Genomic DNA, 56,636 nt, shown 5'->3' with positions numbered 1-56,636 from the left:
CATAAAGGCCACTAAATCCGCGACCTCTTCCGAGGTGGCCGGGCGCTGGCCCGGATAGAGCGCGAACAACTCTTCCCAGCGCGACTCGTCGCCCAGCATATCGATTGCTTTACGCTTCATAATTTTCAGCATGCGGTCGGTGGCGACCGGGCCGGGGTTGATGCCGATCACCCGGATGCCGTCATCCAGGCTGCGGCCGCCCAGCGCTTTAGTAAACGACATCAGCGCGGCGTTGCCGGTGCTGCCGGCTATATAGCTGGCATCCCAGTTTTCACCGGAGTTGCCGATCACGTTGACGATCACGCCGCTTTTGGCCGCTTTCATTTGTGGGTAGTAAAGACGGCAGAGGGAGATATAGCCGAAAACTTTCAGATCGAACCCGGCGCGCCACTCGCGGTCGCCAACCACCTCCAGCGATCCGGCCGGAATGTCGCCCGCATTGTTGATCAGAATATCAATCGCGCCGACTTCGGCCGCCAGCGACTCCATCGCCGCCGTGGAGCTGAGGTCTTTTTCATACACCGAAACGCTGACGCCATATTCGGCAATCAGCGCCTGTTGCAGATCGCGCATTGCCGCGCCGTTACGTGCCGCCAGGTGTAGCGTACAGCCTTCGGCGGCCAGTACGCGCGCCGTCGCTTCGCCGATGCCTTTTGATGCGCCGGTAATCAACGCGCTCTTGCCGTTCAGATTGAGATTCATTTGGTGCCCTCCAGTTTAGGTATACATAGCAAAGCAATTTGCATACCAGAAAGGCAAAAATGTTTATTTGCTGAAGCCCGCGATAAAATCGACCAGGTCATCGCCCAGCAGGGTCAGGTGCTTGCGCATCGCGTCGTGCGCGGCATCGGCGTCGTTACGGGCGATCGCCTCAAGGATCGCACCGTGCTCCTCGAGAGTTTTATTGACCCGCCCCGGATGGAAGGTCACCCGGCGGCGATATACACCCACGCGGTTGCGCAGCGCGCGCGTCTCTTCGGCTAAAAACGCATTACGGGCAAAGGCATAGATCCCTTCATGGAAGCTGAGATTCATTTCATAGAAGGCTTCCGGCGAAATGGACGGGCCGCGATCCGCCATCTGCTGCTGGATCTGGCGCAGCGTGGCCAACTGGTCCGGCGAGATACGCCGCGCCGCCAGCCGCGCGCACAGCCCTTCCAGCTCGGCCATTACCTGAAACATTTCCAGCAGCTTATTCATGCTCAGGGCGCGCACCATCACGCCCTGACGGCCGTTGAGATCCACCAGCCCGTCGGCCGCCAGCAGGCGAAACGCCTCGCGTACCGGGGTGCGCGAAACGCCAAATCGCGCGCCAATTTCCTTTTCGTCCAGTCGCTTACCCGGCTCCAGCGCGCCGCTGGCGATCTCTTTTTCCAGCGTCTGCTTCAGGCCGTCCGCCAGCGAGGTTCCCGTCAGGCGGGAGAGGTTTTTTTGCTCACTCATGGTGCTGTTTGCTCGTCAGGTTGCACTGTTACGATCCATTTGCATACCTTTTCAATAAACAGGTATACATCGCCTTCACCGCTTTATAGTGCGTATTGTCGCTGATTTCTTGCGCGGGTCAATGACCTTTATTGAAACTGGCACACATCCTGCAAGTCATGAATGGCAGCAAAGACATTAAAACAGCGCCGTGATGTATACATAACGCGATTTTTCATTACCACCCGAATGTTGAACCCGAAACCAGAGGATGCTCACATGTCAGGACTTACCTCGCAGTTCGCCCGTCGTTGTCTGACTGGATTGCTCTGTACCGCGCTGCTTGCTGGCGCCGCGCAGGCCGCTCAGGAGAAAGTCTCTGTGCGCCTGAAATGGCTGGCGCAGGCGCAGTTTGCCGGTTTTTACGTCGCCAAAGAAAAAGGCTTTTACGCGCAGCAGGGGCTGGACGTTACCATCAATCCCGGCGGCCCGAATATCAACGTGGAAACCTTAGTGGCGTCGGGTGCCGATACCTTCGGCCTGGCGGGCGGCATGGAGAGCGTGCTGGCGGCGCGGGAAAAAGGTCTGCCGATTGTCGCGCTGGCGATGTCCCAGCAGCGCACGCCGTTCGTCTTTGTTACCTATGCGGATTCCGGCATCAACAGCTTTAAAGATTTTAAAGGCAAAAAAGTCTCGGTGTGGTTTACCGGCGTGCAGTATCCGCTGCTGGCATCGCTGGGTGCGGCAGGCCTGAAGAAAGAGGATATCACCCTGCTGCCACAGTCTGTGTCGCTCAACCCGTTTATCGATAAGCAGGTCGATGTTGCCACCGTCACCCTCTATAACGAATACAACACGCTGAAAGAGAAAGGCGTCACCAACCTCAAGCTGATTTCACCCGATGACGTCGGGGTGACCACCCAGCAGGACGCGCTGATCACCTCAAAATCGATGGTGGAAAAAAAGCCACAGCAGGTGCAGGCCTTCGTTAACGCCACGTTGGAAGGCTGGCAATACGCCCTCACCCACCGCGAAGAAACCATTGATATTCTGATGAAAACCAACCCAAGCCTCGACCGAAAACATCAGGTGGCGATGCTCGACTCCGTCGCCTCGCTGATGTACCCGCCGGGATCGCCGGGGCTGGGCAACGTCGATATGCCTAAAGCCGAGAAGATGATGAAGCTGCTGGTGGAGTACGGCGCGCTGAAACAGCCGGTGGACGTCAACCAGACCTTCGACCTTAGCTTCTGGAATAACGTCCCGACGCAGTACAAAACCCTTAACTGATCACCGCGCGGAGAAGCCTGATGACCATTGCACCAAAAAAACATCTGCCCCTGCTGCAGCTGGATAATTTATGGAAACGCTTTGGCGATGGGCAGCAACAGGTCATCGCCGTCTCCGGCGTCAACCTGATCGTCAATGAGGGTGAGTTTGTCACGCTGGTTGGCCCTTCCGGCTGCGGCAAATCAACCCTGTTCAACATGATCGCCGGGCTGCTCGACCCGGACAGCGACGGGGCGATCCTGTTTAAAGGCCAGTCTCAGCGGGATGGCGAACTGCTTGGCAAAGTATCGTTTATGCCGCAGCGCGACCTGCTGCTGCCGTGGCGCACCATTATGGACAACGCCATTCTGGCGCTGGAGTGCGAAGGCGTACCGCGTAAAGAGGCCCGCAAACGCGCCGAGGGGCTGTTCCCCAGCTTTGGTCTCAGCGGCTTTGAGCAGAGCTATCCGCATCAGCTCTCGGGCGGGATGCGCCAGCGCGTGGCCCTAATGCGCACCTTCCTGTTCGAGCGCGATTTAATGCTGCTGGATGAGCCGTTCGGCGCGCTGGATGCGCTGACCCGCGCGCTGATGCAGCGCTGGCTGCTGAAGCTGTGGGAGAAGCATCGCCGCACCGTGCTGTTTATCACCCACGACATCGATGAGGCGATCTTCCTCGGCAGCAAAGTAGTGGTGATGAGCGCGCGCCCCGGCACCATCAAATGTGTTGAGCAGATCGATCTACCTCGCCCGCGCACCCCGGATATGCTGACCTCCGCCGAATTTATCGCCATCAAGAAACGTCTGCTGGAAGCCATCGAAGAAGAGAGCATGAAGTCGTTTCGCTTCACCGAGCATGAGGAACAGTCATGATCAAACGCCTTCTGACCCATCCCCTGGTGGTCGCGGTGTTGCTGGTGCTGCTGTTCTGGCAGGGAAGCGTCACGCTGTTTGCCATCAGCCCACGCTATCTGCCGTCGGTGCCGATGGTGGTGGCAGATATCCGGGAAAACGCCGATCTGCTGCTGGCCAGCACCGGACGCACCGGGCTGGAAACGCTGCTGGGCTTTGCGCTGGGCACCGCGTTTGGCGTGGCCTGCGGCATCCTGTTTTTCTACGTCAGCTGGATCGATCGCGCCTGGTTTCCGCTGTTTGTTATCTCGCAGACCGTGCCGGTGATTGCCTTTGGCGCGCTGGTGGTGATCTGGTTCGGCAACACGCTGTTTGCCAAGGTGATGATCGCCTTCTACCTGACGTTTTTGCCGGTCACGCTGAACACCAAGCGCGGGATGGAGATGGTGGACCCGCTGCATATCAGCCTGCTGCGCAGCTTCGGTGCCAGCGGCCTGAAGCGTTTTCTGGTACTGCACTTCCCTGCCGCCGCTCCGTCGATTTTTGTGGCGCTGAAGCTGGGCATTTCCCTCAGCCTGGTCGGCGCGATTGTTGGCGAGTGGTTCGGTGACACGATCGGCCTGGGCGTGCTGCTGATCCAGTCGATGTACAACGAAGACGTGGTGAGGATGTGGACGCTGATCGTGATCTGCGGGCTGACCGGCGCGCTGCTGTATGGCGTGGTGGAGCGGCTGGAGAGAAAACTGGCCTGGTGGGGGAAATAACCGTGATACGCAAACTTCTGCCGCCGTTCTTCGGCGTACTCAGCCTGATTGTGCTGTGGGAAGGCAGCATCTGGCTGTTTAACATTCAGCCGTTTGTGCTGCCGTCGCTGCACAGCATCGTGCTGGCAATTATCAGCAGTGGGAGCAGCCTGTGGGTGTCAATGGGCTGGACGCTGGTGGAGGCGCTGAGCGGCTTCGCGATTGGCCTGCTGGCCGGGTTGCTGCTGGCCATGCTGATGACGATTTTTCGGCCGCTGGAGGCGATTCTGATGCCGCTGGCGGTGGCGATTAACTCGGTGCCGACCGTGGCCTGGATCCCGCTGGCGCTGATCTGGTTTGGCATGGGGGCCATGTCCAAAATCGTGCTGGTCGTCCTCGCCGTCAGCTTTGTCATTCTGGTCAACAGCCTGCACGGCCTGAAACAGGCCGACCTACAGATGATTAATCTGATGCGCAGCTTCGGTGCCAGCCGCCTCACTATTATGCGCAAACTGCAACTGCCCGCCGCGCTGCCGAATATCGTCAGCGGCCTGCGCGTGGGGCTGGTACGCAGCATTATCGTGGCGATTGTCGCCGAAATGCTCGGCGCGTATCAGGGCATCGGCTGGACCATTTTCCAGTCCACCCAGCAGGTGGATCTGCTGACCGTCTGGGCTGCCGTCGTCGTTTCTTCTCTGGTCAGTATCGCACTCTACGGCCTGCTGGCCTGGATCGACACAACCTTTATCTGGTGGAAATAATCATGAATCAATCTGAACAGCAGCTCCGCGTACAGCTTGCCGCCTGCTACCGGCTAATCGCGCATTTCAAGATGGACGATCTGATTTATAACCATATTTCCGTGCGCCTGCCGGGGCCGGAACACCATTTTCTGATCAACCCCTACGGGCTGTTTTTCTCGGAGGTGACCGCCTCCAGCCTGATCAAGATCGATCTGGACGGCAACGCGCTGGAACCAAGTGACTATGAGGTAAACCGCGCCGGGTTCGTTATCCACAGCGCGATCCACGCGGCGCGTGAAGATGCCATCTGCGTGCTGCACACCCATTCCGATGCGGCCACCGCCGTCTCGGCGCTCGAAGAGGGTTTACAGCCGGTCAGCCAGTTTGCCATGCACTTCTGGAACCGCCTTGGCTATCACGCCTATGAGGGCGTGGCGCTGGATACCGATGAGCGCGCGCGGCTGGTGCGCGACCTCGGACCGCATCAGGTAATGGTGCTGCGCAATCACGGCATTCTCGCCGCCGGCCGCACCATTCCCGAAGCCTTTATGCTCGCTTACTACTTCGAACGCGCCGCGCGCATTCAGCTGATGGCGCAGGGCAGCGGTAGCCAGTTGCTGCTGCCGCCGGAGGCCGTTTCGGAGAAGGCCGCACGCCAGTTTAATCAATGTGAAGGGGATATCCGCCTGCGTGGTGAACGCGAGTGGCCCGCCTTTATCCGTCTGCTGGACAACCTTGACCCCAGCTATCGTCAGTAACGCTTGAGGAGATTAGTCATGTTAGAACTTCGTCCGCTAACCGAACATATCGGCATGGAAGTGCTGAACGTTGATGCCACCCAGCCGATCGATGCTGCGACCTTTGCCGCCCTGCGCGATGCGCTGAACACCCACTCGGTGCTGCTGCTGCGCCAGCAGCCGGTCAGCGAGTCGCAGCACGTAGCCTTTGCCCGCGAGTTCGGCGAGCTGCAGGTTCACGTGCTGAGCCAGTATCTGACCACGCCGTATCCCGAGCTGTACGTGCTGTCCAACGTTAAGCAGGACGGTAAGGCGATTGGCAACCATAAGGAGGGCTGGAACTGGCACTCTGACTGGTCCTACTACGATGTGCCCTGCTTCGGCTCGGTGCTGCACGCGGTGGAAGTACCGCCGTTTGGCGCGGATACGCTGTTTTCCTCGATGTTTGCTGCCTATGACGCGCTGGATGAAGAAACTCAACGCCTGATCCAGCCGCTGAGCGCGGTGCACTCCTACTCCACCTACTACGCCAAAGCCTTCGCCGATCGTGAACCGCTGACCGAGGTGCAGAAAGCCGCCACCCCGGACGTCACCCATCCGCTGGTGCGTCGTCATCAGGAAACCGGCCGTCCGTCGCTGTTTGTTGGCCAGGATATCGTGAAAGAGATCGTAGGCCTGTCGCCGGAAGAGAGTGAAGCGCTGCTGGCTCGGCTGAATGCGCACGCCGTCAGCGAGCAGTTTGTTTATCGCCACAAGTGGCAGGCGCACGATTTGCTGATCTGGGACAACCGCTGCACCATGCACCAGGCCACGCCGTATGACGATGTGGCCTACCGCCGCGTGATGCATCGCGCGACGGTGAAGGGCAGCGAACGCCCGCAGGCGCTGGTGTAAGCCATGGCCGCTTCCGGCGAACGACTGCATCAGGCGCTGCTACAGGCATTTAAGCAGCGCCACCTGAACAGCCTGAGCTGGCTGGCTGCGGAACCGGCGCTGGCAGCAGCGGCGGCAGGCGTCGACGGGACGAGCGCCCCGCTCGCCGGTTTCCCGCTGGTGGTGAAAGACAATATCGATGTCGCCGGGATGCCGACCAGCATCGGCACCGCGCTGCTGGCGGAGGAACCGGTCAGCCACAGCGCGGAGCTGGTGACGCGTTTGCAGAACGCAGGGGCGATTATTATCGGTAAGGCCAGCATGCACGAACTGGCGTCCGGCACCAGCGGGCTGAACGCCGCCCGGGGGGATGTGCTGCATCCCTTCCTGCCGGGCCGCGTGGTAGGCGGTTCTTCCAGCGGCAGCGCCGCCGCCGTGGCGGCCGGGATTGTTCCGGCCAGCATCGGCACCGACACCGGCGCTTCCGTGCGGCTTCCGGCCTCGTTCTGCGGGCTGATTGGCTTTCGCCCTTCGCTCGCGCGCTATCCGCAACAGGGGATCGCCCCCATTTCCCCCAGCCGGGACACCGCCGGGATTATCGCTCAGCGCATGGACGACGTGCTGGCGCTGGATGCCGTCATCAGCGGTGACGCCACCCTGCCCGCCGTTTCGCTGGCCGATCTGCGGCTGGGCGTACCCCGCGCGCATTTCTGGCACGACTGCGAACCGCCCGTCGCAGCGGCAGCGGAGGTGGTGCTGCACCGGTTAGGCGATCTCGGCATCACGCTGGTTGAGGTGGACATTGAACAGGCCGGGGAGCTGGCGGTGCAGGCGGGATACCCGATGGCCTCGTTTGAGCTGCTGCGCGACCTGCCGCGCTATCTGCAGCAGCGCGGCAGCCGCTACAGTTTTGAGCAGCTGAAAAACGCCATCGCCAGCCCCGACGTGCGCGCGCTGGTGGCGGATGCGGCAACCATCGGTCCCGAACGCTATCAGGAGGCACTCAGCCGCTGGAAACCGCTGCTGATTGACCGCTATAAGGCCGTATTTCAGCAGCATCGCTTAGACGGACTGGTGTTTCCGACGGTGCCACTGTTGCCGCCATTGATTGAGCAGGCCAATGCGCTGTTCCGCCAGCTGATCGCCAACTGCGAACCGGCCACGGTGGTCGGCCTGCCGTGCATCAGCCTGCCGCTTGGGCAGACGCCTGACGGTATTCCGGTGGGGATGGAGTTTCAGTTTGCGGCCGGGGAGGACCGGCGCCTGCTGGCGGCTGCGGCGCTGCTGATGGCGCAGCTATCACCACGGATTGACGAGTTGAAATAGAAGTAAAGGTAACGGGACAGAGGTTAACGCTGAAGCTGCGCCCTGTTAAGCACGGGTGTTACGTCATTGCTTGTGAGTCAGGCGATGTATCTCTCATTCTAAGCAGAAGTGATGCGTCACCCCCTTCTTTCCGCAGGGGGTGACGTTTTTACGTGATTATTTTATGCAGCTGTCGCACTGATTGTGGATCTGCTGGAAGAAGTCGTTGCCTTTGTCATCGACCAGGATAAAGGCCGGGAAGTTTTCCACTTCGATTTTCCAGATAGCCTCCATACCCAGCTCGGGGTACTCGACGCACTCCAGGCTCTTAATGCTCTGCTGCGCCAGCACCGCAGCCGGGCCGCCGATGCTGCCGAGGTAGAAGCCGCCGTGTTTCTGACAGGCATCCGTCACCTGCTGGCTGCGGTTGCCCTTTGCCAGCATGATCATACTGCCGCCGTTGGCCTGCAGCTGATCGACGTAGGAGTCCATGCGGCCGGCGGTGGTCGGCCCCAGCGAACCGGACGCGTAGCCCTCCGGCGTTTTCGCCGGTCCGGCGTAGTACACCGGGTGATTCTTGATGTACTGCGGCAGCCCCTCACCGTTATCAATCCGCTCTTTCAGCTTCGCGTGGGCGATATCGCGGGCGACGATAATGGTGCCGCTGAGTGACAGACGGGTCGATACCGGGTATTCGGAGAGCTGGGCCAGAATCTCTTTCATTGGCCGGTTCAGATCTACCTGCACCACATCGCCTTCGCCCTGCTGGCGCAGTTCCTCCGGAATATACTGGCCCGGATTCTGCTCCATTTTCTCAATCCAGATGCCGTCGCGGTTGATTTTCGCCTTGATATTACGGTCGGCGGAGCAGGATACCGCCATTGCCAGCGGGCAGGATGCACCGTGGCGCGGCAGGCGGATCACGCGGATATCGTGGGCGAAGTATTTACCGCCAAACTGCGCGCCCAGACCCAGCTGCTGCGCCGCCAGCAGCAGTTCCTGCTCCAGCTCTACGTCACGGAACGCCTGACCGTGCTCGTTGCCTTCGGTAGGCAGCTGGTCGTAGTAGTGAGTCGAGGCCAGCTTCACGGTTTTCAGCGTGCTGTCGGCAGACGTCCCACCGATAACAAAGGCAATATGGTACGGCGGGCACGCGGCGGTGCCCAGGCTGCGCATTTTCTCGGTGAGGTACGCTTTCAGCTTGCCGGGTGTCAGCAGGGCCTTGGTTTCCTGGTAAAGATAGGTTTTGTTGGCCGAGCCGCCGCCTTTCGCCATACACAGGAACTTATATTCGTCGCCGTCAACGCTGTAGAGATCGATCTGCGCGGGCAGGTTCGTGCCGGTGTTCACCTCGCGGTACATATCCAGCGCGGCATTCTGCGAATAGCGCAGGTTGTCTTCGGTGTAGGTGTTGTACACCCCTTTCGCCAGCGCGGCCTCATCGCCGCCGCCGGTCCACACGCGCTGCCCTTTTTTGCCCATGATAATCGCCGTGCCGGTGTCCTGGCAGGTCGGCAGAATGCCCTTGGCGGCAATCTCCGAGTTGCGCAAAAACTGCAGCGCCACATAGCGGTCATTCTGGCTGGCTTCCGGATCGGTCAGCATCGCGGCCACCTGGCGCTGGTGCGTCGGGCGCAGCATAAAGGAGGCATCGTGAAACGCGTGCTGTGCCAGCAGCGTCAGCGCTTCAGGTTCGACTTTTAAAATCGACTGCCCGTCGAATTCACTGACGGAAACGTGATCGCGGGTAAGCAGATAGTATTCGGTATCCTCTTTGGCGAGAGGGAACGGGGGCTGATAATGGAACGGTTTTTTCGACATTTTGCTCTCACTTAATCATAAGTAGCCGCGCAACATCGCTGCACCACCGGCAACGTCACTGGCGATATTTCATTATGGTTTTTTTATCTGGCCGGCCCGGGGAAAAACGGGGCCGGCAGGTTTACGCAGGATGTTATAGGGTGTTGCGGAGAATAACCATGATTTCAGTGCCGGATCAGAACATCATTACCATCCACGGATAGCCAATCAGCATCAGCGCGCACAGGAAGAACAGCCCGAAAATGGTGCCCATCCGCCAGTAGTCCCTGGTGGGAAGATAGCCGCTGCCGTAGTAAATCGGGCTGGGGCCGGTGCCGTACGGGGTGATAATGCCCATCACGCCCAGTGAGGTACACATCATCAGACAGAACACCGGCATATTGATCCCCGGAATCGAGGCGGCAATGGTCAGCATGGCGGGCAGCAGCGCGGTGGTGTGCGCGGTGGTGCTGGCAAAAAGATAGTGCAGCAGGTAGAAGGCGATCATCAGCACCACCGCCGACACCTGCGGATCGTAGCCCTGAAGCAGCAAACCGCCCTGTTTGCCCAGCCAGGCAATAAAGCCGACGCGCGCCAGGCCGTCGGCCAGCGCCACCAGCGTGGCGAACCAGGCGAAGGTGTTCCACGCCGGTTTGTTACTGGTGATGTCATTCCAGTTCAGCACCCCGGTCCACAGCATCAGCACCACCACCAGCAGCGCGGCCATCGCCGGTTCAATCCAGGCCGTAGCGAAGATCCACATCAGCAGCGCGGACACCACAAACACCAGCAGCAGAATTTCATTGCGCGACAGCCTGCCGAGTTTTTCCAGCTCGCTGGTGGCCCAGCGCGGCACTTCATCGTTGAACTTCACCTCCGGCGGATAGAGCCAGTAGGCCATCAGCGGCATGGTCAGCAGCAGCAGCAGCCCGAGTGGCAGGAAGGCCAGGAACCACATCCCCCAGGAGATATCAAAGCCGATAACGCTTTTAACCAACGCCAGCGCCAGCAGATTCGGTGCCAGCGCCGAAAGGAACATCGAGCTGGTGATACAGGCGGCGGTGATCGCCACCCACATCAGGTAGGAGCCGATCTTCCGCGCGCTGGGATCGTTGGGTTTGGAGCCGTACAGCGGCGGCAGGTTAGCGATAATCGGATAGATGGTGCCGCCGCTGCGCGCGGTGTTGGACGGCGTAAACGGTGCCAGTAGCAGATCGGCGAAAGTGATGGCGTAGCCCAGCGTCAGGCTGCGGCGGCCCAGGTATTTCACCAGAATCAGCGCCAGCCGACGGCCGAACTGCGTTTTGTCATAGCCTGCGGCAAACATAAACGCGCCAAAGATCAGCCACACGGTGGAGTTGCCGAAGCCGCTGACCGCCCACTTAAACGCCTGAGTGGCGGTTTTGAAATTCGGATCGGCCAGCTCAGCCGGGCTGAACAGCACCCACGGGCTGAATAAGGCGATCGCCACCACGCCGGTCAGTCCGATCACCGCGCCGGGCAACGGTTCAAAAATCAGGCCAACAATCACTCCAACGAAAATGGCGAAGAAGTGCCAGGCATAAGGTTCCAGCCCCTGTGGTACCGGCACCAGCAACAGCAGCACCGCCACGAGCACGGGCAGGAACATCATAATCAGGCGTTTTTTTTGCCCCGCCGCGGCCGTAGGTGCGGCAGCGGTTTCACTAACCGAAGATGTCTGTTTCATAGTTTTTATCTGCAGGTTGATGAGCATGAGTGAAGTATCCACATACTTTATAGCCGATCTCACGTTTGTTTTTTCATTTTTTATTCATATTTTCGAGGCATCTCCAGAAGCCCTGAGACATTAAGATAAAACACGGCTGTTAATATTCCGCTGAAATTCGATATTTCCATTAATTGAAATGGAAAAAATTATTTAAAAGGTAAACTTTATCTTAACGCTAAAAATCCGTTGTCTGTTTTATAATCAACGCCATAACAGCACAAAAAACATCACACAGTGCGTTGTTTTTATTGTAGTTATTTTTGTGTATATTGAAAGTTGATTTTTTGTTCTTGTTGGTTAACAATTAATAAAATATTTTATTTCGGTACAGGAATGTCTGTTCATTGTCGGTGGTTGAATTTAGAATAATAAACAATCCACCCGAGTAATTTTATAATCGCCACAGGATGTCGTCATTTCATTATTTTTTAAATCGTCGCCTGCAACAGAATTATAAGAATTTTTATTTGGAGCCCACCTGATGAATACGCTAAGCCCTGTTCTTAATCCGTTAACGCTGCCGAACGGCGCCGTGCTGAAAAACCGTCTGTTGATGGCCCCGATGACCACCTGTACCGGCTTTTACGACGGCACGGTGACCAGCGAGCTGGTCGAGTATTACCGCGACCGCGCGGGCAGCATCGGTACCGTCATCGTTGAGTCCTGCTTTATCGACCCCAAAGGTCCGGCCTTCCCCGGCGCGATTGGCATCGACAGCGACAACAAAATTCCCGGCCTGGCGAAAATTGCCCACGCCATTAAGACCAAAGGCTCGAAAGCCATTTTGCAGATCTATCACGGCGGACGCATGGTGGAGCCGGAGCTGATCGGCGGCAAAACGCCGGTCGCCCCGAGTGCCATTGCCGCCCCGCGCGAAGGCGCAACCACCCCGCAGGCGCTGACCGCGGAAGAAGTCGACGTGATGATCACCAAATTTGGCGATGCGGTTAACCGGGCAATCAAGGCCGGGTTTGACGGCGTGGAGCTGCACGGCGCGAATACCTATCTGATCCAGCAGTTCTATTCGCCGAACTCCAACCAGCGCGACGATAAATGGGGCGGCAGCCGCGACAATCGCACCCGCTTCCCGCTGGAGGTCCTGGAGATCACCCATAAAATGGTGCGGCGCTTCGCCGACGCCACCTTTATTATCGGCTATCGCTTCTCGCCGGAAGAGCTGGAAGTGCCCGGCATCCGCTTCGACGATACCATGTACCTGCTGGAGAAGCTGGCGGAACGCGGCATTGACTACGTGCATTTCTCCGTCGGCCAGCTGCTGCGCCCGTCCATCGTTGACCGCGACGATCCCACCCCGCTGATTACCAAATATCTCGCCGCCCGCACGACGACGCTGGCGAAGGTGCCGGTGATCGGCGTCGGCGGCGTGCTGAATAAAGCCGACGCCGAGCTGGCGCTGGAAAAAGGTTTCGATCTGGTGGCGGTGGGTAAAGCCTGCATCGCCTACCCGGACTGGACCGACCGCATCATTAAAAACGAGCAGCTTGAGCTGTTTATCAACAGTACCCAGCGGGAAGCGCTGAATATTCCCGAGCCGCTGTGGCGATTCTCGCTGGTCGACGCGATGATCCGCGATGTCAGCTCCGGCGGCCGGAAATATAAAGCCGGCGTGTACCAGGAGAAAGTGGAAGCCGAAGCGCTGAAGCTGAAGATCAACGTCACGCTGGATACCGACCGCATTACCGATATCGCTATGGTGCCGGATGACACACTCGATGTGGACTTCACCACCACGTTTGAAAAGCTGCGGAGCCGGATGCTGGTGGCCAACAGCCCCTACGTGGATGCCATCACCGGGGCCACCACCCAGAGCGAGGCGCTGAAGAAAGCCGTCTCCCGCGCGATGACCACCTCCAGTAAAGAGCACGTGATAGAAGAAGGCGGCAACCCGCAGGCCCCGCAAAGTTACGACGTGGTGGTGATCGGCAGCGGCGGTGCCGGTCTGGCGGCGGCGATCCAGGCCAGCGACGCCGGGGCGCACGTGGTGATTATTGAGAAGATGCCGACCATCGGCGGCAACACCATTAAGGCCTCGGTGGGGATGAACGCGGCGGAAACCCACTATCAGCAGCTTAAAGGCATTGAGGACAGCAAAACGCTGTTCTATGACGAAACGCTGAAAGGCGGCAAATTCAAAAATAACCCGGTGCTACTGAAGGAGTTTGTTGAGCGGGCACCGGGAGCGATTGAATGGCTGAAGGACAATGAGATTGAACTCAGCGACATCACCATCACCGGCGGCATGAGCATTGAGCGCACCCACCGCCCTGCCGATCGCTCTGCCGTGGGGGGCTTTCTGATCAGCGGCCTGGTCAAAGGCATTAACCAGCGCAACATTGAGGTGCTGCTGGAAACCTCGGTGGAAGAGATCCTGCTGGAAAACGGCGAAGTCAGCGGCGTGAAGGTGGTGGATGAGTATAACGACAGCCGCATCCTGAATGCCAGAAGCGTGATTGTTGCCACCGGCGGCTTCAGCGCCAACCGGGAAATGGTGGTGAAGTATCGCCCGGAGCTGGATGGCTTCGTCACCACTAATCACAAAGGCGCCACCGGCAGCGGGATTGCCATTCTGCAACACATCGGCGCAGGCACGGTGGATATGGGCGAAATTCAGATCCACCCGACCGTAGAGCAAACCACCTCTTATCTGATCTCCGAAGCGATCCGCGGCGGCGGCGCGATTCTGGTCAGCCAGGCGGGCCAGCGTTTCTATAACGAGATGGATACCCGCGATAAAGTCTCGGCGGCGATTATCGCCTTGCCGGAAAAAAGCGCCTGGATCATCTTCGACAACCAGGTCCGCGGCAATAACAAAGCCGCCGATGAGTACATCGCCAAAGGCTTTGTGGTCAGCGCCGCGACCCCGCACGAGCTGGCGGTGAAGCTGAATATGGATCAGGAAACCCTGCAAACCACGCTGGGGCGCTACAACCAGTTTGTTGACCAGCAGAAGGACGAGGATTTTGGCCGTAGCACCGCGCTGCGCCATCCGCTGAATCAGGCACCGTACTATGCCATCCGCATTGCCCCCGGCGTGCACCACACCATGGGCGGCGTGACGATCAATACCGAGACGGCGGTGCTGGATGCGCAGCAGCAGCCGATCGGCGGCGTATGGGCGGCGGGTGAAGTGGTCGGCGGCATTCACGGGGCTAACCGCATCGGCGGTAACGCCATTGCCGATATCATCATCTTCGGCACGCTGGCCGGGCGCAACGCCGCCGCCTGGGCCCGGCGCTGACATCCGGTGGACGGGATCTACACCTTTTCCTCAGTGATGATGGGTTCCCCGATCGTGCTCAAGCTGTTTGAGCACGATGAAACGCTGGCGCGCGGGGTATTCCGGCTTATCAAACAGCAGGAAAATCGGCTCACCGTCAATCGCCCCGACTCGGAGGTGATGGCGATTAACCACGCGGCGGGCCGCCATCCGGTCGCCGTCAGCCCACCGGTGTATCAACTGATCAAGCGCGCTCACGCTGTCAGCCTGCTGCCCGGAAGCGCATTTAATTTCGCGATTGGACCGCTGGTGAAGCGCTGGAAAATCGGTTTTCAGGGCAACAGCGTGCCGCCGAAAGCGGAACTTGAAGCGTTACTGGCGCTCACCCGGCCCGACGGGATCTCCCTCGACGATGACACCCACAGCGTGTTTCTGCATCAGCCAGGCATGGAAATCGATCTTGGGGCAATTGCCAAAGGCTGGATCGCCGACGCGGTGCGCGACTATCTGCGCCAGCAGCAGGTGGATGACGCGCTGATTAACCTCGGCGGCAATGTGCAGACGCTCGGCCACCGGACGGAACGGTGCTGGGACATCGGCCTGAAGCAGCCGTTCGCCGGGGAAGATGCGCTGATTGGCGTGATTGAGGCGATCAACCGCTCGGTGGTCACTTCCGGCGTCTATGAGCGCTACTTCGAACTCGACGGACGGTGCTATCACCATATTCTCGACCCGCGCAGCGGCTATCCGCTGGATAACGAACTGCTGAGCGTGACCGTGGTGTCGAGAGAGTCAATTGACGGCGATATTTACACCACGCTGCTGTATGGCATGGGCGTGGAGAAAAGCCTGATTTATCTTGCTGATATCCCGCAGATTGAAGCGATTTTTGTGACCCGGGATCGCCGGGTGATCTGTTCTTCACAGCGGCAGTTCAGTTTCAGACTGCTGGATAACAGCTATCGGCTTGAAAGGGGCTAACCTCACTCCGGCAGGGTTATCGGGCAGGACAGGCGTTTCAGAACGGGGTGAACTTGGGGGAAGTAAAACGGGCGATGCCATTATCGCCCTGCGGAAGGCTAGTAGCGCATCATTACCGATTTCAGACGCGTATAGTCATTGATAAATGCGCTGCCGAACTCGCGCCCGTTGCCGGAACCTTTCACGCCGCCAAACGGCAGCGCCGGGTCGAGTAAGCTGTGCATATTGATCCAGACAATACCTGCCTGCATCCGCTCACTGTAGCGCATCGCCTTATTCAGATTATGCGTCCAGACGCTGGCGGCCAGGCCAAACGGCGAGTTGTTGATCTGCTGTAATACCTTTTCCTCGTCGTGATACGCAAGAAACGATCCGACAGGGCCGAAGGTCTCCTCACGCATCAGCGTGGAGTTTTCACTGCGGACTTTCACCACCGTCGGCAGGAAATAGTAGCCGGGACGCTCCGGTGAATATCCGCCGTAGAGGATCTCATCGCCATCCTCTTTTGCCCGTGCCACCAGCTTCTGTATTTTCTCCAGATGGGCCTTATTGGCCAGCGGACCAACCTGGCACGCTTCATCGAGCGGAGAAGCCACATTCAGCCGAGCCAGGCGCTGGATCAGCCCACTCAGTACCTCATCCATTTTCTCCGCAGGCAGGTAGAAACGTTCCGCCGAGGCGCAGATTTGCCCCTGGTTGAGATAGCCCGCTTCGATAATGCCGTCAACCATCTCGCCCACCGTCATATCCGCCAGGAACAGCGCGGGGTTTTTACCGCCCAGCTCCAGGGTCACCGGGATCGCCAGTGCGCTGGCGGCATTACCCACCGAACGACCGGTCGGCACCGAACCGGTGAAGGTCACTTTGGCGCAGAACGGATGTTCGATCAGCATCGGTCCCAGCAGCCCGCCGTTGCCGTTCACCACGTTAATCGCACCAGGCGGGAATCCCGCATCCGCCGCCAGCTGCGCCACGCGCAGCATGGTCAGCGGGGTGAATTCGCTGGGTTTCAGCACCACGGTACAGCCGCACACCAGCGCGGCCGCCATTTTCCAGATGGCAATCATGATCGAAAAGTTCCAGGGGATAATGCCGACCACCACGCCAAGCGGCTCACGCAGGGTGAATCCCCGGTACTTTTCACCGCCGCGCGGCGGCAGGGAAATTTCGGTGGTTTCGCCGCAGATTTTTCCGGCCCAGCCGGCAAAGTAGCGCAGAAACGCCACTGCCTGATCCACCTCCAGCTCGCGTGACAGCGTAATGGCTTTCCCGGAGCACAGCGTTTCTATCTGCGCCAGCTCCTCACGATGCTGTTCCATCGCATCGGCCAGCTTCAGCAGCAGCTTTCCCCGTCCCAGTGCGGTCATCTCCGCCCAGCTGCCGCGAAAAGCCTGCTGCGCCGCTGCCATAGCTGCGGAAACATCTTCCGCACAGCCGTCGTGAACGCGGGCAATTTCCTGCCCCGTCGCTGGATTGACCACCGGACGCAGCGCACCGCCTCCCGGCTGGCTCAGTCCATTAATAAAATGACCGTGTTCGCGCTGTAAAAACGCATCAACTACCGCAAGGAGTTTTACCTGAGTCATAAGAAGTCCCTTTTAAGAAAAAGATTGGCCTGCGGGCCAGGATGCTGTCGGACCGTGGCCGCTGGATTTACCACGCTAACAATCTGCGTTAACTGCGGGATCTTCTGTTTGAGCTTGCGTGCTTTGCTGCGGCCTGACGGCGCGTGAAGGCCCGAAAAGCCGTATTCAGGTGGGGGAAAGCTGGCGCTGAATGGCCGCGAGGGTACGGCGACGGATAATCCCGCTTGCCGTGCGGATCAACAGCCAGTACGGCAGCAGCTTGAGGCGGGTGGCCTTATCCGGGCAGTTGATGAAGGTTTCGGTTTGCAGCCGCCAGGCATCTCCTTCCGCCAGCAGCTGGAAGTGCAGCACCAGGCGGGCAACCGCATCCAGAATCGCGTCTGCACGGGCTTGAATGGGCGCAGACAGGTGGCTATAGACGGGTAGAAAAGGTGTTCCGCTGCCTGAATGTCGACTTTCCTGCTCGCTGATATAGCCAAAAATACGCATTTTAAAATCCCTTTACTGTCGGTATGAGGATAGTACGTAACTTACTGAAACAAAAAAAGCGCCGCTGTTAAAAGCGGCGCTTATGAAGTCAGTCGGTATCAGTGATAGCTGATCGTCGTGCCCAACAGGCTATTCGGCTCCGTATACGCGGCGGTGCGAATCGCTCTGGCAGGCACGGCGGTGGTCTTACCCGACAGCTGGGTATTCAGCGCGACCAGCGTGGTGCTACCGGTCACGAAGCTGGTGGTTGACGGCTGTTGTACCGTCGTCAGATAACCCTCTGTTTGTGCTGCCAGGCTGGCACCGGAGATCGTGCTCAGGATGACGGCAACAAGGGCGGTTTTAGTGATGTTCATCATGTCCCCTTGATGCTTTTCCTGTGAAAAAATGAATTACTGATAGATCACCGCGGTGCCGTGCAGTTTATTTGCACCGGAAGTGGAGGTAATCCGGAAAGATTTCGCGCCCGCCTGTTCAGCTTTCACCGCCAGTTTCGCTTCCAGTGAGGAAAGATTTGACGCGCCGCCCGCTGAAACGACCCCAATCTGTTGCTGCTGTTGAGGCGCACTGTTAACCAGATCGGCCGCGAAGCCGGTGAAAGAGACGGAAGCCAGAGCGATTGCAGCGATGGACATTTTAATGGTTTTCATAATATTTACTCTCGATTTTGTGCTGTTTAATGAGTTGGCGTCGTTATTAATTAACGATCGATAATTAAATGTTATCTTCCGTTACGCGCACCGTCAATGTGATTTTATTAACGATCGATAATTTAATGGGCAATTCATTGAATTTGTTATTTTTTAGTGAGCACTTTTTTGCAAAACGTCAGACGAAATCCGCCATAACGTACCGCTCGACAGCGCCCGTCAATGTTTTTATACTGATTGATAATTTAATCTTTTGTGCGGTAATGCTAAGCGAGGAATGATGACGACGACTGAGCAGGACGCGGCAACACGTAAAGGCCGGGGACGGCCAAAGACCTTCGATCGGGAAGCGGCGCTGGATATTGCGCTGGAGCTGTTCTGGCGTCATGGCTACGAAGCCACTTCTCTGGCTGATCTGGTAGCGGCAACCGGCGCAAAAGCGCCCACGCTGTATGCTGAATTTACCAATAAAGAGGGCATGTTCCGCGCGGCGGTGGATCGCTATACCGAGCAGTTCGCCAGCAAAAGCGCCGCAGCGCTCACCTGCCCGGACAGCTGCGTGGCCAGTGGCGTGGAGAACTACTTCCGCTCAACGGCGGCCTGTTTTACCGACAGTGAAAAACCGGGTGGCTGCTTCTTTATCTGTACCTCAACAGGCCTTTCCGCCAGCTCAGAAGACGTGGCGAAAATGCTGCGCAGGCGTCACGATAATCAGGAACAAAATCTGCTGGAGTTTCTGCAGGACCGTCAGGCCGCCGGAGAACTGGATGCGCGTACCAACGTAAACGCGATTGCCGCCTGGCTGGGCTGCCTGCTGCAGGGGATGTCCGTACGCGCCCGCGAAGGCGCGACGGAAGCGGAACTAAACGCGCTGGTGGATACGCTGATGCTGCAGTGGCCAACGCTCAGCAAGCTCGGCATTCATTAACCCGCCGGGCGCTCCAGGCCTAAATGACCGCGCAGCGTATCGGCCTGATACGCTGTGCGGAACACGCCCCTTTCCTGCAACAGCGGCACCACCTCGTTGAAAAAGGCATCCGAGGCTTCCGGTATCCACGGCGGCATCACTACAAAGCCATCCACCGCACGCTGCTGATACCACTCGGCGATACGCGCCGCAAGCGACTGCGCGGTTCCCGCCACGATAAATCCGGAGCCGGCGACCCATTTGGTAAACTGCCGCACGGTCATCCCCTGCTCTCTCGCATGGCTCAGCATCGGCGCAAAGCGCTCTTTTCTCGCCAGCTGGCCGACGATGTCCGGCACCGGGCCGTCAAGATCGTGCTGCGCCCAGTCGTAGTTCATGGTGTTCGAAAGATGGGTCAGGGTGGCCAGCGGATGATGCAGCTGCTTCAGCTCAGCCAGCAGATCGTCGGCCTCCTTCTGCGTACGGCCAATCACCGGCTGTAAGCCGGGCAGGATCTTCAGGCTGTCTGGCGTTCGACCGTGGGCCACCACCCGCGCTTTGACTGCGGCATACCAGGCCTGTGCCGAGGCCAGATCGGGTTTTTCTGCGGCAAACACCGCATCCGCCGTGCGTGCCGCCAGCTCCATAAACGGCCCTGAACCACCGGCCTGAAAGGTCACCGGATGCCCCTGCGGCGGGCGGGAAATATTCAGCGGCCCGCGGCTGCTGAACCAGTCGTTATCAATGCCGGCATAGCGGATCCGGCTGCCGTCCGCGTAGATACCGTTTTCACGATCGCCGATAATCGCATCATCCGCCCAGCTGTCCCACAGCGTGCGGACCGCTTCGATAAACGCTTCCGCCTTTTCGTACCGCTGTTCGTGGCTCAGCAGCGTCTGACCAAAATTGGCCGCTTCGGCATCGCTGGTCGAGGTCACCACGTTCCAGCCGGCACGCCCGCCGGTCAGATGATCCAGCGTCGCCAGGGTGCGCGCAGCGGCAAACGGTTGGATCACCGAGCTGGAAATGGTCCCGGCCAGGCCGATTTTATCGGTGACCGCGCCCAGCGCAGAGAGCACGGTGAACGGTTCCGGCCGCTCGGTCACGCGATGGCGCACCGCTTCGGTCACGCTGTCGCCGTATACATCATCAATCGACAGCTTGTCAGCCATAAAGATCAGATCGAACTTTGCCGCCTCGGCCTTTTGCGCCAGTGATTTAATCAGCGGCCAGTCGGTGGGGTTCGGTTTTGCCGCGCCGGGCATCCGCCAGCCCGCATAGTGACAGCCGGTAGTTTCCAGAAACAGCGCCAGATGCAGTGACATAATTTACCCCTTAGCCGGTTGGGTGCTGACGGTGAGATCGGTATCAAACCATTTCTCGGAGATCTTCTTCAGCGTGCCGTCGGCGCGCAACTCGGTCAGCGCTTTATCCACCTTCGCCTTCAGCTCCTCACCGCGTGCATCTTTGCGGAACGGCAGCGCCACCTGCTTCTCGCCAAAGGTTTCACCCACCACCTTCAGCGGCAGATTCTTATGCTTGATCTGCCCCAGCAGGATCACCTGACCGGAGACAAAAGCATCCACCTTGCCCTGTGCCACGCTGTTAAACACCACGTCGGACCCTTCGAAGGTCACCAGCTTGATTTTGTTTTCCGGGTCGAACTCCTTCAGCACTTTGGCATAGTTCGAGCCGAGTTCGGCGGCCACGGTTTTTCCGGCCATGTCACTCAGCCCGTGAATACTGTTGTTATTAACGCTCACCGCCAGCGCGGCGGCCGAATAGTAGTACGGCACGCTGTAATCGTATTTCTTACGTCGCTCCGGCGTGTCGGCGAAATTGCCCACCGTGTCCACCTTGCCGGTTTCCAGCGAGCCCAGCACCCCGACCCAGTCGGAAGTCACCCACTCGATTTTGTAGTGAATTTTCTCCGCCACCGCCTGCAGGATCTCAGCGCTGAAGCCTTTGATTTCGTTCCCCTGCTTAAAATAGTGCGGATAGCCGTCCGGCGTGGCACCCACCCTCAGCACCGGCTGTTCCGCAGATTTATCGGCGGCATTGTCGCAGCCGCTCAGCAGTGCCAGCGCGCCGGCAATTAGTGCAAATTTGTACCCTTTCATTATTGTTTTTCCCGGTTAGTCAGAGGACGTAAGGTTTGCCGATATAGCGTTCCAGCTGCCGCTGTAGCGCGCTGAGCACAATGGTCAGCGCCCAGTACACCAGCCCGACGGCAAAATAGGCTTCGAAGAACTTCAGTGATTCGGTGGCGATCAGCTTGCCGCCCGCCAGCAGCTCACTCACCCCGAGGGTAAAGGCCAGCGACGAGTTCTTAATCAGGCCAATCCAGATATTTCCGGCGGCGGGAATCGCATTACGGCAGGCCTGCGGCAGCAGAATGCGCCTCGCCGCGTGCACGTGGCTAAGGCCCGACGCCAGCGACGCCTCCCACTGCCCGCGATCCACCGAATCAATGGCCGCGCGAAACACTTCGGCCAGATAGGCGGCACTGTTCAGGCTCAGACCGATGATCACCGCGTGCGTGGCGCTCAGGCTGTTAAGCACTGGGAACAGCTGCGGCAGGCCAAAGTAGATAATCAGCAGCTGCACCAGTACCGGCGTGCCGCGAAAAAAGGAAATATATAGATGGGCAAACAGCGCCAGCGGGCGAATACCCCGCAGCAAAACGGCCAGCCCGGCACCCAGCGCGGTCGCCAGCACGATAGAACAGAGCGAAATAAACAGGGTGATTGGCAGGTAAGTCAGGATCTGAGGAATAATCCCCAGCATATAGCCAACGTCAAAATTCATGGCGGGATGTCCTTATCGTAGGGTCAGGCAAATTCGTGAAGGAAACGGTGCGTGCGGTTTTCCGTGATAGGATCGAACATCACCTCCGGCGCGCCCTGCTCAACGATGCGCCCCTGCTCCATGAAAAAAATCCGCTGCGAAATATCACGGGCAAACTTCATTTCGTGGGTGACGATCAGCATGGTCAACGAACGCTCGGCCAGGCCGGCGATCAGGTTCAGAATGTCGCGCCGCAGCTCCGGGTCGAGCGATGAGGTAGGTTCATCCAGCAGCAGCGCTTCCGGCTCCAGGCTCAGCGCTCGGGCAATCCCGACGCGCTGCTGCTGCCCGCCAGAGAGCGTAATGGGGTAGGCCGATGCCTTATGCGCCAGCCCGACGCTGGTCAACAGTTCCATGGCCCGATCGCGTGCCTCATCCCGCCGATAGCCTCGGCCGTAGATCAGCACTTCGGAGATGTTTTCCAACGCGGTTTTGTTCTTAAACAGGTTGTAGTGCTGAAAGACCATCGCGCTCTGGCGGCGAAAACGCGTGGTGTTGCGATGGGTCAAGGCAGCGGCATCGACCGTTTCTTCACCGATAGTGAGCTGGCCGCTGTCGGGTTTCACCAGCAGATTCAGGCTGCGCAGCAGCGTGGATTTTCCTGAGCCGGACGGCCCGATAATCGACACCACTTCGCCACGCCTGACGCTGAAACTGATATCGTTAAGCGCCTGATAATTCTTAAACTTTTTAGTTAATCCGCTGACTTTAATCATTACCGCCCCGCTAAAAAATCACTTTGGGGCAGTGTAACGTTGCAAAAAATCGCAGACGAATGCTTAAAAATTATAAGGTTAGTTACTATTCGCTGAAGAAAGTCGCGAAGAGAGGGCCTCCTGCAGAGAGGCCCTGAGGGATTAAGCGCGTTTAGCGCGCTCCGTGTTAACCTGCTGCGCGATGCGATCGCCAATGCTGCGATCGATACTGCGCCAGTACTCGAAGGCACGGGACAGCACTGGCTCCTCCACGCCGTTCAGCAGATGTCCGCTGACGTTGTCCACCAGCCGCTGGCGGGCGGCGTCATCCATCACCTGGTTAATCAACGCATTGGCCTGTCCGTAATCGTCATCGTCACGATGCAGGCTGTACGGCGCATGCACCATCTCCCCACTGGCGTGCCAGCTGGAATCCGTTGGATAGCGTTTGCCGTCGGCGACCGGACCGCCTTTAGAATTCGGGGCGTATACCGGATCGGACACCGGATTCATCCGCATCGCGCCGTCCTTGCTGTAGCTGTTCACCGGCGAATGCGGCGCGTTTACCGGGATCTGCTTGTAGTTCACCCCCAGCCGCGCGCGGTGCGCATCCGCGTAGGCAAACATGCGGCCAATCAGCATTTTGTCCGGGCTGATACCAATGCCCGGCACCAGGTTGTTGGGCTCAAAGGCCGCCTGTTCAATCTGCGCGTGGTTATCGGTGGGGTTGCGGTCGAGCGTCAGCTTGCCGACTTTGATCAGTGGGTAATCCGCGTGCGGCCACACTTTGGTCAGGTCGAACGGATTGAAGCGATAATTATCCGCCTCGGCGAACGGCATAATCTGCATATACAGCGTCCAGCTCGGATACTCCCCGCGCCCGATCGCGTTGTACAGGTCACGGGTATGGTAATCGCCGTCCTGACCGGCCAGCAGGTCCGCTTCCTGCTGATGCAGGCACTCCACGCCCTGATCGGTTTTGAAGTGGTATTTCACCCAGAACTTCTCGCCCTGCGCGTTAACCCACATATAGGTGTGGCTGGAAAAGCCGTCCATATGCCGCCAGCTTTTTGGGATGCCGCGATCGCCCATCAGCCAGGTGACCTGGTGCGCCGATTCCGGCGACAGGGTCCAGAAATCCCACTGCATATCGTGATCGCGCAGATTGTTATCGGCGCGGCGCTTTTGCGAGCGAATAAAATGCTGAAACTTCATCGGATCGCGAATAAAGAACACCGGGGTATTGTTGCCCACCATGTCGTAGTTGCCTTCGCTGGTGTAGAACTTGATGGCGAAGCCGCGCGGATCGCGCCAGGTATCCGGGCTGCCCCGCTCCCCGGCTACGGTGGAAAAGCGCATAACCACGTCGGTTTTCACCCCGGGCTGGAACAGCGCGGCTTTGGTAAAGCGGCTGATGTCTTCCGTCACTTCGAAATGGCCAAACGCTCCGCTGCCTTTGGCATGCGGCTGGCGCTCGGGGATACGCTCGCGGTTAAAGTTGGCCATCTGCTCAATCAGATAGTGGTCGTGCAGCAGCAGCGGGCCGTCGGGGCCGACTGAGAGGGAGTGTTCATCGCTGGCGACCGGATTACCGGCATCGTTAGTGGTGGGTTTACGTTTATCATTGCTCATCGCTGTCTCTCCGACATTGTTATGGAGTCCAGCGATTAAGAGTAGACCATATACACAATAAAATTGTGCCTTTAATGTTTAACGGTACAGGGCGCACTCGTATTCATTTTCTGAAACACGTTCAGCAGATAGATACACAGCGCCCGAACTTAACGATCGCCGATGGCCTTATCGACATATTTTTGTGATGACTGGCGTTCTTCACGGATCTTTTGCAGACCGGTTTCAACTATCAGTTCATCAGCCAGTTCGGTAATGCGTTTCTGGCTTTCCGGCGATCGAGCCGCAATGACTTCATCTAATGTTCTCATTTTGATCAATCAACAAACACTGATACGGGGATACCAAACCGGTTTGCCAGCGCTCTCATATGATCCAGAGTCAGCGAACGTTCCCCGCTCAAGATCCGGCTCACCAACGATTTTTTTCCAATCTCGTTTTCAAAATCAGACTGAACAAGACCATGCTGATCCATGAGAACCCGCAGAAGCGACACGCCATTTTTTCCGGCTAAGATGCGGGCGTTAAACGCGGCGAATTCGGGCGCATGGTCCTCATAAGCGGTTATTTTCGCCGTCAGCATCTCAACCAGCGGGTTATCGGGTTGCGTTTCAAGCAGATGTTCAACCAGCTTTAACGCCTCCTCGTAATCCTTACGTGAAGTGCTGCCTCCCAGCAAAGGCACCATGCGGGCAAGTTCGTTAGCTGCATTTATTGCATCGCTAAAAATCATACTTTGTTCTCCCGATAATATTTGGTTAACCGGTCGTATTCGGCATGCGTAGAGATATGTTTGATGAATATTTTTCCGCGCTCAAAATCGGCAAAAAACATGATACGTAAGTTATTACCACCGATATCAATAACCCACCATTTATCCCTGTATTTCATGCGATCCAGGCTGGCAAAGTATTTCTTCATCTCGTCCGGAGTTTTAGCGACTAAACGCTTCAAAAACCGATAAGTATCTTCAAGCGCAATACGATCGTTGGGAAATTGCTTTACTGCTTCGTCAAAAGGAGCTCTTGAAACAACATGCACATCCTTACCTCCAGATTCCATTCAGAACACAGTGTACAACCGTCACCTGCAAGTTGACAATACGGAAACATGTAACGCTTTTTGCTCAATATCCAATCATTCAGACTGCCTCCTCAATCCGATGAATGTTTTTTTGAATCTCCAGACAAATAAATTCCATAAAAAAAACCCGAAACAGAGGAGTATTATCCCCCCTGTTCCGGGCGTTTACGCTGCGTTAAATCAGTTATTAACCGGGATCACCGCGCCTTTGTACTTGGTACGGATCCAGTCCTGAATCGCTTGAGAGTGCAGCACGGTCACCAGCGCTTTGATGTCCGGCTTGTTTTCGTCACCGCGATGTACGGTAATGATGTTGGCATACGGGTTGTTCTCGCCGCTTTCCACGGCAATCGGGTCTTTCACCGGGTCCAGACCGGCATCAATCGCGTAGTTGGCGTTGATCACCACCGCGTCGCCTTCGTCGTTGTTGTACATCTGCGGCAGCAGCGCGCCCTCAACGTTCGGTAGGAACTTCAGGTGTTTCGGGTTTTCCACGATGTCGCTGATGCGCGCATTCACCTTGTTCACGCCCGGCTTCAGCTTGATCACGCCCTCTTTCTCGAAGATGGACAGGATACGGCCCTCTTCCGCCACCGCATCACGCATGATCACTTTGCCGTTCTCCGGCAGCTCTTTCAGCGATTTGAACTTCTTCGAGTAGATACCGATAGGCTCGATGTGGATCGCACCGGCGCTGACGAAATCATAGGTCTTATCACCAGCGTGATCTTTCAGCACGCTGTTCAGATACGGGATGTGCTGGAAATAGTTGGCATCGATATCGCGGCTGGCCAGCGCGGTGTTCGGCAGGATGTAGTCCTGGAACGGTTTGATTTCCAGATCGATACCCTGCTTCGCCAGAATCGGCTTCGCCTGCTCCAGAATTTCCGCGTGCGGCACGTTAGACGCCCCGACGGTCAGCGTGTCTGCCCATGCGCTCAGGCTCAGGGCACCCAGGGTGGCTGCAGCCAGCAGCGTCAGTGTTTTTTTCATTTTGGATTTTCCTAAAAGTTAACGTTTGTCGAGCCGTGTCGTGAGCACATCACCTAAAAACTGGATGATAAAAACAATCACCAGAATCATGACCGTCGCCACCAGCGTCACATCGCCGTGGTTACGTTGAAAACCTTCCAGATACGCCAGGTTACCGAGGCCGCCGGCACCGATCACCCCGGCCATCGCGCTGTAGCTGACCAGTGCAATCAGCGTCACGGTAATGCCGGAAACCAGTGCGGGTGAGGACTCCGGCAGCAGCACGCGGAAAATCAGCGTACTCAGCTTTGCACCCATTGAGCGGGAAGCCTCAATAACCCCTTTGTCCACTTCGCGCAGGCCGATCTCCACCAGGCGGGCGTAAAACGGGGCCGCACCAACGATCAGCGCGGGCAGCGCGGCGTTAGCGCCGAGAATGGTGCCGATCAGCGTTTTAGTGAACGGGATCAGCAGCACAATCAAAATAATGAACGGAATGGAGCGGAACACATTCACCAGGATGGAAATCGCGCCGTACACCGCGCGGTTCTGGAACAATCCGCCGCGCGCGGTCAGGAACAGCGCCAGGCCAAGCAGGATCCCGAGCACAAAGGTCGCCAGACCGGACAGCGCGGTCATATAGAGGGTTTCACCGGTGGCGGCCCACAGCTGGTCCAGCTTGAGGTGCGGAAACAGGGACTCAAACATTTTTTACCACCTCGGTTGAAATTGCGTGGGCGTGCAGATCGGCCAGAATGCTCTCCAGCTGGGTGCCGCTGGCCGGAACCTGCAGCCACAGCTCACCAAAGGTGCCGTTGGCGGTCTGGGTCATTTTTCCGTGCAGGATATTGAACGGCAGCGCGTATTTCAGCGTCAGTTCGCCGACGATCGGCTGGCGCGTGCTCTGGCCGACAAAGGTCAGCTTCAGCACCGCACCCGCCGCCGCATCCACCAGCTCGTCGTTAAACGGCGTATCGGCGCTGCTGTATTCGGTGGTCTGCTTGACGAACTGGCGGGTGATCGGCTGCTGCGGATGGGTGAACACCGACAGCACCTCACCCTCTTCCACGATGCGCCCGGCTTCCATCACCGCCACGCGGTGGCAGATCTTGCGCACCACGTGCATCTCATGGGTGATCAGCACGATGGTCAGCCTGAGCTGGCGGTTAATATCCAGCAGCAAATCGAGAATGGCATCGGTGGTTTGCGGATCCAGCGCCGAGGTGGCTTCGTCGCACAGCAGCACGTCCGGGCTGTTGGCCAGCGCGCGGGCAATGCCCACGCGCTGCTTCTGCCCGCCGCTCAGCTGTGAGGGATAGGCCTGCTCCTTGCCGTTCAGTCCGACCAGCTCAATCAGCTCCTGCACCCGGCGCTGGATGACCGCCTTTGGCGCACCGGCAATTTGCAACGAGAAGGCGATATTTTCGCTGACGGTGCGCGACCACAGCAGATTGAAATGCTGAAACACCATGCTGATTTTCAGCCGCGCCTGGCGCAGCGCTTCACCGCTGGCCTGAGCAATATCCTGCCCCGCCACCATCACGCTGCCGGATGTGGGTTTTTCCAACCCGTTCAGCAGGCGGATGAGCGTGCTTTTACCCGCCCCGCTGTAGCCAATAATGCCGTAAATCTGGCCCTGTTCTACCTGCAGGCTGACGTTGTCAACGGCGGTGACCAGGCCCGAACGGGCGTGAAATATTTTAGAAACGTTGCGTAAAACGATCATCTGTTGCCTGTTTTCTGCCGTCGTATCAGCGAAATATGCTGATTAATTAAACTGATTTTTATAGGTGAATTATCGATAGCACTAATTGCCTGGTGATATTAAGCAGCAGGGAAACTATTGGAAACGACTGAAATGATATGGCTTATAACCAAAGAGAATATTTGGAGCCTGATTCTGTCTTTCAGGTTCTGAAAACCTGTGGCAATAATGGAGAAAATTTCTGCGAAGCGTCGCGTTCGGCACGGTTTTTTATCCACGGGCTGAATGGCTTACCGTAATAAGGCTGCACTATGGATTACTTTATCGGCATTGATGTCGGTACCTCAAAAACCAAGTCGGTGCTGTTTGATGCCCGCTTTAACCAGCTGGAAGTCGCCTCCGTCAGCAACCGGACGCTGACTCCCGCGCCCGGCCATCAGGAACAGCAGATGGAGGCGCTGTGGCAGAACGTGGTCAGCACGCTGAAAACGCTCTCCGCGTCGCCGCTGCTGGCAAAAGGGCAGCTGCGCGGTATCGGGCTGTCCGGCCAGGGTGAAGGCGCGTGGCTGATCGATAAACAGGGCCAGCCGCTGGGTGATGCGCTGCTGTGGAGCGACACCCGCGCCGCGGCCTCCATTCGCGAACTCGCCGGCCAGGACGGGCTGGAGGAGACGCTGTTTGAGCTGTGCGGCAGCCGGCTGCTGCCCTGCAACAGCAGCCTGCAGCTGCGCTGGCTGCACCGGCACCGGCCGGAACGGCTGACTGACGCGCAGTGGTTTTTCTTCGCCAAGGACTGGATCCGTTTCCGCCTGACCGGCCGCGCCAACCTCGAACGGACCGATGCCGGCACTTCACTGCTGGATCTGCACCAGGGTGCGCTTTCCGCTACGGTCTTAAAAGAGCTGGGTATCGAAAGCCTGCGGCCGCTGTTCCCGCCGCTGCTGGCCCCGCACGATCTCGCCGGAGAGCTGAGCGCCGCCGCCGCCGCGGCCACCGGGCTGCCCGCCGGTACGCCGGTCGCGGCCGGGGCGCTGGACGTTTCCGCCTGCGCGCTCGGCATCGGCGCGGTGCACGATGGCGATGTCTTCACCCTGCTGGGCACCACCTGCTGTACCGGCATCGTTTGCGACGATCTGGCGCGGGTCAGCCGCAAAACCCGCTTTGTCAGCCACGCCTGGCAGGGCCAGTTCCTTAACCTGTTTGCCATGCAGTCCGGCACGCCGAACCTGGACTGGGCCATCAGCCATCTGGCGGCCAACCGCAGCTTCAGCGAGCTGGGTGCGGAAATCAGCGCCCTCTCCCCCGGCAGCGGCGGCGTGTTTTATCAGCCCTACCTCAACGGCGAACGCGCCCCGTTCTACAGTCCTGTCGCCCGCGCCGGTTTCTTTGGCATCAGCCAGGACACCACCAACGCGCACCTGCTGCGCGCGGTCTTCGAGGGGCTGGCCTGGGCGATTACCGATGTGCTCAGCGACTATCCACCGGGCGGCGACCTGTATCTCGCCGGGGGCGGCACGGCCTCGCCGTTCTGGCTGCAGATTATCGCTGACTGCACCGGCCGCCGGGTGATCGTCAGTCCGCAGAGCGAACCCGGCGCGCGCGGGGCGGCGATCCTGGCGGCCATGGCGCTCGGACAGCCGCTGAGCGCGGAATCACTCCAGCCGGTGGATCGCCAGACCTGGCACCCGGATGCACGTTCGCATATTCAGTACCAGCGCCTGTTCCCGGTTTTCCGCCAGCTGCGCGAACAGCTGCTGCCGGTCTGGCAGGCGCGGGATGACGCCTTAACTCAACTTGCACAGGATTCAGCCGATTTATGAAAATTCTCTTTACCGCCGAGTACGCCGGCAGCCTTGATGCGTTCCGCCAGTACGGCGAACTGGTGGTCACCGGCTGGGCGGCGGGCGACAGTAAACTGAGCGAAGAGGCCCTGATTGCCCACGGTCAGGACGCCGATGTGCTTATCGTCAGCTACGACGACATCACCGCCCGGGTGATCAACGCCTGCCCGCAGCTGAAGCTGATTGCCTGCACCCGCGCCAATCCGGTTAACGTTGACCTGAAGGCGGCGGCGGCGCGCAATATCCCGGTGCTTTACACACCCGGACGCAATGCCGATGCCGCAGCGGAGCTGACGCTGGGATTGATGCTCAGCCTGGCGCGACATATCCCACAGGCGCACGGCGCATTGAAACGCGGCGAGTTCACCCGTGACACGCAGGGCAGCAACGCCACTCAGCAGGGGCTGCGGCAGGACGTGGTGTGGGACGTGGATAAATCCAGCCCGTATGAAGTGTTTAAGGGCGGCGAGCTGCGCAATAAAACGCTGGGGCTAGTGGGTTACGGCAGCATCGGCCAGCGCGTCGGTCGCCTTGCGCGGGCGTTCGGCATGTCGCTGCTGGTGGCCGATCCGCGCGTGGCGGCAGAGGATATCAACGAGCCCGGCGTGCGCAAAGCCACGCTGGAGGAGCTGTTTACCGAGTCCGACTACGTCAGCCTGCATCTGACGGTGACGCCGCAAACAACCGGGTTGATTGACCATCATTTGCTGGGACTGATGAAGCCGGAAGCCCGGCTGATTAACACCTCGCGCGCGGCGGTGATCGTCGAAGAGGATCTGATTGTCGCCCTGCGCGAAAAGCGCATTGCCGGGGCAGCGCTGGACGTGTTCGCCAGCGAACCGATCTGGCGCGACCATCCGTTTATCACCGAGTTTGATAACGTGGTGATCACCCCGCATATCGCCGGAGCCACGCGGGAAACGCTGGTGAAGCATACCGCGATGATCGCCGCTGATTTACAACGCTTCCTCAGCGGCGAACCCCTGCACTATCGCTGGCCGTCAGCCTGACAGCGGCAGCGTGGGCGTGGTGGCCATAAAGGCCCGGGTGGTGTCCCAGTCCACCACGCCCGCATCCGAACCCAGCCCGCTGGCCACCAGCGAGGCCACCGCGCTGCCGACGCGGCAGGCCTGTTCAACATCCAGCCCCTTCGCCAGCCCGGCAATAAACCCGCCGCAGTAGCTGTCGCCGCAGCCGGTGGTGTCCACCACCGTCACCTGCCAGGCCGGGATGCGCAGCTGGCCTTCCCGGCCAAATACCCACGATCCCCGCGCGCCGTCCTTAAAAATACAGGTGCCAACGCCACGATCGAGGAAAAAGCGGGCGATGTCCCCCGGCTCCTGCTGCCCGGAGATCTGCGCGGCCTCCTCCATCGACGGCATAAAGTAGTCGATATGCGGCAACATCGGCGTGAGCAGATCCAGCGTGTTTTCATTCGGCGCAATCAGATCGAAGCTGGTCGTCACCCCGTGCTGATGCGCCCAGGCCAGAAGTTTCGCGCTCTGACCGTTGTCCATCGCCGCCAGCAGGCCGCTGCCACCGAGATGCAGGAAACGCGCATTGCACACCCGGGGGAATTCCGCATCGTCGATATACAAATGGTCCGACGCGCCGCGGCAGTGCAGCGCCGGGCGCTCGCCGTTGGGGCGGATTGCCAGAATCGTCGCCGAGGTTTCGCTGGCCTGCGTGCGCTGGATCAGCGAACCGTCAATACCCAGCCGCCGCCAGACGCCGGCGATAAAATCCCCTTTTTCATCATCGCCGAGGCAGGCCGCTACGGCGGTATGAATGCCCAGCTTCGCGGCGTTCATTACCGCACCGCAGGCGGTGCCCGCCGGGCTGAGGCGGATCTGGTCAATGAACGCTACGTCACCCCCGGGTGGGATCCCGCGAATGGGTCGCCCGGCGATATCCAGCGTGGTCAATCCAACAAACACCGCGTCAAACTGGCTCATGCAGCCTCCTTTTTCTGCCACTGAAGCGCCTGTCGCAGCCTGCCCTGCCAGAAGGAGAGCACCAGTGCCACCAGCAGCACCAGACCGTTCAGCGCGTCTTTCAGAATAAAATCCAGCCCCATCAGGTTCAGGCCGTTGGCCACCAGTCCAAGGAACAGTACGCCAGCCAGCGTACCCGGCACGTTCGGCCTGCCCTGTGGATGGAAAGCGGTGCCGATAAACACCGCCGCAATGGCATCCAGCAGATAGGACTGCCCGGCCAGCGGGCTGAACTGCCGCAGGTTCGCGGAAAGGATAATCCCACCGATGGCGCACAGCACCGAACTGGCGATCAGCACCCACAGCAGATTGCGCTTCACGTTCACCCCGGCATTCAGCGAGGCGACCGGGTTGAGGCCCACGGCGTGGATGCGCTTGCCGAACAGCGTACGTTCCAGCAGCAGGTAGCAGATCAGCATCAGCGCCACGGCAATCACCACCGGAATGGCGATACCCCACAGCGACCCTACCGCGATCTGATGATATTCGGCGGCCATCCGGCGATAGGCAATCGGGCCACCGCCGTCGGTCAGCACTCGCTCAAGGCTGCTGCCGATAAACCAGGTGCCGAGCGTGGCCAGAAACGGCTTCACCCGGAAGCCGAGGATCAGAATGGCGTTCACCAGACCGACCAGCGCCCCCCCGGCCAGCGCGGCCAGCACCGCGCCCTGCCACGGCCAGTGCCAGGTTTTCAGCGCCACCAGCGCAAAGGCGGCACCAAAATCCAGCGCCACGCCCACCGACAGATCGATACCGCCCGCAATGACCACCAGCGTCATCGCCAGTGCCACAATCAGCAGAATGGCATTCCCCTGCAGAACGTTGGCAAGGTTATCCGCCGTTAAAAACACCGGGCTGTTGAGGGCGAAAAACAGGATAAACAGCAGCAGGATCAGCTGGAATCCGTAGCGGGCCAGCAGCGAGAGCAGGCTGACGCTCAGGGACGCGCCGCGCGCATCCGCGGCCCGGATGGATGTTGATTTACTCATGACTGCCCCCGACGCTGCACGGCCGCGGCGGCCAGGACCAGCAGGATCAGCACGCCCTTCACCGTTCCCACCCAGAAGATATCCACCCGCATCAGCGCCAGCCCGTTGGACAGCGCGTTGACCAGCAGCGCCCCCAGCAGCGCGCCCCAGACCGTGACCACCCGGCGGCGGGAAAACGCGGTGCCGATAAAGGTTGCCAGCACCATTTCCAGCAGCAGCGGCTCCTCGGCACCAGGCGAACTGCCGGAACCGCGTGCCAGCAGCGTTAAGGCGGCCAGCGCGGCGGCGGCGGCCGCCAGCAGATAGGAACGCAGCACCAGCGCATTCACCGGCAGCCCGGCCAGTTCGGCGGCTTCCCGGCTGCCGCCGCTGGCCTGCAAATGCTGCCCCCAGCGGCTGTGATGCACCACAAACTGGTAGACGACAAACACCGCCAGCATAAACCACACCGCCCACGGGATCCCCAGCAGGGTTCCGTCGCGGAAGGCCACCAGCCACGGCGCGTCAATGCTGATGCGGCGCTGGCGCGTCAGGTAGTTGGTCAGGCCGACAATCGCCACCGAACTGGCCAGCGTGGCCAGCAGCGGCGGTAAGCCAACCCGCACCACCATCAGCGCGTTCACCAGCCCGGCCAGCAGCGCGGCGGCGACCGCAAGCAGCGCCAGCAGGAAGATATTCGCCTCGATCTGTACGCCGATACTGATGATGGCGACGGCCAGCACCGAAATGGCCGGCAGCGACAGATCGATACCGCCGGACACAACATCATCACCGCCGCCGATGATCACGCAGGCCAGGCCGAAGCAGAGAATGGCCAGCGGGGCGGTCTGTTTCAGGATGACCGTGACGTTCTGCCAGCTGAGAAACCACGGCGCCTGGAAGCAGAAGAACACCAGCAGCGCGGCAAACAGCAGCAGCGGAATTTTATCGACGGGGAAAGCCAGCCTACGCCGCAGGCCTGGCTGAGAGAGATCGCTCATTGCGGGGTTTCCTGTTCACTGCCGCCGCTGGTCAGCGCCAGCAGCCCGTCCTGGGTCAGATTATGGGTCGGCACTTCGGCCACGATTTCGCCACGGCGCATCACCAGCAGGCGATCGCAGAGGCCAATCAGCTCGCTGGCATCGCTGGAGGACACCAGCACGCAGCGCCCTTTGTCGGCCAGCTGGCGGGTTAGGTGGTAGATTTCGGCACGCGCCCCGACGTCAACACCGAGCGTCGGTTCGTCAAGGATAAACAGCTGACTGTGGCTGTTCAGCCAGCGGGCCAGAATCACTTTCTGTTGGTTGCCGCCGCTGAGGTAGCGCACCGCCTGGCGCACGTTGCGCGGCCGAATATCCAACTTTTCCGCCAGCGCCAGCGCATTCTGCCGCGCCTTCTCTTTCAGCTCCCAGCCAAAACGCGACAGGCTGCCCGGCGAGGCAATGTTAATGTTGTCGGCCACCGACAGCGGCTGGATCAGCCCGTGGTGCCGGCGATCGCGCGGTACCAGTGCAATGCCCTCGGCAATCGCCTGTACCGGCGAGCGCAGCCGCACCGCCTTACCGGCAATACGCAGCGTGCCCTGGCGCAGCGGATACAGGCCGTACAGCGCATCGATCAGCTGCTCGCGCCCGGAGCCGGACAGTCCGGCGATGCCGACAATCTCACCCGGTGCCAGCTGGAAATTAATGTGGCGAAACGCATCGCTGCCGAGGTTGTCCAGCGTCAGCCACGGCGTGGTCGACGGCGGTTTTTCCGCCGGTGGCGCAAACAGCGTGGTCAGCTCGCGGCCCACCATTAGCTCAATCAGGCGATCGATGTCGTCCGTATTGACCTCGTCCAGCGTGGCAACCTGTTTCCCGTTGCGCAGCACCGTCACGCGGTCACAAATCCGGGTGATTTCATTCAGGTAGTGGGAAACGTAGATAATCGCGATACCGCGCGCTTTCAAAGCCCTGATGGCCTCAAACAGCAGCGCCGCTTCCCGGGCCTCCAGCGGCGCGGTCGGTTCGTCGAACACCACCAGCCGGGCTTCGCCGTCGATCAGCGCGCGGGCAATCTGCACCAGCTTGAGTTCGGCCTGCGACAGGTCGCGGATCAGGCGGTTGCCGTCCAGCTGAATATTCAGCACCTCGCGAAAGAATTTTTCGCTGTCGGAGCGCATCGCCCGACGATCGAGCCGCCCCAGGCGATGGCAGCGTTCCTGGCCGATAAATACCGACTCCGCCACGGTGAAGTGGGGGATCAGATGCAGCTCCTGATGGATAAAGCGGATGCCTTCGCGCTGCACCGCCGCCGGGGTGACGCTGGCCAGCCTCCGTCCCCCGACGCTGATTTCGCCGCTGTCGGGCGCATACACGCCCGCAAGAATTTTAATCAGCGTGGATTTTCCCGCGCCGTTCTCACCGATCAGGCCATGAATTTCACCGGGGCGAACGCTCAGTTCAACCCCGTCGAGGGCAGTCACACCGGCAAAGGTTTTGCGGATATGCTGCATAAACAGGCCGCCCGGGGCGGCCCTGTGCAGAGACTGAGTCACGCTGCGATTACTCCTTCAGATCGCCGTAGCCCAGCTGTTTGTACACCGCCTTCGCCTCTTCCGGTCCCTGCACCGGCAGCACCGGCACAAAGGTCTGCGGCAGCAGCTTCGCACCGCCGAAGTAGCGGGCGACGTTATCGGCGGAGGTGGTGCCGATCAGGCGCGGCTGCTGAGCAACGTTAGCCACGAACGGGCTGTCTTTTTCGGCCATGATTTCCAGCGTGTCCGGACCGGCATCAATCGCGGTGACTTTGACGTCTTTGTCGCGGCCGGTCTCTTCCAGCGCCTGCACGATACCGATGGCCGGCTGATCCCAGCAGGCGACGTGGATCGCATCCAGCGTGCCTTTCGGATGCTGGCTCAGCAGTTCGAGGGTTTTCTTGCGCGCATCTTCCGGGGAGTTGGCAAACTGCTCGGCCAGTTCCGGTTGCAGGATTTTAATGCCCGGGTAGTCCTGCAGGACGTATTTCCACTGATCGTAGCGGATACCACAGATGCGCAGCGAGTTAGAGAAGGCGTTAAACACCGCCACGGTGCCTTTCCCGCCCAGCGCATCCGCCGTATAACGGCCAATGGTGCTGCCGAGGCTGTAGTTATCCGAGGTGGTGTTATTCACCGAGTACGGCGAGACGTGATCGACGGTAAATACCGGAATACTGGCGTCGCGCAGCGCCTTGAATTTTGGCTCAACCGAGCTGTCGCCGAGGATGCTGATCACCGCATCCACCTTGCGCGCGCGCAGGATGTCGTGATTATCCGCATGCACCTGGTTATCGCGGCCGCCGTCAACGCCGACCACTTTGCCACCCAGCTTTTCGACCTCTTCCGTGGCCCCTTTATAGGCCTCGCGATCCCAGAAATGCTGCGTGCCGACCACGGCGATACCGATGGTTTTGCCCTGCAGAGAGAGCGCCTGCTCGGCTGCGACCACATTGGTGACGGTTCCCAGGGCAAGTAATACAGCAGCCACGCGACTGATTTTGAAAGCCATAAATTTTCCCACTTTTCATTATGTTATTAGTAGAAAATTTACGCTATCAGTCGGTGATAATTCCTAAAAATAATTAAAATAAATATTTAATAACAAAAAGACATATACCAGAAACGGAGCACCCCTGTGGCCGCTCCGCCTCTGTCGTATCACAGCATGTTCAGCGCGCGGGCGAAAAAGTCCTTCCCGCCAAAGTTGCCTGATTTCAGGGCCAGCGCAATCGGCCGCTCGCCGCCGGACACCATCGCCGGAACGCCGGTATCGATCTCCTGGCCAATGGTCAGGGCATCCAGATCCAGCGCGCTGACCACCGCCCCGGACGTTTCTCCGCCGCCCACCACCAGACGCCGCACGCCTTCGGCCACCAGCTGCCGCGCCGTTTGGCCAAACAGCGTATCCAGCGCTTCAGCGATTTTTTCACGCCCGTATTCCTGTTGCAGCTGGCGCACCGCTTCCGGATCGCCGGAAGAATAAACCAGCGGCGCCTGGCCCTGATGCGCCTGAATAAAGTCCACCAGCTGCTGCGGTCCCGTTGCGCCGCTCAGCACCTCTTTCACCTCAATCATCAGCACCGGATGCTGCTTTTCATGCTCGGCGATCTGCCCGCGCGTGGCCCCGGAACAGCTGCCGACGAGGATCGCTTCCGCCCCGCTCACCTGCGGCACACCGGCACGCTGCCCCTGCGCCCGCCCTTCGGCAATAAAGTTGTGCGGCAGCGCGCGCGCAATGCCCGAACCGCCGGTCACCAGCGCCGCTCCCCGGCAGGCATGCCCGATAGTGGTGAGATCCTCATTGCTGATGGCGTCGACAATCACCAGCACCCTGCCCTCTTCTGCCTGCGCCGCCAGGGCTTCCTGCACCGCCCGGCTGCCCGCGCTGACCGTTTGCCACGCAATATGCCCCACGCGGTTTTTCGACTGGCGCGCCAGCACCCGGCGCAGATCGGCATCGGTCATCGGCGTCAGCGGATGGTGCTGCATGCCGGATTCGTTTAGCGGCTTATCATGGACAAACAGATGCCCCTGGTACAGCGTGCGCCCCATCGCCGGAAATGCCGGGCACATCACCACGCTTTGCACGTCAAGGTGTGCCGCCAGGGCATCGGTTACCGGCCCGATATTGCCCTCATCGGTGGAATCGAAGGTGGAGCAGTATTTAAAAATAATCTGCTGGCAACCCTGTTCCTGCAGCCAGCGGCAGGCAGCCAGCGACTGGGCCACCGCCTCATCCGCAGGCAGCGAGCGGCTTTTCAGTGCGATAACGCCCGCTTCGACCGTGGCATCCGCATCACCGGAGGGCACGCCGAGGTACTGGGTAGTACGCAGCCCGCCCTCACCTTCCAGCCCTTTTGACAGCGTGACGGCAATATCACTGGCGCCGGTGAAATCATCGGCAATCACTCCAATCAGCATCATTTACTCCTTCTCTGTGCCGGTTACGCTGGTTTTCATCAGGCTGACAGCGGCGTGTGGCGCGGTTAGCACCGGAATGGTCACCTTCCCGCGAACGGCGGCGGCGGCGCGTGACGTCGAAAAGTGCGCCAGCATAATCACATCGCAGTGCGCCAGCTCACCCGCCCGCTCTGCGACCAGCCGATTGTGGCTCTGCGCGTCGCCTTTTTTCAGCAGGTCAATAGCCTCCGGTACCAGCACGGTGGTCAGCCGCGCGCTCGATCCGGTGCGCGCTACGTACTCGTCAAATTCTGCGGTCATGGTTTCCACCGCCGGGCCAAAGGTGGCCAGCATGCCGATATGGCTACCCTGAGCAATAGCCTGGCGGAACATCGCCTCGTTGGGCCGCAGAACCGGAATGGCCAGTTTTTCCGCCAGCCGGTCAATCGCCGGGCCAAATGCCGAACAGGTGATCAGAATACCGTCAGCCTGCATATCTGCTGCGTACTCGCCCAGGCGAACAAAGCGGGCGATCATCGCTTCGGTGAGTTCCGCGCTGCGGGCGCGGTCAATGGACAGGCCGTCATCCAGCAGGTTGATGGTTTCCGCCTGCGGCCAGATTTCGGCAAAGGCGGTGTGGATCGGCTCCATGGCCACCGGGGTGGCATGCAGTAAAACAATTCGCGATGTCATGTCAGATTCCTGTCGGTCGGGTCATGCTAATAATGTAAGGGCTTACAATTGTTTCTGTAAAGTGATGTCGATCACATAAAAACAGGTTGGTATCACCGGTGCGGTGTTGAAATTTTATGAACAAGACATCAAAATTGAAAGCGCTTACAAAAATTAACGCATAACGCACCACGTTGCTCTGCCGCCTGAGCCGGCAACAACGCTAAATATGGACAGTGAGAACGCCCTATGACAACGCCTGCGAACACCTCTTCTTTACCGACCACTGCGGCATCCGAAAGCGCGGCGGTCAGCTCGCCCGTGGCAAAAAAGCTGCCGCGCCAGTTTCGCGATCTGCTGGCGCTGGATGACTTTGAGCGCCACGCACGCCGACGTCTGCCGAATATGATTTATCAGTACGTGGCCGGCGGTGTGGAAACCGGCCAGGGCATTGCCGGAAATTTCGACGCCTATCAGCGCTATAAATTTATTCCCCGCATGTTCCGCGACGTTTCCGGCCGCGATCAGTCGGTGAATCTGTTTGGCCACCGCTATCAGCACCCGTTCGGCGTGGCACCACTGGGCGGCGCGTCCTTCGTGGCCTATCAGGCCGATATCGCCCTGGCCCGCGCCGCACGCAGCATGAACGTGCCGATGATCCTCAGCGCCTCTTCACTGGTAAAGCTGGAAGACGTTCACGCCGCCAACCCGGATGCCTGGTTCCAGGCCTATCTGGCGGGAGATCAGCCGCGCATTGACCGGCTGGTGGACCGCGTGGAGGCCGCCGGGTATCAGACGCTGGTCGTCACCGGCGATACGCCAATGCTCGGCAACCGCGAACACAATACTCGCAGCGGCTTCAGTATGCCGATCAAAATCACGCCGAAGGTGGCCTTTGAAAGTGCGATGAACCCGCGCTGGCTGCTGGGCACCGTGGCACAGACCTTCCTGCGTCACGGCGCGCCGCATTTTGAAAATACCGATGCCGAACGCGGCCCGCCGATGATGTCCAGCAAGGTGCGCAACACCAACGCCCGCGACAAACTGTGCTGGAAAAACGTCGAAGCCATCCGCAAAAAATGGCGCGGTAACCTGGTGATTAAGGGGCTGATGTCGCCGCAGGATGCGTTTATCGCCCGCGATCTCGGCGCCGATGCGGTGATTCTTTCCAACCACGGCGGGCGCCAGCTGGACCACACTATTCCGCCGCTGTTTACGCTGGCGGAGATTGCGGCGGCGAAAGGCGATATGAAGGTGATTATCGACAGCGGCATCCGGCGCGGTACCGACGTAATGAAGGCAATGGCGCTGGGTGCTGACTTTGTGTTCCTCGGTCGCCCGTTCCTTTACGCGACGGTGGTTGCCGGCCAGGCAGGCGTGGAGCATGCGATGGGCATCCTGCGCGATGAAATCGATCGCGATCTGGCGCTGCTGGGCGTTCGTACTCCGGGCGAGCTGGACGACACCTACCTGCGCACACTGTGATAACCAGGAGTCAGACCATGACAGAGAAAACAACGCTGCGCGTATTTAGCGTACTGGCCATCCGCGCCGCCGTCGATCGCCTGCTGCCACTGTGGCAGCAGCGCTATCCGCATATTACGCTGGATATTACCTGGGGACCGACGGTGGTGATTGAGAAAAACATCGCCGCCGGGCAGCGTGTCGATGCGGTGATTGTCACCGTCGAGGCACTGGACAGGCTGATAGCCGCTGGTGAGGTACCTGCAGCAAGCCGTATCGAGCTGGTGGATTCGCAGATTGGCCTCGCAGCCCTGCCCGGCGCGCCAAAGCCGGATATCAGTAGCGTGGCCGCGCTGAAAGCGGCGCTGCTGAATGCGCGCTCCGTCGGCTACTCGCTGGCCGGGGCCAGCGGCATCTACTTCCGGCAGCTGCTGGAGAATTTGGGCATTGCCGACGAGGTTAACCGGCGCGCCACCACCATTCCGGAGGGCTTTACCGCCCGGCTGCTGGTGGAGGGCAAGGCGGATATCGCCGTGCAGCAGATCAGCGAGCTGCTGACCGTGGAGGGGATCGCGATTATCGGCCCGCTGCCGCCCGGAGCAGAGAAAACGCTGTCGTTCTCCGCCGGGGTATTCAGTGACGCTGAGCGCCCTGAAGACGCCGCGCGGCTGCTGGCCTTTCTGCGCTCCGCCGAGGCCCGCGGTATCTTCGAGGCCTCGGGGTTAAGCTGGCGGGAGTAGCTCAGCGCGGCTGGCGCGGGGCCGAGCCGGTGCTGCTGCGGACGATCAGTTCCGGCTTCAGCAGCGTCTGGCGCGGGGCCTCTTCGCCGTTCAGCGCGGCCAGCAGATAGTCGGCCGCATGCTCGCCGATGCGGTCCAGCTCCACGCGCATGGTGGTCAGCGGGTGCTCCAGATGCTCTGAATACTCATAGTCGTTAAATCCGGTGATCGAAATATCGTTCGGAATGCGCAGATAGCGCTCCGCCGCCCCGCGCATCGCGCCGAAAGCCAGCAGGTCATTCCCGCAGATCACCGCCGTCGGCGGCGTCGGGCCGTCCAGCAGGCGGAACATCGCCTGCCGCGCATCGTTCATGGTGAAGGCGCTGTTAATCAGATTTTCCTCCGCCAGCTCCAGCCCGGCCTTTGCCAGCGCCAGCCTTGTTCCGGTAATACGATCGGAAACGCGGTCGTTCGACGGCGGCGTACCGACAATCACCGCAAAACATTTATGTCCCAGACTCAGCAGGTGCGCCGTCAGCTCCCCCGCCGCCTGTTCGTTATCGTAGCCCACGCTGGGGTAGCGTTGATCCACCGAGAAAGTCTGGATACAGGGGATATTCTGCTGCTCAATTCGCTCCCACAGGCGGGGATGGTGTGAGTTACCCACCAGCATCAGCGCGTCAATGCCGTACTCCACCAGCTTGTTGACCTCTTTCAGCTCGGTATCCGGGTCGAAATCAGAGTTGGCCAGCAGCAGCGTGTAGCCCGACTGGTGAATTTTCTGCTGAAAGGTGGCCAGCGGGCGCGAGAAGGTTTCCGTCGCCAGCGTCGGCACCACGGCACCGATGGTCATGCTGCGGCGTGAGGCCAGGGTGCGCGCCGCCCGGTTAATCACATATCCCAGTTCCTCGCAGGCGCGTTCTACCGCCTCACGCCGTGCCGCTTTGACCGTGGTGCTGCCGTTCAGCACGCGGGAGACGGTTGCGGTCGATACGCCGGATCGCTTTGCGACATCTTCCAGCGACACGCGGCCAGGCAGAAGGGACTTATCGGACATGTTGGAACTCCAGACTGAAATTAGTGACCTCGTCCACAAAATTTGCAGACAACTGACGATTCATTTTGAAAGCGCTTACTTTTGGCTTGACTGTATTTTGTAATCGCTTACTTTTAACAACATGTTATCAGATGCCGGGATTTTATCACCAGACGATAACAATTAATCTGTAAAAAACGACTTACCCGCGTGCGCACGCCAGGTTAAATAACATCAAGATAATAAAGGAATTCACCATGCGTAGATACCCAAAGATCCGTTGGCTGATGATAACATTTTGCTTTTTTGCTATCGCCATCAACTACATAGACCGCATTAACCTGGCCATCGCCGCACCACACATCAAAGCCGATCTCGGGCTGGATGATACCAGTATGGGCCTGATCCTCGGTGCCTTCTTCTGGACCTATGCCCTGATGCAGATCCCAGCCGGGCGTCTGATTGACCGTATGGGCGCCCGCGCCGGGCTGGCTATCGCCGTCGGCTGGTGGTCAATGTTCACCGTGATTACCGCCTTCGGCCGCGGCTTCGGCTCGCTGTTTGGTGCGCGTCTGCTGCTGGGCGTGGGTGAGTCCGGCGGCTACCCGGGCTGTGCGAAAGTGGTGTACTCCTGGTTTGCCAAGAAAGAACGCGCCACCGCCAGCGGTATCTTTGATGCAGGCCCGCGAGCCGGTAGTGCCATCGCCCTGCCGCTGGTGGCCTGGCTGATCAGCACCTGGAACTGGGAAACCTCGTTTATCGTCACCGGCGCGATTGGCCTGATCTGGATGGTTATCTGGCTGGCCTTCTACCGCGAGCCGGAGGATATGAAGGGGCTGAACGAGCAGGAGCGCCAGAACCTGCTGGAAGATCGCAGCGTACACGTCGTGGATAAGAGCGAGAAAGTCAGCATCAAAGCGCTGTTCCGCTACCGCACCGTGTGGGGCATGATGATTGGCTTCTTCTGCATGAACTTTGCCACCTACTTCTTCGTGACCTGGTTCCCGACCTATCTGACCATCGCGCACGGCTTCTCGCTGAAAGAGCTGGGTACGCTGGGCGCGATTCCGGCACTGATGGGGATCCCGGGTAGTTTGCTCGGCGGCATCTGTTCCGACTGGCTGTACCGCAAGGGCTTCTCGCTGACCACCGCACGTAAAACCTGCCTGATTGCCGGGATGCTGCTCTCCTCGGTCATCGCCTTCGCCGCCTTCACCGACAGCATTACGGTGATCCTGGTGCTGTTCTCGCTGACCTATGCCGGTCTGGCCTTTACCGCTGCCAATATCTGGACGCTACCGGCCGATGTGGCACCGTCTTCCGGGTATGTGGGCACGCTGGGCGGCATCCAGAACTTCGCCGGAAACCTGGCAGGTATTGTCACCGCATCGTTTACCGGCCTGATGCTGACGCTGAGCCACGGCTCCTTTGTGATCCCGCTGCTGGTTGCCGGTGGTATCTGCCTGTTCGGCGCATTCAACTTCCTGTTCATCATGGGGAAAGTGGAACCGCTGGTTCTGAAAACCGACGCCCAGCTGGGTAAACCGCTGACGACCGACCGTTAATCAAATTTTCAGGGAATAACCATGAGCAATGAAAACCAACTTCGTGAAGAAATCTGCTGGGCCGGTGCCAACCTGTTTCAGCGCGGCTACACCGTCGGTACCGCCGGCAATATCAGCGCCCGCCTGGACGACGGCTGGCTGATTACGCCCACGGATGCCTGCCTCGGCCGCCTTGACCCGGCAAAAATTGCCAAGGTTAGCACCAGCGGTGAATGGGTTTCCGGGGATAAACCGTCAAAAACCCTGCAGCTGCATCGCCAGGTTTATGACCGCAACGGCGAAGCGGGCGCGGTGGTTCACACCCATTCCACTCACCTGGTGGGCCTGACGCTGGCTGGCGTCTGGCAACCGCAGAGTATTCTGCCGCCGATCACCCCCTATCAGGTGATGAAAGTGGGCCGCATCCCGCTGATCCGCTACCAGCGCCCTGGCGCAGCGGACGTCGCCGAGCAGGTGGCTCGCCTGGCGCTGGAGGTGCGCGGCGTGATGCTGGAGCGCCTCGGACCGGTTATCTGGGGTAAAAGCGTGGCCACCGCCACCGCCGCGCTGGAAGAGCTGGAAGAGACCGCCCGCCTGTGGCTGCTGTCCGCTGACAAGCCAGAGCCATTGAGCCAGGCGGCGGTCGCGGAGCTGTGCGAGGTGTTCAGCACCCGCTGGTAACTCCTGAGCTGTACCCTACAAATACTGGCAAGGAACCCCGATGAACAAACCTTTGTATGCAGCCATGCTGTTGGCCTTCTCCTGCGCCGCAGCCAGCGCCCAGGCGCAGAGCCTGGTGTATGTGTCCAACGCCGCGAGCGGCACGGTCACCGGCTATAAGCTGGATAAAACCAAACCGGCGCTCGAACCAACAGGCACCTTCCCCGCGGGGGAGAAAGCGATGTCGTCCGTCGTCTCGCCGGATAAGAAAATGCTGTACGTCTCGGTGCGCAGCAAACCCTATCGCGTGGTGGCTTACCGCATCCAGCCCGACGGCACGCTGCTGAAAGCCAGCGAGACCCCGCTGCCGGAGAGCATGGCTTATCTGTCTACCGACAGACAGGGGCGCTACCTGCTCAGCGCGTCGTTCGGCGGCGATCTGTTCAGCATCAACGCGATCGACAGCGCGGGCAGCGTGGTGGAGAAGCCGGTGCAGGTAGTGCACACCGGCAAGCGCGCCCATGCAGTGCAGGTGGATGCGGAAAACCGTCATCTGTACGTCACCCAGCTCGGCACCGACCAGCTGTTGCAGTACCGCTTTGACGGCGCAACCGGGAAGGTCACGCCGCTCGATCCGCCGTTTATTAATATCCAGCACGAGGCGGCCACCGGACCGAGACACTTTGTTATCGCCCCACTGCGCGACAGGCAGGGCCAGCGCAATATGTACATCCTGAACGAGATGGCGGGCAATATCACCCGCGTCACCCTGGACGACGCAGGTCGCGCCACGGCCCACGAGGATGTGTCGTCCATCTCACCGGATGAGGATATGCAGCGCGGCGAAGCCCGGCCGCTGACCGGCGATGACGATCTGCCGCCGTCGCACAAGCCGCGCATCTGGCAGGCCGATATCCATCTGACCCCGGATGGACGCTTCCTTTATTCGACCGAGCGCACCAGCAGTACCCTGACCTCGTTCTCGGTCGATGCCATTGATGGCCATCTCACCCGGCTGCAAAGCATCAAAACCGAAGCCCAGCCGCGCGGCTTTGCCATTGATAACAGCGGCCGTTTCCTGATTGAGTCCGGGCAGAAATCGGAGCAGCTGTCGCTGTATGCCATCACCCCGTCCACCGGCGCGCTGACGCTGCTTGGCCGCTACCCGACCGGCAAAGGCGCTAACTGGGTTACCCTGGTTGAGTGATGCCATCGGGTCTTATTACCCCCTGTAAGGAGTTATGATGACGTTTAAAATGAAAACCCTGATTGAGGCGCTGTTTGTCGGCGGTCTGGTTCTGAGTGCCATTCCGGCCGCCTCCGCGGCGGAAAAAGCCATCGCCACCGATCTGGAACCGCTGCATCACGTGATTATGGAAAACCAGTACGTCACCGTGATGCGGGTGATGATCCGCCCGGGCCAGTCCACCGAGTTTCACGAACAGCATCTGGACTACGTGAACACCCACGTCAGCGGCAGCATGGTGCATATCTCGTATCCGGATCATCCGGCCAAAGACCACTGGATGAAGACCGGCGACGTGAAGTTCGGTCCGCATCAGGGCAAGTCGGATGAGGATAAGGTCAGCAATACCGACAACACCCTCAATCATCAGGTGTCATTTGAGATTAAACAGAACGGCCCGCAGAACTTTGGCGGGGCTACGCGTCCGGCCAGTCCGCTGTTCCATCCGGTACTGGATGAAAAAACGGTGAAGGGCTGGAAGGTCCGGCTGCAGCCGGGGGAAGTGGCATCGGCGTACGAACAGCGCGGGCCGGGCGTGAGAGTGTTCTTTACCGAAGGGCGTTTACTGCTGGCTGAGCCGGGTAAACCGAACCGCGTGAAGGAGATCTGGGTACATCGCGGTGATGCTTTCTTCACCGAGGCGGGCCAGGTGGAACTCACCAACGGCGGCGAAACGCCGCTGGAGTTTAACGATTACGAACTGCTGTAACGCCTGTGGGTTGCGGAACCGCATCAGTATCGATGACGGTTCCGCCCTCCCCTGCCCTGTCGGGCGGAATCATTACAGCACGCTGGCCAGGAACTCACGCAGGCGCGGATGCTGTGGACTGTCCAGCAGCGTACGCGCATCACCGCTTTCCACTATCGCACCGTTATCCATAAACATGATATTGTCCGCCACTTCGCGGGCAAAGCCGATCTCGTGGGTTACCACGACCATGGTAATCCCCGAATGCGCCAGCTGCTTCATCACCTGCAGCACTTCCCCGACCAGCTCCGGATCCAGCGCCGAGGTCGGTTCATCAAACAGCATCACGCCCGGCTCCATCGCCAGCGCGCGGGCAATCGCCACGCGCTGCTGCTGGCCGCCGGACAGCTCACGCGGCCAGGCGCTGACGCGATGCGCCAGGCCCACCTGATCGAGCAGCTTCAGCGCACGCGCTTCCACCACCTGGCGCTTCTCCTTGCGGATACGCAGCGGTGCGTCCATCACGTTCTGCAGCACGGTACGGTGCGGGAACAGGTTGAACTGCTGAAACACCATGCCGATGCTCTGACGCTGCAGGGCCACCTGATGCTCCGCCAGCTCAACCAGATGCTGGCCTTTACGGCGGTAGCCGACCAGCGCCTCGCCGACGTGGATGGTGCCGGCATCGAGTTTTTCCAGATGATTGATGCAGCGCAGCAGCGTCGATTTCCCCGAGCCGGACGGCCCGAGGATCACCGTCACCGAACCTGCGGCGATATCCAGATTGATATCGTGCAGCACCGTCCTGCCGGAAAACTGTTTGCGGATGCCGCGCAGTCTGATCGGTTCACTCATGACTGATGCTCCTCAACACTGGCCGCACGGCGGAACCAGCTGCGTTTCACCGGCGCGTTGCCACGGCTAAACCAGGCTTCCACATAGTACTGACCGACGGACAGCACCGAGGTCATCAGCAGATACCACCCCGTCGCCACCAGCAGCAGCGGGATCACCTCATAGGTGCGCTGATAGATAATCTGCGCCGAGTAGAGCACGTCCTGCAGGGCAATCACCGACACCACGGCGGTGGTTTTCAGCTGACCGATCACTTCATTACCGGCGGGCGGCAGAATGGTACGCATCGCCTGCGGCAGCACCGTCTGGCGGAAAATCTGCCCCGGACGATAGCCCAGCGCTTTTGCTGCTTCCAGCTGCCCCGGATTCACGCTCTGAATGCCGGCACGGATGATCTCCGCCGCGTAGGCCGACTGGTGCATCACCAGCGCAATCACCGCCGCGCTGAACGGGCTGATAATTTCGTTCGTCGTTGCCGTCCACACCTCACCGACAAACGGTAGCGAGAGCGACAGCTTCGGATAGAGCGCGGCGATGTTGTACCACAGGAACAGCTGTACCAGCATCGGCACCGCGCGGAAAAACCAGGTATACACCCAGCTCACCCACGCCAGTACCGGGTTGGCAGAGAGGCGCATCAGCGCCAGAATCGTGCCGCCCGCAAAACCAAACAGCACCGAGATCACCGTCAGCTTGATGGTCATCAGCACGCCGCTGATAATCGACGCTTCCGTCAGGTTTTCCGCCACTACGTCCCACTCGAAGCGGGGATTACTGACCACCGACGATCCCATCAGCGCCACCAGCAGCAGTACGATCAGGGCGCTGAACCAGCGCCCGTAGTGACGATGCCCGACTATCCGCAGGCCTGCGCCGTCTTCGTCAGGCCGCAGACTCATTTGGCAATCTCTTCATTCAGACCGGCGCTTTTCACCGCGCCAAAACCGATTTCCCACTTATCGAGGATCTGCTGATAGGTGCCGTCGGCGATCAGCGAGTTCAGTGCAGCCTGCACCGGTTTTTCCAGCGGCGATTCTTTTGGCAGGGCAATCGACACGATGGTGTCTTCAATGGTGATCTCGCCCGCCAGCGCCAGCGCTTTCACGTGGCTTGCCTGATAACGCAGGCCTTCATACGGGCCGAAGAACATCGGCACGCGGCCGCTGATCACCGCCTGCACGCCCGCCGGGCGATCCGGGAAGATCGGGATGGTGATTTCCGGCTTACCGTCGGCTTTACAGGCGTCGCTGGCCTGCTGCAGGCGCGTCACCTGCGAAGTGCCCGCCCCGGCACCGACGGTCTTACCGCACAGCTCAGGGAAGGTATTAAACGGCCCCAGTTCAGCGTCCTTACGCGAGATCAGCGCCAGCTTGGAGGCGTTGTAATAGCCGACGAAATCGACCTGTTGCAGGCGTTTTTTATTGGCGTCGATATTGGACGCGGCAAGATCGTAACGCCCGGATTTCAGGCCGGGAATGATATTGTCAAAACCCCCGGTATCGCGCCAGTGAACCGCGACGCCCAGACGGTCGGCCACCGCGCTGACGATGTCGATTTCGCGCCCGGCCAGGGTTTTGTTATCCGCCTGATAGAAGGTGGTTGGCGGCGTATTCGGGTTGGTGCCCGCCACGATAAAACCTTTTTTCAGAATGTCGGCGGGCAGCGTGGCGTGCAGGGCAGCATCCGCTTTCGGCTTGACGCTGCTGCTGTAGGCCACGTCCTGGTCTGCTGCCAGCGCAGAGGTCAGCGGGAACAGGCTCAGAACGGCGGCGGTCAGTACTGTTTTTTTCATGGTTTATTCCTTCTCAGTCGCCAGTGCGGGCACGGCAGCAAAATTTTCTTCCGGCGACGGCAGGCCGAGGTTTTCACGCAGGGTGTTGAACTGGTATTCGGTACGGAACAGGCCGCGGCGCTGTAACTCTGGCACCACCAGCTCCACAAACAGCTCCAGCTGGTTTGGCAGAACGGCAGGCATGATGTTGAAGCCGTCGGCCCCTTCCTGCTCCAGCCACTGCTGGAAGTCATCAGCGATATCAGATGCGGTACCGACAATCACGCGGTGGCCGCGCGAACCGGCCGCCACGGCAGCCAGCTGGCGCAGGGTCAGGTTTTCACGTGCGGCAAGTTCGGTCAGCAGCTTAACGCGGCTCTGTCCGCCTTCGGTGCCGCCAATTTCCGGCACCGGGCCATCCAGCGGATAAGCGGTCATATCCACGCCGAAACGGGCCGACAGCTGTTCGATACCGTTATCGATATCCACCAGTTCGTTCAGCTGGTTCCAGGTTTCCTGCGCTTCCTCGCGGGTCCGGCCCACAATCGGCATCACGCCCGGCAGGATCAGCAGGTGGTCCGGGTGACGACCTGCTTCACGCACGAACTGTTTCTGGCTGCGGTAGAAGGCCTGGCCCTCTTCCAGCGATGCCGCCGCGGTAAACACCACTTCGGCGGTTTCCGCCGCCAGCTTCTGACCGGCAGGGGACGAACCGGCTTCAATGATCACCGGACGGCCCTGCGGTGAACGGGCGATGTTCAGCGGCCCCTGCACCTGGAAGTATTTGCCTTTGTGGTTCGCGGCATGAATTTTCGCTTCATCGGAGTAGCGGCCGGACGCCTTCTCACGCACGATGGCCCCCTCTTCCCAGCCGTTCCACAGCTTGAAGGTGACATCAAGGAATTCGCGGGCGATGTCGTAACGCTCGGCGTGCGAAGGCAGATCGGTACGGCTGAAGTTGCGTGCCGCATCGGTAGAGAACGACGTCACCACGTTCCACGCCCCGCGTCCGCGACTGATATGGTCGACGGAGGAGAGCGCACGTGCGAGGTGGAACGGCTCATCAAAGGTGGTGGAGGCGGTCGCCGCCAGGCCGATGTGCCTTGTCTGCACAGCCAGGGCGGAAAGCAGCGTCAGCGGCTCCAGGCGCGACATGGTGGACGGCAGACGGTGAACGCTGGTGGCCAGCGCATCGCCGACGAAGAACATGTCAAAACGGCCCTCTTCGCCCTTTTTGGCGATCCAGGTGAACCAGTCGACGTCGGTCGGTGAACCTTGAGCGCCTTCTGCGCGCCAGCCACCGACATGATGGCCGAGCGCCTGCACAAACAGGCCGAGGCGCAGCTGACGAGCCGGTGATTTATCTATGGTCATGAGAAACCCTTATTCGTTATTTGCTGAGCAATGAAATGAGACGATGCAGCGCAGCGTCGCTGCCAAGCTGTGCATCGTTAAACACGCCCTGCGCCAGAAGCGCAGGCAGCGCGCTGAGACTGTTGCGAAGTTTTGCTTCCACGTCGGTAAAGGCGGCGGCGGTTTCCTGCCGGGTGACGCGGTGGCTGAGCTGGCTGCCATCGTGCAGGAACAGCGTCACGTGATGGAAACGGCGATCGGGATCCAGCTCATCGGCCGGGGCCGTCGGGTCCGGATGGCGGCTGACCCGCGCGGCCAGTTCGGCGATATCGGCCTTTACCGGCGCTTCAGTGTAGTTTTCCAGCGCCACCGATCCGTTGATCAGCGCATCGGCGATGACGTATTCCAGGCTGAAGCGCGCTTCCACGCCGTTCTTCGGCGCAATGATATTCGGCGCGGTATCGGCACCCGGGGGGAAGCTGACCTCAATACGGTCGATGGCCTGAGCAATGCCGCCCTGCCCTCTTTCCTCCAGCTGCTGCCGCAGCACAAAGGCGGCCTCGGCGGCGCTGTGCGTACCGCCGCAGGTCGGGTAGCGTTTAAATTCCAGGCCCGGCGCGATAATGCGCCACGGGCTGCCCCAGCCCGCCAGCAGCTGTTCCGGCTGCGCGGCATCAAAGCCGAGGATCTGCAGGAAGCTTTCCAGCACGCCATCCGGCTGACCGCCAAAACCGGCCTGTGCCAGCTGCACGCTGTTCACCGCGCTGCGCGCCGACAGCCCGGCGTGCAGCGGTTTCGCCGCCGAGCCAAACTGACTGCGCAGACCGGAGGCCTGGGTTGCGGCCAGCCCGAGGGCTACCTGTGTGGTGTGTGCGCTGAGATTCAGCAGACGGCAGGCGGCACCGGCGGCGGCAATCGTGCCGAGGGTGGCCGTGCTGTGGAAACCGGCGCTGTAGTGGCGGGTGCCGATGGCTTTACCCAGCCTGCCCGCCAGCTCCACGCCCACCACATAGGCATCCAGGAAGGCATCAATGCTCACCGTCGGCGAGGCCTTACTCAGCGCCAGCAGCGTTGACAGCACGACCGTGGTCGGATGGCCGCGAAAGGCAGGATGATAGTCGTCGAAGTCCAGCGCGTGGCTGATGTAGCCCAGCTGCAGCGCCAGGTTTTCCTTTGAATGCAGCGCGGGGAAGACCCGGATAACCGGCTCCAGTCCGCTGTCGACCACGCTGCCGTACAGTACCGGGAACAGGCAGGCAAAATAATCCTTCGCGCCTTCACGGGCGTTTTGCCGCTCCGCGTCACCGGGATGGCGGGAAAGAAGCGTTTCGGCCAGCAGTGCGGTCAGTGAGTTATTCAAAATACACCTTTTTTAACACTGTATTGACATAAATCAATATGTTATAAATTAGCTCCATTTTCTTTGCTTCATCGCACCGCAGCCAATAACCAACCGTTATAACCCATTCCTAAATGAACTAAGCAGAAAGCCCGTAATGGCTATCTTTTCACGTTTATTCATTCTATATAGCGGTACTGCTATAAATTCGCTTTATCGCATCACTGCTATAATGTGTTCTCACCCACAGCAGGATGAGCGCGAATGAAAGTCAGAACGCCAGCCGACTTTGGCATTGTTATCCGCAGTGTTCGCAGTGCGCAGGGCATCAACCAGCAGCATCTGGCCGAGATCTGTGGCACTACCCAGTCGGCGATTTCCCGGCTGGAAAAAACCGGGGTATGCCATATCGATACCCTGCTGCGCGCCTGTCAGGCACTGCATCTGCAGCTGGAGATATTCCCCCAGTCGGCGAGGCTGAGCGAAAAAAGCGTGTCTCCGGACTTGTAAATGACCCTGGCTGCTCTTATATAGAAAGGCTGATAAACGGGGTTTTCCCTGAAGGAGTAAAATAATGTCAACTGAATACGCAACCATCGCAGGCGGCTGTTTCTGGTGTACCGAAGCCGTGTTTAAACAGATCGCGGGCGTTGAGTCCATCCAGAGTGGCTACATTGGTGGGCATACGGTCGACCCAACCTACCGCCAGGTTTGCAACGGCGATACCGGCCATGCCGAAGCCATTCGTATTGGTTTTGACCCGCAGAAGATCGGCTATGGCGATCTGCTGGATATCAGCTTTGCCACTCACGATCCGACGCAGCTGAACCGTCAGGGTAACGATATCGGCACGCAGTATCGTTCTGCCATCTTCCCGGCGAACCCGGCTCAGGAAGAGGAAGCCCGCGCGGCAATCGTTCGTGCGCAGGCCGATCACAGCGATCCCATCGTTACCACGATTGAAGACGATGCCACCTGGTATCCGGCAGAAGATTACCATCAGGACTACTGGGCCGGTGAAGGCCAGGAAAACCGTTACTGCCTGGCCGTGATCCCCCCTAAGCTGCAAAAATTACGCAAGCGCTTTGCGGCGAAAACAATTTCGGGCTGAGTTCCTACTCAGCACCGGTGGCAGCATCAGCCAGTTTCCGGCGGGTGCTGCGCCAGGAAACAAATGCCAGCCCCGCCCCCAGTAGTGACAGCAGCGCCAAAATAACCATGACCCAGCTGTAACCTGTTTCCGTTCCCAGCCGCTGATAGATTTGCGTGGCGACCGTTAAACCCAGCGCCCCGCCGAGATTGTGCAGCGTCCACGAAATCCCGATCCCCTGACCGTGCAATGTTTCAGGCAGTGAAGCCAGTGCGGCAGCAACGGAAGGCCCGAGGATTGCGCCCCAGCCTGCGCCCATCAGCACAAAGGCCACAATGGTCAGCGGCAGCGAGGGCGGTGCGGAGAATCGACTTTGCAGAATCCCCGACAATGCCAGCATCACAAACCCCACCGCCAGCACCGGCCAGGGACCGTACCGATCGCTGAACTTTCCCGTCAGCGGTGAGACCAGTGCCATCACCAGCGTCACCGGCAGCAGCATCACACCCAGCTGGGCCGCATTCAGCGAATACAATTCCAGCAGCTTAAACGGCATAAGTAGAAAGGCAGAGCAGTAGAACACCGCCAGCAGAATGGAAAGCCCGCAGGCGCGGCGAAACAATCGATTACTGAGAACACTCAGCTGGATGAGCGGGCTGGCAGTCCGGCGTTCATAGCGGACAAACAGCAGCAGCGACGCCAGTGAGATAGCCAGCAGCAGCAGAGAGGCCAGGCTGAATGCGCCCCAGTCGCTGAGATACACCGACAGCAGCAGAAGGGGAACCAGCCCGCCGATCAGCAGTAACCATCCCGGATAGTCGACGCGGATATGCCCTTCGTCGCGCTTCCCGGCGATTGTTCCCCGGCAGCAAAAGTAGCTGAACGCCATCAGCGGAACGTTGATCAGAAATACCGCGCGCCATCCCAGTAGTTCAACCAGTACGCCGCCCGCGACCGGCCCCAGGGTCAGACCCAATCCGTTTGCGGCAAACAGCAGGCCGAGCGCCCGCCCACGCTGTGATTCAGCTATAGACTCAACCAGTATCGCCGCCGTCGCGGTGTACAGTACCGCGCAACCGGCTCCCTGAATCAACCGGCTGACGACCAGCATTGGCAGACTGACTGACAGCCCGGCACTCAGCGATGCCAGAGTGAACAGAAGCATGCCACCGTACAGCACTTCGCGTTTTCCATAGCGATCGGCCAGTCTGGTGGCCAGTACCATACAGCAGCAAAGCGCAATCACAAACAGCGTCATCACCCACTGCACGGCATCAAGCCCAGCTGGGAAATGCTGCTGTATGGCCGGCAGGGCAGTGTTAACAATGGTGAAGTCCAGACAGCCGACGAAGCTGGCAATGCATATCCCGGCGATCAATGCGATCTGCTGTCGAGGGGTGCTGTTTAACGAAAGATTCATCTTGCGTTCCTGAGTTACGAAATCGGTCAGCACAAGGTTATCGCGTATTTTTTTCTTCATCTGCGCTGATAATTCGTCATACTGACGAATTGATGTCGTCCATAACCCAGAGGTAACGATGATCACCGGCGACAGACTCAGCGGCATTCGGGCATTCGTACAGGCGGCACAGGCGGGCGGTTTCAGCCTGGCCGCCGAGCAGCTTGGCCAGTCGCGTTCAACGGTAGGCAAGGCGATAGCCCGACTGGAAGCGCGGTTGCAGGTTAAACTCTTTCTTCGCACCACCCGGACGCTGTCCTTAACCAGCGAAGGTCTGCAATTTTATCAGGACTGTCTGCGCGTGCTTGCCGACCTCGATGCGGCGGAAAACAGACTGACCGCCCATGCCTCGGTTCCGACCGGCTGCCTGCGGGTGGCCGCTCCGCCGCTGTTTGGCGAGAAGCAGGTGATGCCGCTGCTGCTGCCACTCACGCGCCGCTGGCCTGGTTTGACGCTGGATATGCAATTTTCCACCCGACGTATTGACCTTGCTGAGTCGGGAATCGATCTGGCCGTGCGCATCGGCAGCCCGGGGCATCACAGCGATCTCACTTCCCGCCAGCTCGGCGTGCAGCATATGCAGCTTTGCGCCTCGCCGAGTTATCTGGCAGCATCCGGCACACCGGCGTCACTCAGCGAACTGGGCGCGCACCGACATATCACGCTGCCGGAGCAGGGCCGCACCCAGTCTTGGGTACTGAAAGATAGCGACAGAAAACAATTCTGGTGGCAACCCGAAGAGGGCCTGCGGTTCAGTACGCTCGGCGCGGTTTACACTGCGGTGCTGGACGGATACGGCATTGCCCAGCTGCCGCAGTGGCTGGTCGGTGAGCATATCCGTCACGGTGAACTGATCGAACTGCTTCCACAGATGCAGGCTCCCGGTCTGCCTGTCTCTGCAGTATGGTTAAAAACCGCTGCGATGCCCCAGCGTTTGCGCCTGGCCATTGATACGCTGGTCGCCGGTTTCAGCCCGCGATGAACGGGCATTGTCATTCCCGCATGGCGGCTATACAAAGCAGAATAAGTCTCTCGCCCTGAGCCGGGGCGGATGGTAGCGTCACTCTCATTTCTGACAAGGAGTGAGTATGACGACTGCATCTTCCCGTCCGGTGGCGATTGTTACCGGAGCCACCAGCGGTATCGGCCTGGCCATCGCACGCGATCTGGCGACCGACCATCAGGTTTACGCTATCGGGCGCTCGGCTGAAGCGCTGGCTGAGCTACAGCAAATCCAGCATATCGAATCGGTAGAGCTGGACCTTCTCGATAATCAGGCGCTGAAAAACTTTATCGATCGCCTGTCGGCTGTTGCCGTACTGGTCCACTCAGCGGCAATTTCCGAAAGACTGAGCGTGGAACAGGCCACTCCAGAACTGTGGCAGAAGCAGTTTGCGATTAATCTTTTTTCCCCCGCAGAACTGACTCGACTGGCATTGCCTTTACTGCGAAAAGAGCAGGGCCAGGTGGTGTTTATCAATTCAGGCTCCGGCACGCTGGCGCTCGCCGGGCACGCGGTGTACTCAGCCAGCAAGTTTGCACTGAATGCCCTGGCCCATGCCCTGCGTACCGAAGAAAGCGAAAACGGCGTGCGCGTCGCGACAGTGTCACCTGGCCCAACCGACACGCCGATGAACCGCAAAAGCCGCGAACGCGCCGGTGATTTTGCCGCCATCGATCCCCGGGCCTACAGCACGCCGGAATCCGTTGCCGCGGCGGTACGTCTGGTAGTGAATGCCTCGGAGGATACTCAGATTGCCGACGTGGTTGTCAGACCGCGTCGCGATAGTGCTAAACGCTAATCAACAGAGGAGGAATCGTGAATCTGTTTAACCTCAGCCGGGAACTGAAGCGCCGTATTCGCTTTAGCTACTGGAACGAGCTGTGCGCTCTCAACCCTTAAAAGCCAGCCGGATATTGCCCCCTGCTTAGCCACGACAACCTCTCAGGCAGGAGGCAGTTCCGGTTGGTTTGACCCACTTCAGGTTCTCTTATTTATCTTCTTTCCGCGGCATAACATCTTCCCCACGATCGCTAATCTTTATCTCGTTATCTTTCAGACTCACCAATCCTCCGACTCTTCAGCTCTTTAGCTCTTTAGCTCTTTAGCTCTTTAGCTCTTTAGCTCTTTAGCTCTTTAGCTCTTTAGCTCTTTAGCTCTTTAGCTCTTTAGCTCTTCAGTATTTTCTGTCGGCCCGCTCATTTTTATACGTACGCTATTCTTTTTTTTACGCCAACATCTCCTTACTTCGGAGCTTGCGAGGATGTACATTTATCAACGAGGGAAGCGTTCTGAGCGGGCTCAGATAATCGCATGGCGTAATGCGAGTCACTCGTTTACCTGAGCTATACGCTCACTCTCTCACTTGCTCAGGCAATCAGGCAATCAGGCAATCAGGCAATCAGGCAATCAGGCAATCAGGCAATCAGGCAATCAGGCAATCAGGCAATCAGGCAATCAGGCAATTATCGTGATTTGTGCGCGATAGAACTCATAGTTAAATCTGCGCACAATACTTACTGCCTACTGCCTACTGCCTACTGCCTACTGCCTACTGCCTACTGCTCAATGCTCAATGCTCAATGCTCAATGCTCAATATTTAAAACCTTATGCCTGATATCTGATACCCGAACTTTGTTCTTTGAGGGTTTGAGGGTTTGAGGGTTTGAGGGTTTGAGGGTTTGAGGGTTTGAGGGTTTGAGGGTTTGAGGGTTTGAGGGTTTGAGGGTTTGAGGG

At 59.3% G+C, this 56,636-nt stretch carries 54 protein-coding genes and 1 pseudogene (1 of these 55 cut by a window edge); 22 read left to right on the top strand and 33 right to left on the bottom strand.

Annotated features, from left to right (window positions below):
• Both EC836_RS13445 and EC836_RS13440 read right to left on the bottom strand, forming a co-directional pair.
• Positions 1–702: the 5' portion of an SDR family oxidoreductase gene (locus EC836_RS13445; protein WP_123333848.1), read on the bottom strand. It extends 81 nt beyond the left edge of the window; 702 of the gene's 783 nt are visible here — the first part of the coding sequence; the start codon lies at positions 700–702; the stop codon falls past the left edge of the window.
• A 63-nt stretch (positions 703–765) separates the two neighbouring features.
• On the bottom strand, positions 766–1,443 hold the full coding sequence (locus EC836_RS13440) for a GntR family transcriptional regulator (protein ID WP_123333846.1): 678 nt from the start codon (positions 1,441–1,443) through the stop codon (positions 766–768).
• A 258-nt stretch (positions 1,444–1,701) separates the two neighbouring features.
• Between EC836_RS13440 and EC836_RS13435 the strand changes: the two genes are divergently transcribed.
• Genes EC836_RS13435 through EC836_RS13405 form a run of 7 tightly spaced genes read left to right on the top strand, consistent with a single transcriptional unit; the run spans position 1,702 to position 7,964 of the window.
• Positions 1,702–2,712 (top strand): ABC transporter substrate-binding protein, encoded by a 1,011-nt coding sequence (locus tag EC836_RS13435; RefSeq protein WP_123333844.1) that lies wholly within the window; start codon positions 1,702–1,704, stop codon positions 2,710–2,712.
• Positions 2,713–2,732: 20 nt separating this feature from the next.
• Complete coding sequence (locus EC836_RS13430; protein ID WP_123333842.1) at positions 2,733–3,563, top strand: ABC transporter ATP-binding protein; 831 nt, start codon at positions 2,733–2,735, stop codon at positions 3,561–3,563.
• Complete coding sequence (locus EC836_RS13425; RefSeq protein ID WP_123333839.1) at positions 3,560–4,306, top strand: ABC transporter permease; 747 nt, start codon at positions 3,560–3,562, stop codon at positions 4,304–4,306. Before EC836_RS13430 ends, EC836_RS13425 begins: the two co-directional genes overlap by 4 nt.
• Before the next feature lie 2 nt (positions 4,307–4,308).
• On the top strand, positions 4,309–5,046 hold the full coding sequence (locus tag EC836_RS13420; RefSeq protein WP_233599329.1) for an ABC transporter permease: 738 nt from the start codon (positions 4,309–4,311) through the stop codon (positions 5,044–5,046).
• 2 nt (positions 5,047–5,048) lie between these two features.
• On the top strand, positions 5,049–5,786 hold the full coding sequence (locus EC836_RS13415; protein ID WP_123333837.1) for a class II aldolase/adducin family protein: 738 nt from the start codon (positions 5,049–5,051) through the stop codon (positions 5,784–5,786).
• Positions 5,787–5,804: 18 nt separating this feature from the next.
• A complete protein-coding gene (locus tag EC836_RS13410; protein ID WP_123333835.1) occupies positions 5,805–6,659 on the top strand; it encodes a TauD/TfdA family dioxygenase in 855 nt (284 codons plus the stop codon).
• Between the two features lie 3 nt (positions 6,660–6,662).
• A complete protein-coding gene (locus tag EC836_RS13405) occupies positions 6,663–7,964 on the top strand; it encodes an amidase family protein (protein ID WP_123333833.1) in 1,302 nt (433 codons plus the stop codon).
• 156 nt (positions 7,965–8,120) lie between these two features.
• On the opposite strand, the gene fumA is transcribed toward EC836_RS13405, so the two are convergent.
• Positions 8,121–9,764 carry a class I fumarate hydratase FumA gene (gene fumA / locus EC836_RS13400; protein WP_123333831.1) on the bottom strand — a complete coding sequence of 548 codons (1,644 nt, stop codon included), beginning with the start codon at positions 9,762–9,764 and terminating at the stop codon, positions 8,121–8,123.
• 175 nt (positions 9,765–9,939) lie between these two features.
• Positions 9,940–11,451 carry a DASS family sodium-coupled anion symporter gene (locus EC836_RS13395; protein ID WP_123333976.1) on the bottom strand — a complete coding sequence of 504 codons (1,512 nt, stop codon included), beginning with the start codon at positions 11,449–11,451 and terminating at the stop codon, positions 9,940–9,942.
• Between the two features lie 523 nt (positions 11,452–11,974).
• Between EC836_RS13395 and EC836_RS13390 the strand changes: the two genes are divergently transcribed.
• Entirely contained in the window at positions 11,975–14,752 is a 2,778-nt protein-coding gene (locus tag EC836_RS13390) for a flavocytochrome c (RefSeq protein ID WP_123333829.1), read from the top strand.
• Between the two features lie 36 nt (positions 14,753–14,788).
• Positions 14,789–15,712: an FAD:protein FMN transferase gene (locus EC836_RS13385; protein WP_123333974.1), complete on the top strand. Its 924-nt coding sequence runs from the start codon at positions 14,789–14,791 to the stop codon at positions 15,710–15,712.
• A 98-nt stretch (positions 15,713–15,810) separates the two neighbouring features.
• On the opposite strand, the gene EC836_RS13380 is transcribed toward EC836_RS13385, so the two are convergent.
• The 4 genes from EC836_RS13380 to EC836_RS13365 all read right to left on the bottom strand — a co-directional run bounded on the left by EC836_RS13380 (position 15,811) and on the right by EC836_RS13365 (position 18,437).
• On the bottom strand, positions 15,811–17,298 hold the full coding sequence (locus EC836_RS13380; RefSeq protein ID WP_123333827.1) for an aldehyde dehydrogenase family protein: 1,488 nt from the start codon (positions 17,296–17,298) through the stop codon (positions 15,811–15,813).
• Positions 17,299–17,463: 165 nt separating this feature from the next.
• Positions 17,464–17,787: a hypothetical protein gene (locus EC836_RS13375; RefSeq protein WP_123333825.1), complete on the bottom strand. Its 324-nt coding sequence runs from the start codon at positions 17,785–17,787 to the stop codon at positions 17,464–17,466.
• Between the two features lie 98 nt (positions 17,788–17,885).
• Positions 17,886–18,143, bottom strand: coding sequence for a hypothetical protein (locus tag EC836_RS13370; RefSeq protein WP_148050374.1), 258 nt, complete (start codon positions 18,141–18,143; stop codon positions 17,886–17,888).
• 36 nt (positions 18,144–18,179) lie between these two features.
• On the bottom strand, positions 18,180–18,437 hold the full coding sequence (locus EC836_RS13365) for a YdgH/BhsA/McbA-like domain containing protein (protein WP_123333821.1): 258 nt from the start codon (positions 18,435–18,437) through the stop codon (positions 18,180–18,182).
• Positions 18,438–18,714: 277 nt separating this feature from the next.
• Here EC836_RS13365 and EC836_RS13360 point away from each other — a divergent pair, with 277 nt between their 5' ends.
• Positions 18,715–19,365 (top strand): TetR/AcrR family transcriptional regulator, encoded by a 651-nt coding sequence (locus EC836_RS13360; protein WP_304466144.1) that lies wholly within the window; start codon positions 18,715–18,717, stop codon positions 19,363–19,365.
• Here EC836_RS13360 and EC836_RS13355 read toward each other — a convergent pair.
• The 11 genes and pseudogenes from EC836_RS13355 to EC836_RS13305 all read right to left on the bottom strand — a co-directional run bounded on the left by EC836_RS13355 (position 19,362) and on the right by EC836_RS13305 (position 28,299).
• A complete protein-coding gene (locus EC836_RS13355; protein ID WP_233599326.1) occupies positions 19,362–20,669 on the bottom strand; it encodes an NtaA/DmoA family FMN-dependent monooxygenase in 1,308 nt (435 codons plus the stop codon). The genes EC836_RS13360 and EC836_RS13355 overlap by 4 nt on opposite strands.
• A gap of 3 nt (positions 20,670–20,672) precedes the next feature.
• Entirely contained in the window at positions 20,673–21,464 is a 792-nt protein-coding gene (locus EC836_RS13350; protein WP_105591648.1) for an amino acid ABC transporter substrate-binding protein, read from the bottom strand.
• 19 nt (positions 21,465–21,483) lie between these two features.
• A complete protein-coding gene (locus EC836_RS13345) occupies positions 21,484–22,152 on the bottom strand; it encodes an amino acid ABC transporter permease (protein ID WP_123333814.1) in 669 nt (222 codons plus the stop codon).
• Between the two features lie 23 nt (positions 22,153–22,175).
• Positions 22,176–22,907: an amino acid ABC transporter ATP-binding protein gene (locus tag EC836_RS13340; protein WP_123333812.1), complete on the bottom strand. Its 732-nt coding sequence runs from the start codon at positions 22,905–22,907 to the stop codon at positions 22,176–22,178.
• A 141-nt stretch (positions 22,908–23,048) separates the two neighbouring features.
• Entirely contained in the window at positions 23,049–24,518 is a 1,470-nt protein-coding gene (locus tag EC836_RS13335; RefSeq protein WP_123333810.1) for a catalase, read from the bottom strand.
• A 158-nt stretch (positions 24,519–24,676) separates the two neighbouring features.
• Positions 24,677–24,829, bottom strand: a pseudogene (locus EC836_RS13330) (transcriptional regulator); the annotation flags it as partial.
• Positions 24,830–24,834: 5 nt separating this feature from the next.
• Positions 24,835–25,251 (bottom strand): type II toxin-antitoxin system HigA family antitoxin, encoded by a 417-nt coding sequence (locus EC836_RS13325; protein ID WP_123333807.1) that lies wholly within the window; start codon positions 25,249–25,251, stop codon positions 24,835–24,837.
• Positions 25,248–25,559 (bottom strand): type II toxin-antitoxin system HigB family toxin, encoded by a 312-nt coding sequence (locus EC836_RS13320; protein ID WP_123333972.1) that lies wholly within the window; start codon positions 25,557–25,559, stop codon positions 25,248–25,250. Before EC836_RS13320 ends, EC836_RS13325 begins: the two co-directional genes overlap by 4 nt.
• A 222-nt stretch (positions 25,560–25,781) precedes the next feature.
• Complete coding sequence (locus EC836_RS13315) at positions 25,782–26,594, bottom strand: MetQ/NlpA family ABC transporter substrate-binding protein (protein WP_123333805.1); 813 nt, start codon at positions 26,592–26,594, stop codon at positions 25,782–25,784.
• 18 nt (positions 26,595–26,612) lie between these two features.
• Positions 26,613–27,281, bottom strand: coding sequence for a methionine ABC transporter permease (locus EC836_RS13310; protein WP_123333803.1), 669 nt, complete (start codon positions 27,279–27,281; stop codon positions 26,613–26,615).
• Positions 27,274–28,299, bottom strand: a complete 1,026-nt coding sequence (locus EC836_RS13305) for a methionine ABC transporter ATP-binding protein (protein WP_123333801.1) — start codon at positions 28,297–28,299, stop codon at positions 27,274–27,276. The genes EC836_RS13310 and EC836_RS13305 overlap by 8 nt, the downstream gene beginning before the upstream one ends.
• A 290-nt stretch (positions 28,300–28,589) precedes the next feature.
• Here EC836_RS13305 and EC836_RS13300 point away from each other — a divergent pair, with 290 nt between their 5' ends.
• Both EC836_RS13300 and EC836_RS13295 read left to right on the top strand, forming a co-directional pair.
• Positions 28,590–30,098 carry an FGGY-family carbohydrate kinase gene (locus EC836_RS13300; RefSeq protein ID WP_123333799.1) on the top strand — a complete coding sequence of 503 codons (1,509 nt, stop codon included), beginning with the start codon at positions 28,590–28,592 and terminating at the stop codon, positions 30,096–30,098.
• Positions 30,095–31,129, top strand: a complete 1,035-nt coding sequence (locus EC836_RS13295; RefSeq protein WP_123333797.1) for a 2-hydroxyacid dehydrogenase — start codon at positions 30,095–30,097, stop codon at positions 31,127–31,129. Before EC836_RS13300 ends, EC836_RS13295 begins: the two co-directional genes overlap by 4 nt.
• On the opposite strand, the gene EC836_RS13290 is transcribed toward EC836_RS13295, so the two are convergent.
• The 7 genes from EC836_RS13290 to EC836_RS13260 all read right to left on the bottom strand — a co-directional run bounded on the left by EC836_RS13290 (position 31,121) and on the right by EC836_RS13260 (position 38,695).
• The gene (locus EC836_RS13290; RefSeq protein WP_123333795.1) at positions 31,121–32,074 is read right to left on the bottom strand and encodes a carbohydrate kinase family protein; all 954 of its coding nucleotides are present in this window, start codon (positions 32,072–32,074) and stop codon (positions 31,121–31,123) included. The genes EC836_RS13295 and EC836_RS13290 overlap by 9 nt on opposite strands.
• The gene (locus EC836_RS13285) at positions 32,071–33,102 is read right to left on the bottom strand and encodes an ABC transporter permease (protein ID WP_123333793.1); all 1,032 of its coding nucleotides are present in this window, start codon (positions 33,100–33,102) and stop codon (positions 32,071–32,073) included. Before EC836_RS13285 ends, EC836_RS13290 begins: the two co-directional genes overlap by 4 nt.
• Positions 33,099–34,082, bottom strand: a complete 984-nt coding sequence (locus tag EC836_RS13280) for an ABC transporter permease (RefSeq protein WP_123333791.1) — start codon at positions 34,080–34,082, stop codon at positions 33,099–33,101. The genes EC836_RS13285 and EC836_RS13280 overlap by 4 nt, the downstream gene beginning before the upstream one ends.
• Positions 34,079–35,578: a sugar ABC transporter ATP-binding protein gene (locus EC836_RS13275; protein ID WP_123333970.1), complete on the bottom strand. Its 1,500-nt coding sequence runs from the start codon at positions 35,576–35,578 to the stop codon at positions 34,079–34,081. The genes EC836_RS13280 and EC836_RS13275 overlap by 4 nt, the downstream gene beginning before the upstream one ends.
• 49 nt (positions 35,579–35,627) lie before the next feature.
• Entirely contained in the window at positions 35,628–36,611 is a 984-nt protein-coding gene (locus EC836_RS13270; RefSeq protein ID WP_123333789.1) for a sugar ABC transporter substrate-binding protein, read from the bottom strand.
• Positions 36,612–36,760: 149 nt separating this feature from the next.
• Positions 36,761–38,026 carry a 3-oxo-tetronate kinase gene (otnK, locus tag EC836_RS13265; RefSeq protein WP_370347702.1) on the bottom strand — a complete coding sequence of 422 codons (1,266 nt, stop codon included), beginning with the start codon at positions 38,024–38,026 and terminating at the stop codon, positions 36,761–36,763.
• A complete protein-coding gene (locus EC836_RS13260) occupies positions 38,027–38,695 on the bottom strand; it encodes an aspartate/glutamate racemase family protein (RefSeq protein ID WP_123333787.1) in 669 nt (222 codons plus the stop codon).
• A 228-nt stretch (positions 38,696–38,923) separates the two neighbouring features.
• On the opposite strand from EC836_RS13260, the gene EC836_RS13255 reads away from it, so the two are divergent.
• Both EC836_RS13255 and EC836_RS13250 read left to right on the top strand, forming a co-directional pair.
• On the top strand, positions 38,924–40,159 hold the full coding sequence (locus tag EC836_RS13255) for an alpha-hydroxy acid oxidase (RefSeq protein WP_123333786.1): 1,236 nt from the start codon (positions 38,924–38,926) through the stop codon (positions 40,157–40,159).
• A 17-nt stretch (positions 40,160–40,176) separates the two neighbouring features.
• Entirely contained in the window at positions 40,177–40,878 is a 702-nt protein-coding gene (locus EC836_RS13250) for a substrate-binding domain-containing protein (RefSeq protein WP_123333784.1), read from the top strand.
• A 1-nt stretch (position 40,879) separates the two neighbouring features.
• Here EC836_RS13250 and EC836_RS13245 read toward each other — a convergent pair whose 3' ends face one another.
• A complete protein-coding gene (locus EC836_RS13245) occupies positions 40,880–41,914 on the bottom strand; it encodes a LacI family DNA-binding transcriptional regulator (RefSeq protein ID WP_123333782.1) in 1,035 nt (344 codons plus the stop codon).
• A 236-nt stretch (positions 41,915–42,150) separates the two neighbouring features.
• Here EC836_RS13245 and EC836_RS13240 point away from each other — a divergent pair, with 236 nt between their 5' ends.
• Genes EC836_RS13240 through EC836_RS13225 form a run of 4 tightly spaced genes read left to right on the top strand, consistent with a single transcriptional unit; the run spans position 42,151 to position 46,052 of the window.
• A complete protein-coding gene (locus tag EC836_RS13240; protein ID WP_123333780.1) occupies positions 42,151–43,458 on the top strand; it encodes an MFS transporter in 1,308 nt (435 codons plus the stop codon).
• Positions 43,459–43,479: 21 nt separating this feature from the next.
• On the top strand, positions 43,480–44,118 hold the full coding sequence (locus EC836_RS13235) for an aldolase (protein ID WP_123333778.1): 639 nt from the start codon (positions 43,480–43,482) through the stop codon (positions 44,116–44,118).
• Between the two features lie 40 nt (positions 44,119–44,158).
• Positions 44,159–45,304: a beta-propeller fold lactonase family protein gene (locus EC836_RS13230; protein WP_123333777.1), complete on the top strand. Its 1,146-nt coding sequence runs from the start codon at positions 44,159–44,161 to the stop codon at positions 45,302–45,304.
• A 34-nt stretch (positions 45,305–45,338) separates the two neighbouring features.
• Complete coding sequence (locus EC836_RS13225) at positions 45,339–46,052, top strand: hypothetical protein (protein ID WP_233599315.1); 714 nt, start codon at positions 45,339–45,341, stop codon at positions 46,050–46,052.
• A gap of 72 nt (positions 46,053–46,124) precedes the next feature.
• Here the strand turns inward: EC836_RS13225 and EC836_RS13220 are convergent, their stop codons facing one another.
• The 5 genes from EC836_RS13220 to EC836_RS13200 are packed head-to-tail and all read right to left on the bottom strand — an operon-like array spanning position 46,125 to position 51,370.
• On the bottom strand, positions 46,125–46,886 hold the full coding sequence (locus tag EC836_RS13220) for an amino acid ABC transporter ATP-binding protein (protein ID WP_123333776.1): 762 nt from the start codon (positions 46,884–46,886) through the stop codon (positions 46,125–46,127).
• Positions 46,883–47,785, bottom strand: a complete 903-nt coding sequence (locus EC836_RS13215; RefSeq protein WP_123333775.1) for an amino acid ABC transporter permease — start codon at positions 47,783–47,785, stop codon at positions 46,883–46,885. Before EC836_RS13215 ends, EC836_RS13220 begins: the two co-directional genes overlap by 4 nt.
• Entirely contained in the window at positions 47,782–48,678 is an 897-nt protein-coding gene (locus EC836_RS13210; protein WP_123333774.1) for an ABC transporter substrate-binding protein, read from the bottom strand. The genes EC836_RS13215 and EC836_RS13210 overlap by 4 nt, the downstream gene beginning before the upstream one ends.
• 3 nt (positions 48,679–48,681) lie before the next feature.
• A complete protein-coding gene (locus EC836_RS13205) occupies positions 48,682–50,031 on the bottom strand; it encodes an LLM class flavin-dependent oxidoreductase (RefSeq protein ID WP_123333773.1) in 1,350 nt (449 codons plus the stop codon).
• A 16-nt stretch (positions 50,032–50,047) separates the two neighbouring features.
• Positions 50,048–51,370, bottom strand: coding sequence for an MmgE/PrpD family protein (locus tag EC836_RS13200; RefSeq protein ID WP_123333772.1), 1,323 nt, complete (start codon positions 51,368–51,370; stop codon positions 50,048–50,050).
• Between the two features lie 243 nt (positions 51,371–51,613).
• Between EC836_RS13200 and EC836_RS13195 the strand changes: the two genes are divergently transcribed.
• Both EC836_RS13195 and msrA read left to right on the top strand, forming a co-directional pair.
• The gene (locus EC836_RS13195) at positions 51,614–51,859 is read left to right on the top strand and encodes a helix-turn-helix domain-containing protein (RefSeq protein ID WP_123333771.1); all 246 of its coding nucleotides are present in this window, start codon (positions 51,614–51,616) and stop codon (positions 51,857–51,859) included.
• Positions 51,860–51,923: 64 nt separating this feature from the next.
• The gene (gene msrA, locus EC836_RS13190) at positions 51,924–52,460 is read left to right on the top strand and encodes a peptide-methionine (S)-S-oxide reductase MsrA (RefSeq protein WP_123333770.1); all 537 of its coding nucleotides are present in this window, start codon (positions 51,924–51,926) and stop codon (positions 52,458–52,460) included.
• 4 nt (positions 52,461–52,464) lie between these two features.
• Here the strand turns inward: msrA and EC836_RS13185 are convergent, their stop codons facing one another.
• Positions 52,465–53,859 (bottom strand): MFS transporter, encoded by a 1,395-nt coding sequence (locus EC836_RS13185; RefSeq protein ID WP_123333964.1) that lies wholly within the window; start codon positions 53,857–53,859, stop codon positions 52,465–52,467.
• 118 nt (positions 53,860–53,977) lie between these two features.
• Here EC836_RS13185 and EC836_RS13180 point away from each other — a divergent pair, with 118 nt between their 5' ends.
• Together EC836_RS13180 and EC836_RS13175 are read left to right on the top strand one after the other, a co-directional pair.
• Complete coding sequence (locus EC836_RS13180; protein ID WP_123333768.1) at positions 53,978–54,880, top strand: LysR family transcriptional regulator; 903 nt, start codon at positions 53,978–53,980, stop codon at positions 54,878–54,880.
• 106 nt (positions 54,881–54,986) lie between these two features.
• Positions 54,987–55,700 (top strand): SDR family oxidoreductase, encoded by a 714-nt coding sequence (locus EC836_RS13175; RefSeq protein WP_123333766.1) that lies wholly within the window; start codon positions 54,987–54,989, stop codon positions 55,698–55,700.
• Positions 55,701–56,636: the final 936 nt, after the last annotated feature.

This window comes from Erwinia sp. JUb26, from assembly GCF_003751505.1.
Lineage (GTDB): Bacteria > Pseudomonadota > Gammaproteobacteria > Enterobacterales > Enterobacteriaceae > Erwinia.
This window is presented reverse-complemented; position numbering and strand designations above follow the sequence as displayed.

Bases quoted from the DNA above. Each gene is read 5' to 3' on its own strand.
- EC836_RS13385 (WP_123333974.1), top strand. From the start codon at position 14,789: ATGATGGGTTCCCCGATCGTGCTCAAGCTGTTTGAGCACGATGAAACG.
- EC836_RS13355 (WP_233599326.1), bottom strand. From the start codon at position 20,669: ATGTCACTGCATCTGGCGCTGTTTCTGGAAACTACCGGCTGTCACTAT.
- msrA (WP_123333770.1), top strand. From the start codon at position 51,924: ATGTCAACTGAATACGCAACCATCGCAGGCGGCTGTTTCTGGTGTACC.
- EC836_RS13255 (WP_123333786.1), top strand. From the start codon at position 38,924: ATGACAACGCCTGCGAACACCTCTTCTTTACCGACCACTGCGGCATCC.
- EC836_RS13220 (WP_123333776.1), bottom strand. From the start codon at position 46,886: ATGAGTGAACCGATCAGACTGCGCGGCATCCGCAAACAGTTTTCCGGC.
- EC836_RS13290 (WP_123333795.1), bottom strand. From the start codon at position 32,074: ATGAGCCAGTTTGACGCGGTGTTTGTTGGATTGACCACGCTGGATATC.
- EC836_RS13250 (WP_123333784.1), top strand. From the start codon at position 40,177: ATGACAGAGAAAACAACGCTGCGCGTATTTAGCGTACTGGCCATCCGC.
- EC836_RS13350 (WP_105591648.1), bottom strand. From the start codon at position 21,464: ATGAAAGGGTACAAATTTGCACTAATTGCCGGCGCGCTGGCACTGCTG.
- EC836_RS13300 (WP_123333799.1), top strand. From the start codon at position 28,590: ATGGATTACTTTATCGGCATTGATGTCGGTACCTCAAAAACCAAGTCG.
- EC836_RS13440 (WP_123333846.1), bottom strand. From the start codon at position 1,443: ATGAGTGAGCAAAAAAACCTCTCCCGCCTGACGGGAACCTCGCTGGCG.
- EC836_RS13415 (WP_123333837.1), top strand. From the start codon at position 5,049: ATGAATCAATCTGAACAGCAGCTCCGCGTACAGCTTGCCGCCTGCTAC.
- EC836_RS13310 (WP_123333803.1), bottom strand. From the start codon at position 27,281: ATGTTTGAGTCCCTGTTTCCGCACCTCAAGCTGGACCAGCTGTGGGCC.
- EC836_RS13390 (WP_123333829.1), top strand. From the start codon at position 11,975: ATGAATACGCTAAGCCCTGTTCTTAATCCGTTAACGCTGCCGAACGGC.
- EC836_RS13175 (WP_123333766.1), top strand. From the start codon at position 54,987: ATGACGACTGCATCTTCCCGTCCGGTGGCGATTGTTACCGGAGCCACC.
- EC836_RS13240 (WP_123333780.1), top strand. From the start codon at position 42,151: ATGCGTAGATACCCAAAGATCCGTTGGCTGATGATAACATTTTGCTTT.
- EC836_RS13205 (WP_123333773.1), bottom strand. From the start codon at position 50,031: ATGACCATAGATAAATCACCGGCTCGTCAGCTGCGCCTCGGCCTGTTT.
- EC836_RS13435 (WP_123333844.1), top strand. From the start codon at position 1,702: ATGTCAGGACTTACCTCGCAGTTCGCCCGTCGTTGTCTGACTGGATTG.
- EC836_RS13315 (WP_123333805.1), bottom strand. From the start codon at position 26,594: ATGAAAAAAACACTGACGCTGCTGGCTGCAGCCACCCTGGGTGCCCTG.
- EC836_RS13305 (WP_123333801.1), bottom strand. From the start codon at position 28,299: ATGATCGTTTTACGCAACGTTTCTAAAATATTTCACGCCCGTTCGGGC.
- EC836_RS13335 (WP_123333810.1), bottom strand. From the start codon at position 24,518: ATGAGCAATGATAAACGTAAACCCACCACTAACGATGCCGGTAATCCG.
- EC836_RS13405 (WP_123333833.1), top strand. From the start codon at position 6,663: ATGGCCGCTTCCGGCGAACGACTGCATCAGGCGCTGCTACAGGCATTT.
- EC836_RS13410 (WP_123333835.1), top strand. From the start codon at position 5,805: ATGTTAGAACTTCGTCCGCTAACCGAACATATCGGCATGGAAGTGCTG.
- EC836_RS13275 (WP_123333970.1), bottom strand. From the start codon at position 35,578: ATGCAGCATATCCGCAAAACCTTTGCCGGTGTGACTGCCCTCGACGGG.
- EC836_RS13245 (WP_123333782.1), bottom strand. From the start codon at position 41,914: ATGTCCGATAAGTCCCTTCTGCCTGGCCGCGTGTCGCTGGAAGATGTC.
- EC836_RS13230 (WP_123333777.1), top strand. From the start codon at position 44,159: ATGAACAAACCTTTGTATGCAGCCATGCTGTTGGCCTTCTCCTGCGCC.
- EC836_RS13225 (WP_233599315.1), top strand. From the start codon at position 45,339: ATGATGACGTTTAAAATGAAAACCCTGATTGAGGCGCTGTTTGTCGGC.
- EC836_RS13425 (WP_123333839.1), top strand. From the start codon at position 3,560: ATGATCAAACGCCTTCTGACCCATCCCCTGGTGGTCGCGGTGTTGCTG.
- EC836_RS13195 (WP_123333771.1), top strand. From the start codon at position 51,614: ATGAAAGTCAGAACGCCAGCCGACTTTGGCATTGTTATCCGCAGTGTT.
- EC836_RS13345 (WP_123333814.1), bottom strand. From the start codon at position 22,152: ATGAATTTTGACGTTGGCTATATGCTGGGGATTATTCCTCAGATCCTG.
- EC836_RS13185 (WP_123333964.1), bottom strand. From the start codon at position 53,859: ATGAATCTTTCGTTAAACAGCACCCCTCGACAGCAGATCGCATTGATC.
- EC836_RS13370 (WP_148050374.1), bottom strand. From the start codon at position 18,143: ATGAACATCACTAAAACCGCCCTTGTTGCCGTCATCCTGAGCACGATC.
- EC836_RS13430 (WP_123333842.1), top strand. From the start codon at position 2,733: ATGACCATTGCACCAAAAAAACATCTGCCCCTGCTGCAGCTGGATAAT.
- EC836_RS13295 (WP_123333797.1), top strand. From the start codon at position 30,095: ATGAAAATTCTCTTTACCGCCGAGTACGCCGGCAGCCTTGATGCGTTC.
- otnK (WP_370347702.1), bottom strand. From the start codon at position 38,026: ATGATGCTGATTGGAGTGATTGCCGATGATTTCACCGGCGCCAGTGAT.
- EC836_RS13325 (WP_123333807.1), bottom strand. From the start codon at position 25,251: ATGATTTTTAGCGATGCAATAAATGCAGCTAACGAACTTGCCCGCATG.
- EC836_RS13360 (WP_304466144.1), top strand. From the start codon at position 18,715: ATGATGACGACGACTGAGCAGGACGCGGCAACACGTAAAGGCCGGGGA.
- EC836_RS13235 (WP_123333778.1), top strand. From the start codon at position 43,480: ATGAGCAATGAAAACCAACTTCGTGAAGAAATCTGCTGGGCCGGTGCC.
- fumA (WP_123333831.1), bottom strand. From the start codon at position 9,764: ATGTCGAAAAAACCGTTCCATTATCAGCCCCCGTTCCCTCTCGCCAAA.
- EC836_RS13395 (WP_123333976.1), bottom strand. From the start codon at position 11,451: ATGAAACAGACATCTTCGGTTAGTGAAACCGCTGCCGCACCTACGGCC.
- EC836_RS13375 (WP_123333825.1), bottom strand. From the start codon at position 17,787: ATGCGTATTTTTGGCTATATCAGCGAGCAGGAAAGTCGACATTCAGGC.
- EC836_RS13260 (WP_123333787.1), bottom strand. From the start codon at position 38,695: ATGACATCGCGAATTGTTTTACTGCATGCCACCCCGGTGGCCATGGAG.
- EC836_RS13215 (WP_123333775.1), bottom strand. From the start codon at position 47,785: ATGAGTCTGCGGCCTGACGAAGACGGCGCAGGCCTGCGGATAGTCGGG.
- EC836_RS13380 (WP_123333827.1), bottom strand. From the start codon at position 17,298: ATGACTCAGGTAAAACTCCTTGCGGTAGTTGATGCGTTTTTACAGCGC.
- EC836_RS13285 (WP_123333793.1), bottom strand. From the start codon at position 33,102: ATGAGTAAATCAACATCCATCCGGGCCGCGGATGCGCGCGGCGCGTCC.
- EC836_RS13180 (WP_123333768.1), top strand. From the start codon at position 53,978: ATGATCACCGGCGACAGACTCAGCGGCATTCGGGCATTCGTACAGGCG.
- EC836_RS13340 (WP_123333812.1), bottom strand. From the start codon at position 22,907: ATGATTAAAGTCAGCGGATTAACTAAAAAGTTTAAGAATTATCAGGCG.
- EC836_RS13270 (WP_123333789.1), bottom strand. From the start codon at position 36,611: ATGGCTTTCAAAATCAGTCGCGTGGCTGCTGTATTACTTGCCCTGGGA.
- EC836_RS13365 (WP_123333821.1), bottom strand. From the start codon at position 18,437: ATGAAAACCATTAAAATGTCCATCGCTGCAATCGCTCTGGCTTCCGTC.
- EC836_RS13210 (WP_123333774.1), bottom strand. From the start codon at position 48,678: ATGAAAAAAACAGTACTGACCGCCGCCGTTCTGAGCCTGTTCCCGCTG.
- EC836_RS13280 (WP_123333791.1), bottom strand. From the start codon at position 34,082: ATGAGCGATCTCTCTCAGCCAGGCCTGCGGCGTAGGCTGGCTTTCCCC.